We start from the raw sequence: 50,170 nt of genomic DNA, 5'->3' as shown, positions 1-50,170 counted from the left end.
ACCCGGCACCGGCAAGACGGTTCTGGCCCATGAAGTGGCCAAGGCAATGGGCGCACCGCTGATCGAGTGGAATATCAAGTCCACTACCAAGGCGCAGCAGGGCCTGTACGAATATGACGCGGTTGCGCGGCTGCGGGACGGCCAGCTTGGTGAACAGCGGGTCCACGATATTTCGAACTACATCAAGAAAGGCAAATTGTGGGAGGCTTTCACCAGCCCCGAATTGCCGGTGCTGCTGATCGACGAAATTGACAAGGCGGATATCGAGTTTCCCAACGATCTACTGCAGGAACTCGACCGGATGAGCTTCGACGTTTACGAAACGAAGGAGCGGATCGAGGCGAAGGAACGCCCGATCATGATCATCACTTCGAACAATGAAAAGGAACTGCCGGACGCATTCCTGCGCCGCTGTTTCTTCCATTACATCAAGTTTCCCGACCGCGACACAATGCGGGAAATCATCGACGTCCATTTTCCCGATATCCAGAAGATCCTCGTCACCAAGGCGATGGATATCTTCTATGAAATTCGCGAAGTTCCAGGACTCAAGAAAAAACCCAGCACGTCCGAATTGCTCGATTGGCTCAAGCTGCTGCTGAACGAGGATATGCCGCTGGAAGTTCTGCAGGACCGTGACCCGGCCAAGGCGATCCCGCCGATGCACGGCGCGCTGCTGAAAAACGAGCAGGACGTGATGCTGTTCGAACGGCTTGCCTTCATGGCCCGCCGCCAGGGCGGCTAGGCGCGGAAGCCGATCTCGGGATCAGTCCTCGAATGAATAGGCCAGCTCGAAGTCGCCCCAGCGCCGGCCGTTGATGAACAGCGGCACATAGACATTGCGCACGACCATATACTGCTGGCCGTCGCCTTCCTGCCGGTACACCGCCATCATATAGGGCGCGGTGCTGCGCTTTGCCTTCGCATCCAGCGCGTCGAACAGGATCCGGCCGTTGCGGCAGAATTCTGTATCATGCGCCAGTTCGCCGGTTGGCTGGCGCGAATGGGCGGTAACGTGGGTGGGCAGAAAGCCCTTCATGTCGGCCTGCGAACACATCCGGATCGGTGCACCTTGCGCCGAAATCCGGTCAAGCACTGGCCGCCAGTTCTGGTCGGCCCAATCGCTCAGACCGGTGCGGAAACGCGGCGGGTTGCTGCCCGCGACACTCTGGTAGTTCTGGTCGAACAGATCGCTTTCTGAAAGTTTTCCGTCTGCCAGCGCTGCTTCCGCCCGCTCCGCAATTTCATTCGCGACGGCTTGCGCGCGCTCGACCACTTCACTGTCCTTGGGGGACAGTCCGGCTTTCACGATCCCGTCGAACATTTCGCTGGCGGTAAGTTCCAGCTCGTTCATCCGCCGGTGGGCGGTCTGCAATTGGTCTTCGTTGTGGCGCGCGGCAGTGTCGAAGCTATCGAGTACGTCCTGCACCCGGTGGACATGACCGCTGATGGTGCTGGTCGATCGTGCGATCTGATCGTTCTGCCGGTCCACTTCCTCGACCAGTTCGGCGACCCCGTTGATGGTCTGTTCGATCTGGACGACGGAGCTTTTCGCATCGCGGCTCGCCTCGGCGCCGTTTTCGATCTGCGCGATCACGCGTTCCGCCTCGCCGCCGAGCGTGTCGATGGTGCGGCCGATTTCTTCGGTGGCCTTGCGGGTATCGTTGGCGAGGCCTTTGACTTCGCTGGCGACCACGGCGAAGGTTCGCCCGGCATCGCCCGCCCGCATGGCCTCGATGGTGGCATTGAGCGCGAGAATGTTGGTTGTCTCGGCGATCTGGTCGATATCCTGCGCACAGCGCCGCACCTGTTCCATGGCCGCGGCAAAGCCGGTGACGTGCTGGGACAGTGTGTCGACCAGGTCGAGAAGGTCGGAAATGCGCCCTAGCGAGGTCTGGATCATCTCCGTCCCCTGCCCTAGCCGCTCGATCGCACGTTCGGACAGCAGCCGCGCTTCGTCGCTGGCTTCGGAGACCTTGCGCTGGTCCGCTTCCAATTCGGCTACGGTTCCCTGCAAGGCACCGTGTTCGGCGCGCAGCTTTTCCGAGGAGTGGATCACCGACTGAACGATCCCGGCCACGTCGGAACACCCGACGGTAACCTCGCCGCAACTTTCCGGTATCAGGTCGATCGAACCCGGAAGAACATTGCCGAAAGTCTCATGCTTCATTGATTGCGGCCCCTAATCTGTGCGCCGCGGCTGTAACCGGATCAGGGTTACCATCATCTTAAGATTGTCTCGAAGGGGTTAAATTGTAGTGCCAATTGCCGCCCGATTCGTGCTTAGGAGGCATTCGACCTTTCCACCTGCGCGGAACAGCAGATGCCCCGGACCAGCCCCGACCCCGAAATCAGCGCCGCGGCGACGCGGTTCGCCGGTATCCGTGCTCGGCTCGAGACCTATAGCCCGCCTCGCGGTTGGCCGTCATGGATCTACGAATTCCTGCTGTTCGGGTTCAAACAGGCCTGGGCCTGCCTGTTCGGCGGGCTGATGCTGGCGCTGCTGATGGCAACCCATCTGCTCTATCCCGGCGACGCCGTGCTGCCCCGCTACGATTTCCTGACGCTGGCAGCGCTTGCGATTCAGGTCGCGATGCTCGTTTTCCGGCTGGAAACCCTGAACGAGGCCAAGGTAATTCTCGTATTTCACGTGGTCGGGACGATCATGGAAGTGTTCAAGACCTACGCCGGATCATGGGAATATCCCGAGGCGAGTTATCTCCGGATCGGCAATGTTCCGCTGTTTTCCGGCTTCATGTACGCCGCCGTCGGCAGCTATATCGCGCGGGTGTGGCGGATTTTCGATTTTCGGTTCACCGCATATCCGCCGGCCTGGACAACCTGCGTCCTGGCTGCCGCGATTTACGTGAATTTCTTCGCGCACCATTACCTGATCGACGTGCGCCTGGGCCTGTTCGCCATCCTTGGCGCGCTGCATCTGCGGACAAGGATATATTTTCGTGTCTGGCGCAATGACCGGTGGATGCCGTTGCTGCTGGGCTGGTTCCTGGTTGCGGTGTTCATCTGGCTGGCGGAAAACATCGCCACCTTCGCCCGCGCCTGGACTTATCCCGATCAGGCAGACGGTTGGGCGATGGTATCCTACGGCAAGCTCGGCGCATGGTACCTGCTGATGTATATCTCCTTCGTGCTGGTCGCGGCGGTGCACCGGGTTCACCGGCCGTCCGCCAACAGCCCTCTGGCGCCGGAGCCGGAGGCAGGATAGGGACGGCGCATGTTTTTCGATTTCGTAGACGAGCTGCGCGCGGCGGGGATCAAGGCTTCCTTCAAGGAACATCTGACTCTGCTGGAAGCGCTGGACAGGGATGTTATCGAGCAGACGCCTGAGGCGTTCTATTACCTCAGCCGCGCCACTTTCGTGAAGGACGAAGGTCTGCTCGACCGGTTTGATCAGGTGTTGACAAGGTCTTCAAGGGGATCATCAGCGATTACGGCCAGAACCCCGTCGAAGTGCCCGAAGACTGGCTGAAAGCCGTCGCGGAAAAATTCCTCTCGCCCGAGGAAATGGAAGCGATCAAGTCGCTCGGCGATTGGGACGAGATCATGGAGACACTGAAGAAGCGGCTGGAGGAACAGGAAAAGCGCCACCAGGGCGGCAACAAATGGGTCGGCACCGGGGGCACCAGCCCGTTCGGCAATTCGGGCTACAATCCCGAAGGCGTACGGATCGGCGGCGAGAGCAAGCACAAGCGCGCCATCAAGGTGTGGGAAAAGCGGGACTTCAAGAACCTCGACAACACGCGCGAACTCGGCACCCGCAACATCAAGATGGCTCTACGCCGCCTCCGCCGCTTCGCCCGCGAAGGCTCGGCGGACGAGCTCGATCTCGATGCGACGATCGAAGGCACCGCCAAGCAGGGTTGGCTCGACATCCATATGCGCCCCGAACGGCACAATGCGGTCAAGCTGCTGCTGTTCCTCGATGTCGGCGGATCGATGGACCCGTTCATCAAGGTCGTCGAAGAATTGTTCAGTGCGGCTAATAGCGAATTTAAAAATCTGGAATTTTTCTATTTCCACAACTGCCTGTATGAAGGCGTATGGAAAGACAACCGCCGCCGCTGGGCCGAACGGACCAAGACCTGGGATATCCTCCACAAATACGGTCACGACTACAAGATCATCTTCGTCGGCGATGCCGCCATGAGCCCCTATGAAATCACCCACCAGGGCGGCAGCGTCGAACACATGAACGAGGAAGCCGGCGCGGTGTGGATGAAACGGGTGACAAACACCTATCCCGCCACCGTCTGGCTGAATCCGGTCCCGGAAAACCAGTGGAATTACTCGCAATCGACCAAGATGCTCAAGCAATTGGCCGGCGACAGGATGTATCCGCTGACACTGGACGGTCTGGATGATGCGATGCGGGAGTTGAGCCGGAAGGCGGGGTAAACCGGGAAGCTATGGCTTGGACCTTCAATAGAGCTTGTGCTGCTCCACCGCCCCGAGCCATGCCACCTCGTCAGCCGCCGCCAACGCCTGTAGATCGCCAGGTTCCTGCGCCGGATCATCGACCCATTCGCGCAGGCCTGGACCGCCGTTAATCACGTCGATCGCGAGCCGTTCCAGCTCGTATTCGTAGGGGAAATCGCGCCATAGATCATAGTTTGGATAGACACTGCGGATTGCCTTGAAGGCGAGCGCCTGCAACCGCCACGGGCGGAACGCGGCGTGGTCGTAGAAAGGACCTTCCGCGTGGATCATCAAGGCGTTGCACAGCGTTCCTGCGTGTTTGTGGAAGGTCGGTTCGAAATGGCACTCGCGCAGTTTGCAGCCGCGGAGCCATTCGGGGGCGAGGCGTTGCATTTCGCGGTGCACCGCGGCGGCGTCGACATCGGGTGCGCCGAACAACACCTCTAAGGGTCGGGTCGTGCCCCGGCCTTCGCTGAGGGTGGTGCCTTCGAGCATGACCGTACCGGCATAGGCGCGCGCCATATTCACGTTCGCGGCGTTGGGACTCGGATTGATCCAGACGCGGCCTTCGGGCCAGCCGCAACCGGGACCCTCCGGATTCCAACCCTCCATTTCGACCACGCGGTAATCCAGATCGAGGCCAAAATGCTCGATGAACCAATGGCCCATTTCGCCCATGGTCAGCCCGTGCCGCATCGGCATCGGACCCGCGCCGACGAAGCTCTCCTGACCCGGCACCAGCAACGTACCCTCCACCGGGCGGCCCGCGGGATTGGGCCGGTCGAGAACCCACACGGTCTTGCCATGTTTGACAGCCTCTTCAAGCAGATACAGCAAAGTAGTGACAAACGTATAGATCCGGCAGCCGAGATCCTGCAGGTCGAACAGGAACACATCGGCGCTCGACATCATCTGCCCGCTGGGCCGGCGAACCTCGCCGTAGAGGCTGAACACGGGGATGCCGTAGACCGGGTCGGTCTCGTCACGCGTTTCGACCATGTTGTCCTGCTTGTCCCCCTTCAGTCCGTGCTGCGGCCCGAAGGCGCTCGTGACATTGACCCCTGCCGCAATCAGCGCGTCGAGCGAATGGGTGAGGTCCGCCGTCACCGACGCCGGATGCGCCACCAGTGCAACGCGCCTGCCGGACAATTCGGCGAGCAGTTCAGGGGATGCGAGCAGGCGATCGATACCGAATTTCATGGGTTCTCCGGTGCCGCAAGCGTGGCGGTGAAGCAAGCGGGATCGTGGAAATCAGGTGCGCTTCCGGAATGGCAAAGCGACCAATAGCTTTTGACGCCGCCGGTCTCCTCGATCACCGCAGTGAGCGCCATGGCAGCGGGCAATCGGGGCAGCGCCGCAGAGGGGATATATCCGTCGAATATCGACGTCTTGCCGCCCGGTCGGTAGGTGGCCTGCAGATCGCGCGGGACTGGTCGGCCCTCCGGTTTGCCGCGATAGTCTTCGAAATCATAGGCCGCCCATTGCGAAGATGGCGAGAGGTTGAATTCGGTATAACGCCCGGTGTCCGGCTCTTTCAGGAACAGCTCGAAACACGTTGTCTGCCACAGACCATCAGCGCGCCCGCGCCTGCGGAACGGCGGAACGATTACCTTCTGCGCGCCCGTGACCGTCCAGCGCAGGCCCAGCCAGTTGCGGTCATGCGATAGGATCCCCACCGCTACCCCGCTTACCGACCGTGGCTTGTGTGCCGGATGGGGGACAAGTTGGTGCTTTTCGATTCCGCATCCCCTGTGCTAGCCGCGCGGCCATGACCGAATTCCGCTCCGATCTCATGCGCCTGCTTTCCGAGCGTGGCTATATCCATCAGGCGACCGATGCCAAGGGCCTGGATGCTCTGGCCGCGAAGCAAGTCGTGCCGGGGTATATCGGCTTCGACGCCACCGCGCCCTCGCTGCACATCGGCAGCCTGGTGCAGATCATGATGCTGCGCCGCCTGCAGCAGGCCGGGCACAAGCCGATCGTCCTGATGGGCGGCGGGACCACGCGGATTGGTGATCCCACCGGGCGGGACGAAAGCCGCAAGATGCTGGACGATGATACCATCGACGCGAACATTGCTTCGATCCGTACTGTATTCGAAAAGCTGCTAACCTTCGGCGACGGACCGACCGATGCAATCATGGTCAACAATCATGACTGGCTGAAGCAGCTCGGCTATATCGAGATGCTGCAGAAGGTCGGAACGCATTTTACCATCAACCGGATGCTGACATTCGATTCGGTGAAATTGCGGCTCGAGCGCGAACAGCCGATGACCTTTCTGGAATTCAATTACATGATCCTGCAGGGATATGACTATCGTCATCTCGCCCAGACCATGGGCGCGCGGTTGCAAATGGGCGGCAGCGACCAATGGGGCAATATCGTCAACGGAATCGAACTCACCCGCCGGATGGACGGGATGGAGGTTTTCGGCCTGACCACGCCGCTGCTCACCACGGCAGACGGCGCAAAGATGGGCAAGACTGCTGCCGGTGCCGTGTGGCTCAACGAAGCGCAGCTGCCGAATTACGACTTCTGGCAATATTGGCGCAACGTGGACGACCGGGACGTCGGCCGGTTCCTGCGGCTGTTCACGGACCTGCCACTGGAGGAAATCGCCCGGCTGGAGCGTCTCGAAGGAAGTGCAATCAACGATGCCAAGGTAATCCTCGCCAACGAAGTGACGGGGCTGGTGCGCGGAATTGCGGCGGCAAAGACTGCGGCGGAGACAGCTGCGGCGACATTTGCGGGTGGCGGGTTGGGCGATGATCTGCCCACCCTGTCGCTGGGCACGGAAGGCATGGGCATCGCCGCGATTTGCTCCGCGGTGGGATTCACGCAGTCCAACGGCGAGGCGAAACGCAAGATCGCCGAAGGAGCCGTTAAAATCGACGATGCGGTGATAGACGACCCCTCCTTCGTGCTGACGATCCCACCCGGCGAGAGCCGAAAGCTGAGCCTCGGAAAGAAGAAGCACGCCATTCTGACAGTCTGAAACTGTCGGAAACGCGCCGTAACGTGTCATTTCAGGACAATCGGCTTTTACAAAATATCAGCCTTTTGGCTCCATAACGCTCCTTCCAGAGAAGAACGGAAGGCAAGGTCCATTGACTGTCGGAGCACAATTATCAGTAACTGACCTGCGCAGGGCAACGCGTCATCCGGTCGATTTTCCGGTGATCGCGGAGCACCGCGACCACGGGGACATGAAGCTGCATATCAGCAATGTCTCCGCGCATGGCTTCATGGTGGACGACGGGGAGAAACTTGCCCGCGGCGACCGGGTCATCGTGCGCCTGCCGGTCGTGGGCCGGATCGAAGCCTATGTTATCTGGCTGCTCGACAACCGCGCCGGGTTCCAGTTCGAACGCATCATCCGGTACGATGATTTCATGCAGATCATCGACACTCTTCAGCCCAATCCGCGTCTGCGCAAAACCCGGTAAGATCGGAAAATCCGGGGGCGGGGTCGCGCTCCGGCAACTGACCGCTTGGATTTACCTGGCGGGCCTGCCATGGCCCTCGCGTGAGCGGTCAGAGTTCCCCCTTCCGGATTGCAAACTTTCGCGCCTATTGGGTCGCGCGTCTGGCGATGACGCTGGCGCAATATGCGATGCTGCTGATCATCGGCTGGCAGACCTACAACATCGCACGCGATAGCGGCATGAGTGTCGGCGAATCGTCCGGCCAACTCGCACTCATCGGGCTGCTCCAATTCCTGCCGCTGTTCGTCCTGACCCCCTTCTCGGGCCTTGCGGCGGACCGCCTCAACCGGAAAACCGTCGCCCGGATGACGGTCGGCCTGCAGATGGCCTGCGCCGGATTGCTCGCTGCGCTGACGTGGTGCGGCATGATCACGCTGTTGAGCCTGTTCGGCGTTGCAATATTGCTCGGGATTGCACGCGCCTTTGCCGGACCGGCGTTGTCGGCCCTCGCCCCCAATCTGGTGCCCAAGGCGATCTTGCCCAACGCGATCGCGCTATCTTCGATTGCATGGCAAGTGGGCATGATCGTCGGCCCGGCCATCGGCGGCTATTTCTATGTCATCGCACCCGCCCTGCCCTATGCAGTGGCAGGCGGGTTGTTTGCCGTTTCGATCATCGCTCTCAGCCTGATTGGTGAGGTCCCCAAAAGCCCGATCCTCGGCGCGCAGCGGCCCGTGGGACAGATTGTGGACGGCCTGCAATACGTCGTTCGCAACAAGATGGTGCTGGGCGCGATCACGCTTGACCTGTTCGCCGTGTTTCTTGCAGGCGCGACGGCCTTGTTTCCGGTTTACGCCCGCGACGTTCTGGATGTCGGCGCGCCCGGCCTCAGCCAGCTTGCGGCGGCGCCAGCGGTGGGGGCCGCGCTGACCGCGCTCTATTTCTCTTTTCGGCCGCTCAGAACCCACGTCGGGCCCAAAATGCTGTGGGCGGTCGCGATATTCGGCGTTGCCACGATCATCTTCGGAGTATCGACTTCGATGCCGCTGTCGCTGGCGATGCTGTTCATCGTCGGCGCGGCGGACATGTTCTCGGTCTATATCCGGCAGTCGCTGATCCAGCTGCACACCCCGGACGACAAGCGCGGCCGGGTTTCGTCGGTGTCGCTGATGACGATTTCGGCCTCGAACGAATTCGGCGATTTCTTTTCCGGAACCCTCGCCTTCTTCATCGGTCCAGTGCTGGCAGTGGTGACCGGCGGGGCCGGGGCGATCCTCACGGTGGCTATTTGGAGCCGGATCTTTCCCGTGCTCCGAACCACGCGGACCTTTGATCCGCCTGACGAATTGTTGCATACAGGGCCGGAAGCCGAACCGGAAACAGCGCCGCAAGGAGAGAAATCATGAAAGCCGCCTCCGTTCTTGCCACCATCGGCAATACTCCGCACATCCGCCTGTCGCGGATGTTTCCGGATCACGAGGTCTGGATGAAGTCAGAGCGGGCTAATCCGGGCGGCTCGATCAAGGACCGCATTGCGCTGTCGATGATCGAGGCTGCCGAGCAGTCGGGTGAGCTGAAACCTGGCGGCACAATCATCGAACCGACCTCCGGCAACACCGGGGTAGGTCTTGCGATGGTGGCGGCGGTCAAGGGCTATACCCTGCTGCTGGTTATGCCGGAATCGATGTCGATCGAGCGCCGCCGACTGATGCTGGCTTACGGTGCCAAATTCGACCTGACCGACAAGGCGAAAGGCATGAAAGGCGCGATCGAACGCGCGCAGGAGCTGGTCGATCAAACCGAAGGCGCTTGGATGCCCCAGCAATTCGACAACCCGGCCAACGTGGCCATTCATGTGTCCACGACAGCGCAGGAAATCCTCCGCGATTTCGCCGAGGACCCGATCGATGTGATGATTACCGGCGTCGGCACCGGCGGCCACCTGACCGGCTGCGCGGAGGAGCTCAAGCGCCGCTGGCCGAAGATGAAGGCCTACGCGGTCGAGCCGGAGCTTTCCCCGGTGATTTCCGGCGGCAAGCCCGGCCCCCACCCGATCCAGGGCATCGGCGCGGGCTTCATTCCCGGCAATCTGCACACCCAGGCAATCGATGGTTCGATCCAGGTGGATGCGGACAAGGCGAAGGAAATGGCGCGGCGTTCGGCTACCGAGGAAGGGTTGCTGGTCGGCATATCCAGCGGCGCCACGCTGGCAGCAATTGAGGCGAAACTTCCGGACCTCGATCCGGGAACGCGGATTCTCGGCTTCAATTACGATACCGGTGAACGCTATCTCTCCGTCCCGGATTTCCTGCCAACCGAATAGCAGTCGGCACTCTCACCAAAAGAAAAAGGGCATCCACACCAGCGGACGCCCTTTCCTTTTGGACTATCGAGCCGATTACGCCGCCGTGGCGAAATCGTCCGCTTCCAGCGCCATCATCGATGCAGCGCCGCTTTCGATCTTGCGGCGCAGCGCACCGGCATCGGGAATGAAGCGGTCGGCATAGTACCGCGCGGTAGTCAGCTTGGCTTCGTAGAATGCCTTGTCGTCAGTACCCTGCGACAGCCTGGCGGCAGCAACCTTGGCCATCCGGAGCCACATCAGGCCGAGCGAAACGATGCCCATGATGTGCATATAATGATGCGCGCCGGCACCAAGATCATTGGGGTTCTGCATCGCATGCTGCATGAACCACATTGTCGCAGCTTTCTGGTCGGTCAGCGCCTTGTCGAGTGCTTCGGCAATCGGCTTCAGGGTTTCGTCGGCCTTGGCGGAGGCGATTTCCTCGTCGACCGTCTTGAAGAATGCCTGGATCGCCGCGCCACCCTTGTGGGCCAGTTTTCGTCCGCACAGATCCATCGCCTGCACCCCGTTGGTGCCTTCATAGATCATTGCAATGCGCGAATCGCGGACGAATTGCTCCATGCCCCATTCGGCGATGTATCCATGACCGCCGTAAACCTGCTGCATATTGTTGGCGATGTCATAACCCTTGTCGGTGCCGTACCCCTTGATTACCGGAGTCAGCAGGCTGATGATCATGTCGGCCTCCTCCCGCTCTTCCTCGGTCTGCGCCTTGTGAGTCAGATCGACTTGCAGCGCGCCCCACAGCGCGAGTGCCCGCATCCCTTCGGTGAACGCCTTGGCATCCATCAGCATCCGGCGGACATCCGGGTGGACGAAGATCGGATCGGCCTGCGCCTGAGGATCGGCGGGACCGGTCAGGGCGCGGCCCTGGCGGCGGTCCAAAGCGTAGGTCACCGCATTCTGGTAGGAAATCTCCGCCTGCGCGAGGCCCTGGATACCCACCCCGAGCCGGGCGGCATTCATCATGATGAACATGGCGGCGAGGCCCTTGTTCTCTTCGCCGACCATCCAGCCCGTGGCACTGTCATAGTTCATCAGGCAGGTCGAATTGCCGTGAATTCCCATCTTTTCTTCGATCGATCCGCACATCACGCCATTGCGCGCGCCGGGATTGCCATCGGCATCGGGCAGGAACTTGGGGACGATGAACAGCGAAATGCCCTTGGAACTGTCGGGCGCACCGGGAGTCTTGGCCAGAACCAGGTGAATGATGTTTTCCGACATATCGTGTTCACCGGCGGAGATGAAAATCTTGGTGCCGGTGATCGCATAGGACCCGTCCGCTTGCGGCTCCGCCTTGGTGCGGATCATGCCCAGATCGGTGCCGCAATGCGGCTCGGTCAGGTTCATGGTGCCGGTCCATTCGCCGGAGATCATCTTGGGAAGGTACATTTCCTTCTGCTCGTCCGATCCCTTTGCAGTAATCGCGGAAATCGCACCCGCGGTCAGGCCGGGATACATGGCAAAGGCCTGATTGGACGCAGCCATGAATTCCTCGACCACAAAGCCCAGGACATGCGGCATACCCTGCCCGCCGAATTCCTCGGGCTGGGCAATCGTGCCCCAACCCGATTCGCGGTACTGCTCGAAGGCTTTTTTGAAACCGGTGGGCGTGGTCACGCTGCCATCGGCGTTGCGAGTGCACCCTTCACGGTCGCCCACCTGGTTCAGCGGGTGCAGGACTTCCGCACAGAATTTCCCCGCTTCGTTGATTACCGTGTCGATCATGTCCGCCGATGCATTCTCGAACCCCGGAAGATTGCCGTAGCTGGCCAGATCGAGCATTTCATTGACGATGAACCGCGTGTCGCGCGTCGGAGCGGTGTAGGTGGGCATGAATGTGTCCTTTGCGAGGGTTTGTTCGGGGGGTGAACGCAGGCGGCTCAGGAAGCCGATGAGTCCAGATCGAGGCGCTCGATCTGCTTGATGAAATCGGTCAGTTCGCTGATCGAGGAATCGATATCGTCACGCTGCGCCTTCAGCTTGGCGACGTGGCGGCGGCAACGGTCGATCGTGACGCGGCGTTGCTCGACCCGGCCATCATCGAGGTCGTAAAGGTCGATCATTTCGCGGATTTCCGTCAGACTGAAACCCACGTTTTTCGCCCGCATGATCCATGCGAGCCGCGCGCGGTCGCGTTTCGAATAGACTCTTGTCAGTCCAATTCTGGCAGGCGCGACCAGCCCCTCGTCCTCATAGAACCGCAAGGCGCGGGCGGTGCAATCGAACTCCGACGTGAGATCGGAAATGCTGAATTGCTCGCGCGACAATTTGTCGGGCCGGTCCAGATGGGCGCCGGCGTGACGGGCAGGACTCGATTGATCTGAACCAATCGAGGTGGGCTTGGCATGGGCTGCGTTCGACATTCCGCTTGGTTACATCACCTTTACGTAAAGGTCAACTGGATTTCGGCTTCAGGCCGTCCTTCCCCAGTTCCCGGTAAAAGCAGTCTTGCGCACCCGTATGGCATACGGGGCCAGCGGGAGTGCACTCGAGAATCAGCGCGTCCTGATCGCAATCGACCAGAATCCGGATCACCGCGAGCGTGTTTCCGGAAGTCTCCCCCTTCATCCACAGCCGGCCGCGGGACCGGGAGTGGAAATGGGCGGTGCCGGTTTCCAATGTCCGGTCGATCGCTACTTGATCCATCATGGCCACCATAAGCACATCTTTGTTCCGAGCATCGACAACAACTGCAGTCAGTAACCCGTTGGAATCGAACTTCGGCAGGAACTCGCTCCCGTTTTCCCGGGCAGTCATGGAGGATTGATCAGCAGTCACGAATGTTCCTTCCAGCGGTCGAAACCGAGCATCAAGACGTCTTTATTGGATGTTGCAGTATAACCACAGACGTAACGTAAAATCCGGTCGATACACACAACGCACTTTGATGTTTAGGGTCCTGATGGAATGTATCGGCCGTGGCTCGTCTGAGCCACCCACCGAACGGCGGTGCCGACAGAGCGCCAGGTTCAGGGGACTAAGGAGAGCTGCCCGCTTCGGCGAAGGCACCTCCAGAACGATGAGGGATTGGATTCGGGTAATCTTCTGGGGGGATGATTACCACACCGAAAGGCGGATCCAGCATTTTCGTCACGTGGCGCCCGGGTCCGGATCGGTCCCGGGCGTTATGTTTTGAGGCCGCAAATCGAGCGCTTCGTCCATCACCCGCGCAAAACACGCAATTACCACCTTGGCCGCCCCTGCCCTTTTCAGAACCTTCACACAGGCGTCGCTGGTGGCTCCGCTGGTGAGAACATCATCGACCAGAACAATGTTCGCGCCCTTGACGAGCGCCGCCTCCCGCTCCTGCACCGCGATGGCACCGGACAACATCCGACCGCGGGCCTTCTTGCCCAGACCGCCCAGCGATGCTGTCGCTTTCGTACGCGCCAATCCGTCGACGATCAGGGTACCGTCCGTCAACCGCGCCAGCTCGGCCGCGAGCAACGCCGCCTGGTTATAACCGCGATGCCACAAGCGCCAGCGATGAAGGGGAACCGGCATGATCAGCCAATCACCCTCCATCGGCGGCAGGCGCGCAGCGATCAGGCGGGCCAGCATCGGAGCCATCCCAATTCTCCGGCCATGCTTGAAGGCCAGCACCAGCTTGCGCGAGGCAGCATTGTACAGCGTCCCGGCGGCAATCCCGTCGTGCCGCGGCCGATCGGACAGGCACGGCGCGCACAAGGCCCCTTCCGACACGCTGCTGCCGCCAAACGGGCGCTGGCAGGCGGCGCAAGCGGGCTCTCCGGGAATCTGCAATTCCGTCCAGCACGGGCCGCATAACCCCTGATGACCTGCGATACCCTCGCCGCACAGCGGGCAGCGCGGCGGATAGATCAGATCGACGATCGGCGCAGTGGCCTGCGCGAAATTGGCAGCGATGATCGATCCCAGCGACATCATGCCGCTCTGCCGCGCTTGCACCCGGCTGACAAGCGCGGCAAAGCGGACCGATGCCGCCCGGTAGCCCGCCCCGCATCTTCGACCCGGTTCGCCGCGCAGCGCTAGCCCGCCGTGCCGAGCGTTTGTTACAGGAGCCAGATGCCCCCCGGTTTATCCTCGATGAAATGGTCGATGACGTGCTGGAACGCCTGGCTTTCACGCGCCAAGAGCCCGCGCGCTGCCTGCTCGTCGGGGATCGCGGGCGCAGCCTTGCACGCGCCCTTGCTACACCGGATCGGGAAATCATTTCTGCCGATCCGCCTATGCTCGATGAAGAATGCCCGCTGCCGTTCGAGCCCTTCGATCTGATCGTCAACCTGTCTTCACTCGCTACCGTCAACGACCTGCCCGGCGCGTTGATCCATATCCGGAACGCGTTGAAGCCCGGCGGGCTGATGATTGCGAGCCTGGTCGGTGCGGGTAGTCTGCCCATGCTGCGGCAGGCAATGTATGCGGCCGATGGGGACCGGCCAGCGGCGCGGATGCATCCGATGGTGGACAATCGTTCCGGCGCGGAGCTTCTGCAGCGTAGCGGCTTTGCCCGCCAGGTCGTTGATACGCATACACTTCACGTCAGCTACCGGAGTTTCGACCGGTTGATCGCCGATCTTCGGGCGCAGGGTCTGACGTCCGTGCTAGCTTCCCGCACTCCGCCGCTTACGAAAGCGGCGCTAGAGACGGCCCGACGGACCTTCATGGACCATGCCGACGACCAAGGGCGGGTACTCGAAACCTTCGAGATACTGACCCTAACCGGCTGGAAATCCTAGCGAAGCGAAGCCTGCGCCGCTGCGAGCCGCGCAATCGGCACACGGTAGGGCGAGGCGCTGACGTAATCCAGACCGACTTCCTCGCAAAAGGCGATACTCGCCGGATCGCCGCCATGTTCGCCGCAAATGCCCAGCTTGATCCCGGGCTTCGTCTCGCGGCCGCGCTCCGCCGCCATGCGTACCAGTTGGCCGACAGCCTCGATATCGAGGCTGACGAAAGGATCGCGGGCGAAAATGCCCTTTTCGACATAGGGCGCGAGGAACCGGGCGGAATCGTCGCGGGAAACGCCCAGCGTTGTCTGGGTCAGATCATTGGTCCCGAAGGAGAAGAACAGTGCTTCATGAGCGATTTCGCCCGCCATCAGTGCGGCGCGCGGCAATTCGATCATGGTGCCGACGAGATATTCGATAGAACGACCCTTGTCGGTGAACACTTCCTGAGCCACCCGGTCGATCAGCACCTTCAAAATCGCCAGTTCGCGGCGGGTCGCGACCAGCGGCACCATGATTTCGGGCACCGGAGCTTCGCCCGAGGCATCGGCCACTTCGCACGCCGCCTCGAAAATCGCCCGCGCCTGCATCTCGTAGATTTCGGGATAGGTAATGCCCAGCCGGCAGCCGCGATGGCCCAGCATCGGGTTGAATTCATGCAGCTCCGCCGCCCGCCGCTTCAAATGATCGACACCTAGCCCGGTCACATCGGCCAGTTCGGCAAAATCAGCGTCAGCGGTGGGCAGGAATTCATGCAAGGGAGGATCGAGCAGCCGGATTGTGCACGGCAGCCCGACCATGACCTCGAAGATCTGGCGGAAGTCACCCCGCTGTTCGGGTAGCAACTTGGCGAGCGCCTTGCGCCGGCCCTTCTCATCCTCTGCCAGGATCATCTGGCGCACGGCACTGATCCGGCCGGCGTCGAAGAACATATGTTCGGTCCGGCAAAGGCCGATGCCCTCCGCGCCGAATTGCCGCGCCATCCGGCAATCGTCTGGCGTTTCGGCGTTGGTGCGCACGCGCATCCGGCGGTGCTTGTCCGCCCATTCCATCAGAGTCCCGAAATCGCCGACCAGTTCCGGTTCGATCGTCGCGACGAGGCCCTCCATCACCTGCCCCTTGGCCCCGTCGAGGGTGATCAGATCACCCTCGCGCAGTTCCGCGGTCCCGATCCGAAGAGTCCGGGCCACCATGTCGATCGACACCTGCGACGCGCCGGAAACACAGGGGCGGCCCATCCCGCGCGCCACCACGGCGGCATGGCTGGTCATCCCGCCCCGCGCGGTCAGGATGCCCTGCGCGGCGTGCATCCCGTGAATATCCTCCGGGCTGGTTTCCACCCGCACCAGGATGACCTTTTCGCCGCGCGCCGCATATTGTTCCGCAGTGTCCGCATCGAGCACGATCTTGCCGCTGGCTGCGCCGGGCGACGCCGGAAGGCCGGTGGTCAGCACCGTGCGCGGTGCGTCGGGGTCGAGCCGCGGGTGCAGCAATTGGTCGAGCGCCATCGGATCGATCCGCAGCACCGCTTCGCGCTCGTCGATGAGGCCCTCGCCGACCATGTCGACCGCCATTTTCAGCGCCGCCCGCGCGGTCCGCTTGCCGCTGCGGGTCTGCAGCATCCACAACTTGCCCTGCTGGACGGTGAATTCGATGTCCTGCATATCACGGTAGTGCCGTTCCAGCAGGTCGAACACCTGCGCCAGTTCGGCATAGGCTTCGGGCAGGGCTTCTTCCATGCTCAGCGGTTTGGCACCGGCGGCTTCGCGGGCTTCACGGGTCAGATATTGCGGCGTGCGGATGCCCGCGACCACGTCCTCGCCCTGCGCGTTGATCAGATACTCGCCGTAATAGGCTTTCTCGCCGTTCGCGGGGTTGCGGGTGAAGGCGACGCCGGTTGCGCTCGTATCGCCCATGTTGCCGAACACCATCGCCTGCACATTGACGGCGGTGCCCCAGTCGGAGGGGATGTCGTTCAATCGACGATATACCTTCGCCCGGTCCGCATCCCAGCTGTCAAACACGGCGGCGATTGCGCCCCATAATTGTTCGTGCACGTCGAGCGGGAATGGTGCGCCCCGTTCCTGCTCCACGATGGCTTTGTACTGCGCGACAAGAACCTTCCAGTCCTCAGCTTCCATCTCCGTATCGGCGTAGAAGCCTTTGTCTTCCTTGGCGATTTCCAAGGCTTCCTCGAACAAGCCGTGATCCAGGCCGAGCACGACGTCCGAATACATCTGGATGAAACGGCGGTAGGAATCCCAGGCGAACCGCTCGTCACCGGACGTAGCTGCGAGGCCCGCGACGGTTTCGTCGTTGAGGCCGAGGTTGAGGACGGTGTCCATCATCCCGGGCATGGAAACCCGCGCGCCCGAGCGCACAGACACCAGCAGCGGATCGTCCTTGCTCCCGAAATTCTTGCCAACGGCGGTTTCCACCTCCCGCAGCGCTGCGGCCACATCGGCGCGCAATTCGTCCGAGAAGTCCGACCCACCGGCCAGATATTTCACGCATTCTTCGGTGGTGATGGTGAAGCCGGGCGGCACCGGCAGGCCGATTTCGGCCATTTCCGCCAGGTTCGCGCCCTTCCCCCCGGTGACGGTCTTGTCCTTCGCGCGCGGATCGATTGAAGCGTCCGTGCCGCCGAAACTGTAGACCGTCTGCATGTGGGAATTTATCCTTCGATCTTCGAGAAGTCCGCGACGTTGTGCACTGCAGCACGGAACCGCGCAAGCAGATCGAGCCGCGCCGTCCGTTTGTTTTCTTGGGGGTCGTTAACCGTGACTTCCTCGAAAAAGGCGTCGATCGGCGCGCGGAGCGATGCCAGCGCGGCCATCGCGGCGGAGAAATCCTCCGCCGCGATGGCCGCGGCGGCACGGGGCTCGGCCTCGGCCAAGGCGTCGATCAGTGCCTGTTCTGCGGGTTCGGGGGTGTAGGAAAGCTGGCCTGCGTGCCGCTCGGCCATCCTGGCTTCGATCACTGGCTTCATGTCCGGATCGTCCACCAAGGCGAACGGATCCTCTTCGCCTGTATGCGGAACATCGTCACCTTCGCTCCCCCGCGCAGGCGGGGGGCTAGTGGGGCTGAGCGCTCCTTCACCCTGGGCCCCCGCCTGCGCGGGGGAGCGGGTGGGCTCGGTTATCCAGCCTTCCTTCTTGAGGATATTCGCCGCGCGCTTATAGGCGGCGAGCAGGTTGGCACCCTCGGCGGTCTCGACATAATTCTGCAATGCACTCACCCTTGCCAGCAGCCGGACAAGATCGTCCTCGCCACCTAGAGTAAACACCGCATCGATCAAATCGTGCCTGACTCCCGCTTCGCGCTGCTGGACTTTGAGGCGGTCGGCGAAGAAGTCGGTCATCTGTTCGAGGAGGTCGGCGGGACCGTTTCGCGCAGGGTCGAACAACTGATTCCAGGCATCGACCAATCGGGCAAGGCCTGAACGAAGCCCATTTTCGAGTATGAGGGCAATGCAGCCAAGGCCGGCGCGGCGAAGAGCGAAAGGATCTTTCGATCCAGAGGGCCTTGCCCCAATCGCAAAGAAACAAATCAAGGTATCCAGCTTATCCGCCAAACTCACCGCCACCGTTACCGGCGCAGTCGGCACATCGTCGCCCTGCCCGACCGGTTTGTAGTGATCGCGGATGGCGTCGGCTACGGCGTCGGGCAGGCCCTCGGCGCGGGCGTAATAGCCGCCCATGAGGCCTTGCAATTCGGGAAATTCACCGACCATTTCGGTGACGAGGTCGGCCTTGCACAAGCGGGCGGCGAGTTCGGCCTGGTCTGCGAGGCGCGCTCGATCCTCCCCCATCGGGGGAGGGGGACCACCCGCAGGGTGGTGGAGGGGCACGGGCGGACTGGAAGAACCTTGAGAGGTCGCGCTAACAGCACCTGCCCCTCCACCAAGCGTCGCATTGTCCCCCGCCCCAATCTGGGGAGGTATGATCCCTTCCACCACCAGCCACCGCGCCAGCTTGGCCACCCGTTCGGCCTTGTCGGCCACGGTGCCGAGCTTCTCGTGAAAGGTAATCCGCCCAAGCCCCTCGGCGTGCTGCGCCAGGGTTTTCTTCCGGTCCACATCCCAGAAAAACCGCGCATCGGACAAGCGCGCGGCGAGGACTTTGCGGTTGCCATCAACAATCGCTTCACCGCCATCGGCCGCTTCGATATTGGCGGTGCAGATGAAGGCATTCGCCAGTTTGCCGTCCTTCTCGCACACGAAATATTTCTGGTTCACCCGCGCGGTCAGCTGGATGACTTCGGGCGGGACCTGCAGGAAATCTTCCTCGAACCGGCCGACCAGCGGCACGGGCCATTCGGTCAGCCCAGCGTTTTCGACGACCAGACCTTCATCCTCGACCAGATCGAGCCCGGCGATGGCGGCGGCGTTTGCCGCGCCGCTGCGGATCATCGCTTCGCGCTCGCCGTGGTCGACGATTACGTGGCAGGCGCGCAGTTTCTCTGCATAATCACTCGCGCCGCCGAGGGTGATCGGGCCGGGGTGATGGAACCGGTGGCCGAGCGTCGCGCAGCCTGACGTCACGCCGTCCACTTCGCACGGCACAACTTCATCGCCGAAGATCGCCACGATGCCGGACAGCGGTCGGACCCAGCGGAGGCTCTCGGTGCTGATCGACGAAGCCCCCCAGCGCATCGATTTGGGCCATGGGAAGGCGCGGATGATCGCCGGAATCGCATCCGCCAGTACATCGGCAACAGCGCGGCCGGGCTGCTCGATCACCGCGAAATAGGTGCTTCGCCCTTTGACGTCACGCAGTTCGAGACTTTCGCGCGTCACGCCGTTCTTGCGGCAAAAACCGTCGATCGCCTGATCGGGAGCACCCTCGGGCGGACCCTTCGCTATTTCGTTGACGGCTTCGGTCTGCGTGGGCAGGTCGCGGGCGATCAACGCCAGGCGGCGCGGGGTGGACCAGACGGTGACATCCAGTTCCCGCTCATCCTGAGCCTGTCGAAGGACACCTGCGGCGGCCATTTCGGCGCGGAACAGTTTTTCGAGGTCAGCGCGCGCGCCCTTCTGCATCCGGGCGGGAATTTCTTCACAGCGCAGTTCGAGGAGGAAGTCGGGCATCAATCGGCAACTATCATTGGAGTAGCTTCAATCCACCAGTCAGGAAGGACGAACCGCCAGAGCAACCAAATCACAATTCCTCCGGCAACGGTCAGACTAAAGGCTATGGGCTGGACGCGCTTCTCACTAAGTTTGCCTCGCCAAACAAGCCGCTCGATCCGCGAATGAAAATAAAAGTACGAAAAAATCCAGAAATAAATAGTCAGAAAAGTAACGAAACCGAGAACGGCTTGAACGAGCACAATCATGCCGACCACTCCGGGAATTTCTCGGCCCATTCGTCTTTCTTGAGTTCCATGTGCTTTTCGCAGGAACCACGGGCCAGATCGCGCACACGGCCCATGTAGCTGGCGCGTTCCTGGACAGAGATCACCCCGCGCGCCTGCAGCAGGTTGAAGATGTGGCTGGCCTCGACCGCCTGTTCATAGGCGGCAATCGGAACATCATTGGCGAGCGCGTTGCGGCACTCGGCCTCAGCCTTGCCAAACAGGTCGAAAAGCGCATCGGTTTCGGCGACCTCGAAGTTCCACTTGGACATCTGGCGTTCGTTTTCGAGGAACACGTCCCCATACGAAACTCCGGCGGAATTGAACGCGAGGTCGTAAACATTGTCCACGCCCTGGATATACATTGCCAGCCGTTCCAGCCCATAGGTCAGCTCGCCCGCCACCGGCTTGCAATCGAACCCGCCCATCTGCTGGAAATAGGTGAACTGGGTCACTTCCATCCCGTCACACCATACTTCCCAGCCCAGCCCCCACGCGCCGAGCGTGGGCGATTCCCAGTCATCCTCGACGAAGCGGATATCGTGTTTCAGCGGGTCGATCCCGATCACTTCAAGGCTCTTGAGGTAGAGTTCCTGCAAGTCGGGCGGGCTCGGCTTCAGGATCACCTGATATTGATAGTAGTGCTGCAGACGGTTGGGATTTTCGCCGTAACGGCCATCGGTAGGGCGGCGGCAGGGCTGGACGAAGGCTGCTTTCCAGGGTTCGGGTCCAAGCGCACGCAGCGTGGTCGCAGGGTGAAACGTCCCTGCCCCCATCCGCATGTCGTAGGGTTGCAGGATCAGGCAGCCGTTCGCGCTCCAGAAATCATGGAGGCTGAGGATCATGTCCTGAAAGCTGTGCGCGGGGTCTCGTTTCATTATGCCGCGCTTTGGCGGACGTGCGTTTTCCGGTCAATGCCGCGGCGACCTTTCCCGCTAAAATGACACGAGAGGATGACTTTCTATCAGGCAGTCCTGACATAGCCAGAGTGCTCCGTCTGCGGTAACGCTTTAATCAACCGTTCAACTCTTCGGAATGAAAGACATCTCCATGACGAAATTCCTGCGCAAACTTGCCTGCACCGCCGCTGCCCTGTCCCTGATTGCGAGTACCCCCGTACTGGCACAGCAGCAGAAGCCAACGCCCGTCCCCACGGCCCAGGTTCCCGCCGAACAGGTGGAAATGGGCGGTCCGGCGCTGTGGAAAGTGGCCGACGAGGATACCACCATCTATCTGTTCGGCACGGTCCATGCCCTGCCCAAGGATGTCGACTGGTACAAAGGCAATGTCGCCGATGCGCTGGCATCGTCCGACATCCTGGTTACCGAAATCATGATGACGCCGGATGCAGCCACCAACATGCAGTCGATCATCATGAACACCGGGATGCTGCCCGCCGACCAGAAACTGCGCGACTTGCTGGATGAGGCACAGCGGGCATCCTACGATGCGGCGATGACCAAACTCGGAATGCCGGTGGAAACCTTCGACCGGTTCGAACCGTGGTACGCCAGCATGATGCTGTCGATGCTGCCGATCATGAAGGAAGGCTATTCACCCGAAAGCGGAGTCGAGGCGGTGCTGACTGCCAAGGGCGGCGAGGCCAAGCCGCGCGGCGAGTTGGAAACGATCGAATTTCAGATGAGCCTGTTCGACCAGCTGCCGCTCGAAAGCCAGATCACGTTTCTGGTGCAGGCAGCCGAGGGCGTCGACACGATCAAGGGAATGCTCGACAGGATGGTCGCGGAATGGCTGGAAGGCGATGCCGACGGCCTGGCTGAACTGATGAACGAAGGGCTGACCGACCAGGTGCTGGCCGAACGCCTGTTGTATCAGCGCAATTCCAGCTGGGCCGAATGGATCGACACTCGTCTGGACACGCCCGGCACCGTGTTCATCGCCGTCGGAGCGGGCCATCTGGCAGGAGACAAGAGCGTGCAGGACGCGCTTGAACTGCGCGGCATCGAAATTTCGCGGGTCCAGTGATGAAGCAGCTTCTCCTCTCCGCAGCGCTGGCGCTGTCCTGCACCCTGGGCTTGTCAGCCTGCGGAGAGAAAACTGCGGGCGAAATTGAGCAGCCAACCCAGCAATCAGCCCCCCGGCCGGCCATGTGGGAACTGGCTTCGTCCGACGGGACGGTGGAAGGCTGGTTGTTCGGCACCATCCATTCGCTACCCGACGGCACCACTTGGGAAACGGAACTGATATCCGATACCATCGACGAGGCCGACCTGCTGATTGTCGAGATCGCCGCGCTGGAGGACAGCGCAGCGATTGCGCATATCTTTACCCGGCTCGCCCGCACCGAAGGCTTGCCGGCGCTGTCTGAACGGCTGCCCGCCGGCGACCAGGCGGCGCTGCGCGATATGCTGGCCGAAACCTCCTATTCCGACAGCGATTTCACGGCGACCGAAAGCTGGGCGGCCGCGTTGATGCTGGCGCAGGGTGTTCGCAGCGGGAACCCCGAAAACGGAGTCGACCGCGCGCTGCTGCGCCGCTTTGCAGGGCGGCCAGTCCGCGAATTCGAGGGGCCTGCGCGCCAGCTTGGCATTTTCGATAGCCTGCCCGAACGGGACCAGCGCAACTTGCTGGCAGCGGTGGTGCAGGAAGGCGGAGACGCTGCCGAGGAAAGTGCAAAGCTCGCGCGCATCTGGATCAGCGGCGACATGGGCAGCCTTGCGCGCGAGAATTCCCGGGGATTGATGTCCTACCCCGAACTGCGCACCGCCTTGCTGGTCAAGCGGAACGAGGATTGGGCGGAACAGCTGGACATTTTGTTGCCCGCGTCTCCGCCGGCCCTGATCGCCGTCGGCGCAGCCCACATGGCCGGGCCCGAAGGATTGCCCAGCTTGATGCAGCAGAAAGGCTATAATGTTACGCGGGTGCAGTAACCGGCGAAGCGGACACTGCACCGCGCCATTCCCGCTTGTCATTTGCCCGCTTTCCCCGTAAAGGCGCGCGCTTCCGGCCAAGGTCATCCCTGGAGGCTTGGCAGACGGAAGATCAAATAATGCAATTCGAAAGGCAATTACCATGAGCGACGCTCTGACCCTGCCGGCCGAGACGCGCGAACGGGCTGGCAAGGGAGCCTCCCGTGCACTGCGTCGCGAAGGCCGAGTACCTGCTGTCATCTATGGCGGCGGCGAAGACCCTGCCCCGATTCACGTCGAAGCCAAGGAGCTGAACCGTCAGCTCGGCACCGGCCACTTCATGAACTCGATCGTGATGATCGAGATCGGCGGCAAGAAAGTGCGCACCCTGCCGAAAGACGTTGCCTTTCATCCGGTGAAAGATCAGCCGCTGCATGTCGATTTCTTCCGCCTGTCCAAGGATTCGAAGATCGAAGTCAGCATCCCTGTCGTGTTCATCAACGAAGAAGCCAGCCCCGGCCTGAAGAAGGGCGGCGTTCTCAACGTGGTTCGCCACGATCTGGAACTGGTTTGCGAAAGCGACAAGATCCCCGACGAAATCCACATCGACGTTACCGGTCTGGAAGTCGGCGATTCGATCCATATCAGCAGTGTCCAACTGCCGGCAGGTTCCGTCAGCGCGATCACCGATCGTGACTTCACCATCGCCACCATCGTTGCTCCTTCTGCCATGAAGAGCCAGGACGGTTCCACCGATGAAGAAGCTGACGTTGCCGCTGAAGCAGCAGCCGAGGAAGAAGAAGCTGGCGAGGAAGAAACCAGCGAGTAATCGCTTCCTTCCCGTTTCGGAATTTGCAGGACGCCGGTCTTTCCCAGAAAGGCCGGCGTTTTGTTTTGCAGGCATTGTCGCTAGGGGAAGCCGATGCAGCTTTGGGTAGGTCTCGGAAATCCCGGTCCGCAATACGCGATGCACCGGCACAATGTCGGGTTCATGGCGGTGGACGTCATCGCCGGAATGCACGAATTCGGGCCGGTGCAGAAGAAATTCTCCGGCTGGATGCAGGACGGGCGGATTGGCGGACAGCGGATCATCCTGCTTAAGCCCGCGACGTTCATGAATGAAAGCGGCCGCGCGGTCGGCGAGGCCTTGCGGTTCTACAAATTGGGCCTTGATGCGCTGACCGTCTTCCACGACGAACTCGACCTCGCGCCGATGAAGGTCAAGGTCAAGCAGGGTGGCGGTACCGCAGGACACAACGGTCTGCGTTCGATCGACCAGCATTGTGGTGCCGATTTCCGCCGGGTGCGAATCGGGATCGGCCATCCCGGGCACAAGGACCGGGTGCACGGCTATGTCCTGGGCAATTACGCGAAAGCGGAACAGGACGATCTGATCAGCACCCTAGCCGCGATCGGTTCGGAGGCCGACTGGCTGGCCAAAGGTGATGACGCGCGCTTCATGAACGACGTTGCGCTGCGATTGCAGGAGTGATCTGATAGGCTGGTACGAAGCTTCAAGGAGATTCTGCCCGTGTCCTCGTTCAACTCGATTTCGATCAACCGCCGGACCCTGCTGGCAGGCGCTGCGGCCACGAGCGCCCTCGCCGCAGCCAGCTCTGCCGCGCAGGAGGGTGTCCTGTCCGCCAGGCCCGACATGCGCGGCAAGTCGGTCCTCATCACCGGCTGTTCGTCCGGCTTCGGGCGGCTCGGCGCGGAGCACTATGCGCGGCTCGGTGCGAAGGTGTTTGCGACGATGCGGAACCTTCCTCGCCCGGAAGCGGAGGAACTGACCGCGCTGGCGGCGCGCGAGGGACTCGACATCCATGTCATCGAAATCGACGTCACCGACGATGCGCAGGTCACCGCCGGGGTGGCGGAGGCGGAACGGATCAACGGCGGCGGGTTGGATGTTCTGGTCAACAACGCCGGGGTCGGGATTACCGGACCTGTCGAGGTCCAGGACATGGAAGCAACCCGGCTGGCGTTCGACACCAACGTCCTCGGCTATCACCGGCTCGTGCGCGCGGTTCTCCCGGGTATGCGGGCAAAGAAGGCCGGGCAGATATTCATGATTTCCAGCCAGCTCGGACGGGTCATCGTCCCCGGCGGCGGACATTATTCCGCGACCAAATTCGCGATCGAGGCGCTGGGTGAACAGCTCGCCTACGAACTGGTGCCGCACAATATCGAAGTCACCATCATCCAGCCCGGCGGCTATCCGACCGAAATCTGGCGCAACCGCAACCAGTACAACACCGCATTGAAGGAACGGGCTGAGGGTATCCACACCGCCGGCTATCCGCAGATGGTTGCCCGGATGGGTACCGAGGACGGCTCCGGCCGCAGCGCCGATCCGATGGACGTGCCGGGTGCCATTGCCGAAATCGTCGCAATGCCGCCGGGCACCCGGCCCCTGCGGCGCGCGGTCCATCCCGGCGGCAAGCCGCAGCTCCCGATCAACGAAACGAGCGCGCGGGTCCAGGTCGGTTGGCTAGGCGAAACACCCCTCGGTCCCTGGATCAAGGCGGTTCACAACGTGTAGTGCGCCGATCACCGGGCTGGTAAAGCGGCCCGCGCGGGTCTAAGCGCCGCCTCCAGTTCTTACTTCCGGAGTTTTCGATGGGTTTCCGTTGCGGGATCGTCGGGCTGCCCAATGTCGGCAAGTCCACCCTTTTCAATGCGCTCACAGAGACGCAGGCGGCGCAGGCGGCCAATTACCCGTTCTGCACGATCGAGCCGAACGTCGGCCAGGTCGCCGTGCCCGACGCCCGTCTGGACCAGATTGCCGCGATTGCCGGCAGCGCGAAAATCATCGAAACGCAGCTCGGCTTTGTCGATATCGCAGGCCTCGTCAAAGGCGCCAGCAAGGGTGAAGGTCTGGGCAACCAGTTCCTCGCCAACATCCGCGAAGTCGATGCCATCGTCCATGTGCTGCGCTGTTTCGAAGATGACGATATCCAGCACGTCGCCAACAAGGTCGATCCCCTGTCCGACGCGGAAGTGGTCGAAACCGAGCTGATGCTGGCCGATCTCGAAAGCCTCGAGAAGCGCGTTCCGGCGGCGGAAAAGAAGGCCAAGGCCGGTGACAAGGAAGCAAAAGTCATCGCCAGTGTGCTGGGTCAGGCGCTCGAATTGCTGCGCGAAGGCAAGCCGGCGCGGCTAACCGAACCTGCCGATATCGAGGAAGAGCGGGTGTTCAGGCAGGCGCAATTGCTCACCGCCAAACCTGTGCTGTATGTCTGCAACGTGGCCGAAGAGGACGCGGCGACGGGCAACGCCATGTCCGAACAGGTCGCAGCCAAGGCGGCAGCGGAAGGGGCGCAGTCGGTTGTAGTATCGGCCGCCATCGAAGCGGATCTGGTGACCATGCCGGCCGAAGACCGCGGCGAATTTCTGGCCGAGCTCGGCCTGTCCGAAAGCGGCCTCGCCCGCGTGATCCGCGCCGGATATGAGTTGCTCGGGCTGCAAACCTATTTCACTTGCGGGCCCAAGGAAGCGCGCGCATGGACCTTTCCCAAAGGTGCCAAGGCTCCGCAGGCGGCGGGCGAGATCCACAGCGATTTCGAACGCGGTTTCATCAAGGCGGAAACCATCGCGTTCGAGGATTTCGTCTCCCTCGGCGGTGAAAGCGGCGCGCGCGATGCGGGCAAGCTGCGACAGGAAGGCAAGGAGTACCTGGTCCAGGACGGCGACGTGCTGAACTTCAAATTCAACGTCTGAATCTCGGCACTTTTTTCCGCTCCGCCCGTTTCAGGGTGAGATGAAGCGGGGAAACAACACATGATAGACAAGTCCGAAAAATTCCGCTCGCTCGTGAGAGTGGGCTATTTCAGTCGCGCGATACTCTATATTGTCCTCGGGCTTATCGCCCTCACGAGCGCGGGAAGAATCGCACAGGGTACCGACGGCATTTTCATTGCAATCGAGGAATTTCCTGCGGGCATGGCGATATTGTGGCTGATGGTCGTCGGTCTCACGGCCTATGCGCTGTTCCGTCTCGCCTCGACACTTTTCGACATAGAAAACCACGGTTCCGACACGGTCGGCTGGGGAACGCGCATCGGCCATGCGGGAAGCGCAATCGGCCATTTTGCATTGGCGTTTTCCGCTTACAAATTCGCAACCTCCTCCGGCGACGGGGGCGATGGTGCGCAGGACGCCGCGGCCGGTGTCCTGTCCGTGACCCTTGGCGGAGCAGTGCTCGGGATCCTTGGCCTGCTGTTCTTCATCGCCGCCTTGGCGCAGGCGAAAAAGGGCATAACCGGCTCCTTCATGCACCGGATCAGCCCCCAAGCCCCTGACTCGACCCGCTGGCTGGGCGGCGCTGGGTTCCTGGCGCGGGCGGTAGTGTTCATCGTCATCGGCTGGTCGCTGGTGAAGGCCGGATTCCTGTCCAGCGGCACCGATCAGATCAAGACGCTCGGCGATGCGGTCGCCTCGCTGTCGGGCGAAGGGGTGATCTTCACGCTGGTGGCTGCTGGGCTGCTGATCTTTGGAATATTCAGCCTGATCCTGGCGCGCTACCGGATCATTCCGGACATGGACCCGGGCCGGAAGATCCCTTCCTTCCGGGCATGACTACTGACTTGAAATATACCCCCCTAGGGTATATCTTGAGAGCATGAAACAGGAACCCATATCGCCGGGCAAGACAGCCCAACTCTATCGTATGGTGGTGGACAAGCATGTGTGTCCCTACGGAATCAAGTCGAAATGGCTGCTGGAACGGGAGGGCTATGAGGTCGAGGACCACCACCTCACCACTCGCGAACAGACTGATGCCTTCAAGCGCGAGCATGGCGCCGACACCACTCCGCAGACTTTCATCGGCGGGCGGCGGATCGGCGGATACACGGAATTGAGGGCGCATTTCGGCAATCCGCTGCCAAACCCCGACGCCACGAGTTACCGCCCCGTGCTGGCGGTATTCGCGGTGGCGGCGGCGCTGGCGCTGTCGATCAGCCAGTTTGTCTACGGAATGCCGCTGACCATCCGCACCGGGGAATGGTTCATCGCCTTTTCGATGGCCATGCTGGCCATGCTCAAGCTGCAGGATGTCGAAAAATTCTCCAGCATGTTTGTCGGTTACGACCTGCTGGCAAAGCGTTTCGTCCCATATTCCTACGCCTATCCCTATCTGGAAGCACTCACTGCAATCCTGATGGCGGGGCGGATACTACCGTGGATTTCGATCCCCGTGGCGCTGACCATCGGGACGATAGGTGCCGTATCGGTGTTCTACGCAGTCCAGATCCAGAAGCGCGAGATCAAATGCGCCTGTGTCGGCGGCAGCGGAAACGTGCCGCTCGGCTTCGTTTCCCTGTCGGAGAATCTCGCGATGGTGGCTATGGGTCTGTGGATGCTGGCCTATTGAACGCTGGCGCCATAGCGGAGCCTGCATGATATATTTCGAAGATATCGAGGTCGGATCGTCCAAGACCTTCGGCCGATACGAAGTAACCCGCGAAGAAGTGCTCAAATTCGCGGAAGCGTATGATCCGCAGCCGTTCCACCTCGACGACGAGGCCGCTGCGCAGACCCATTTCGGCCGCTTGTCGGCCAGCGGTTGGCACACCTGCGCCATGACCATGCGAATGATGGTAGAGGATATGAAAATCCACCAGCAGGCGGGGCTGGGATCGCCCGGCGTCGACCAATTGCGCTGGGTGAAGCCGGTCTATCCGGGAGATACGCTGTCCTGCCGCAGCGAAATACTCGAGAAGCGGCGGAGCAAGTCACGCCCCGAAATGGGCATCTTCAAATCGAAGAGCCAGACCTTCAACCAGCATGGCGATCTGGTGCTGGAAATGGTCTCCAACGGCCTGATCCGCGTTCGCGATCAGTCTTGCTCGGAGGAATAACCCGCGCCTAGAACCCGCAGTTCGCGGAACCACTGGCCCGATAGACGATCTGGTCACGCCCGTTGAAGACAGAAAGCGTTGCGGGATAGGTGACCGTTTCGGAGCCTGACGCCTTCCCCTCCCCAGGCGCGAACAGCAGCCGGATCGAATGGACCTTCCCGTCATATTTTTGCCAGGTTCCCATGGGTCCCTGTTTGCCGCCCTTGTCCGAAGCATACCGAACGATTGTGTCATCCACCTTCATATAGGCGCGTTCGGCCTGTGTCAGGGCGATCGGGTCAAGCGCGCCGCCTTCCGGTATGAACGCGCAGCCCGATCCGTAGAGATTGCTCTCCTCATAATCGCGAAAATCAATTCGCTGCGGCGAAATCGGGTCCGGCGGCACGATGCTGGCCCGTTCGACCGCGGCGATTTTCTCCGCATCTATCCGCGCCTGTTCGGCCGGACTGACCTCTTCCGCGCAGGCAACCAGAACGCTTGTCGCAACGATGAGCATAAACGCGGTGCGCTGGTCCATCAGTGTCTCCCGAACAGTTTTTCGACATCGTCCATCGACAGCTTGACCCATGTGGGGCGGCCATGGTTGCACTGGCCCGAGCGGGGCGTCCGCTCCATTTCCCGCAGCAGCGCGTTCATTTCCGCAACCGACAATGTCCGCCCTGCCCGCACCGATCCGTGACACGCCATCGTGGCCAGCACCAGATCGAGCTTCTCGCCCAGCAGCAGAGCCTCGCCATGTTTTGCGAGATCGTCGTCGATATCGCGCAGCAGCGCCGCCGGATTGCTCTTGCCGAGCGCATGAGGAACGGCGCGAACCAGCATTGCGCCGGGCCCGAACCGTTCGATCACCAGCCCCAGAGCCGAAAGCTTGTCCGCCGCATCCTCCAGCCGGTCGCAGGCGGTTTCCTCCATCTCGACAACGTCCGGCAGCAGCAGCGCCTGGCTCCGCTTGACCGCGTCCTCCGCTCCTGCCGCGCGAAGGCGCTCCAGCACCAGGCGTTCATGGGCCGCGTGCTGATCGACCAGCACCAGCCCGTCCGCGGCTTCGGCCACAATGTAGGTGTTGGCGACTTGCCCCCGGGCAATGCCGAGCGGGTATTCGTCGGCTTGCGGCGGGAGTTCCTCGGCCTGCTGCGCCCGGCCCATCGGTGCGGCCAGCGTCTCACCTTCCATCCCGCGCCATTCGGGTCGCGGCGATGCCAAATGGTCGGCAGAGGGCGCGGACCAGTCGCGCCCTTCGAACATCGAGCGCAAAGCGGGTGCAGGTTCCGCAAGCGGTTCCGACTGCCACCGCCCCATCGCCGCGACATCCGGCGATTGCGCGCTGCGCCGGTCCCCCGTTGCGAGGGCCTGGCGCAGTCCGGAAACGATGAACCCGCGCACCGCCTGTCCATCGCGAAAGCGGACTTCGGTCTTGGCCGGGTGGACGTTCACATCGACTTCTTCCGGCGGCAGGGTGAGAAACAGCGCCAGCACCGCATGGCGGTCGCGCGCCAGCATATCGGAATAGGCTCCGCGTACCGCGCCCGTCAGCAGCCGGTCCTTCACCGGTCGGCCGTTGACGAACAGATATTGATGATCGGCCACCCCCCGGTTGTAGGTCGGCAGGCCGGCGATACCGGTCAGCCGCATCGGACCCGCCGCCGTGGGACGCTCCAACTCGATCGCAACGCCGTTGTCCGCCAGTTCGCGCGCAATGATCCCGGCGACTCTAGTGGCGACAACTTCTCCCGGCTGCAGGCTCAGCACCCGCCGTTCGCCGTGATCGAGGGTGAAGCCGATGTCCGGCCGCGCCATCGCGAGGCGGTGCACCACATCCTTGCAGGCGGCATATTCGCTGCGCGCGGTGCGCAGGAACTTGCGCCGCGCCGGAACCTTGTGGAACAATTGCTCGACCCGCACCCGGGTGCCGGGGGGCAGTGCCGCCGGGCCATCTTCCAGCAGCACGCCGTGATCGACCACCCGCCGCCAGCCCTGTTCACCGCCTTGAGGGCGGCTCTCCAGCGTGAACCGCGCCACGCTGGCGATGGAAGGCAAGGCTTCGCCCCGAAAGCCGAGCGTCGCGACCTGTTCGATAGCCTCGTCCGGCAATTTGGACGTCGCATGACGTTCGAGAGACAGAGCCATTTCCGCCGGGTTCATCCCGCAGCCGTCATCGGTCACTTCGATCCGGGCGAGGCCGCCGTCGACCAACTGGACCGCGATGCGCCGCGCACCGGCGTCGATCGCATTTTCAACCAGTTCCTTGAGCGCGGCAGCGGGCCGCTCCACCACCTCCCCCGCAGCAATACGGTTGACAAGGGATTCGGGGAGGCGGCGGATTTCCGGCATCAGAAAAACAGCCTAGCGGTGAAGCGCAGGATATTCGAGGCCGATGGTGAAAATTCGGTGGGCTGTTAACATAAATTTTTGGTGTTTTCCCTAGGGTTTGGCTAAGGGGAGCGCACTCCCTGTCATAAGCGGGTCCCGGCGGCGGCCAAGTGCTGCGCTGAAGCACCGCAAATTTTATGGATTCGACCGCGCAATGAGCTTCATCTCCCGCCTCTTCAAATTCGGATCGCAGAACATGGCGATCGATCTCGGTACGGCGAACACGCTGGTTTACGTCGAGGGGCGCGGTATCGTTCTGAACGAGCCGTCCGTGGTGGCGATAGAAACGCTGAACGGCATCACCAAGGTCAAGGCCGTTGGCGATGATGCGAAGATGATGATGGGCAAGACCCCCGACAGTATCGAAGCCATCCGCCCGCTGCGTGACGGGGTGATCGCGGATATCGAAATTGCCGAAAAGATGATCGAGCATTTCATCCGCAAGGTTCACGGCAAGAAAAGCATGTTCAGCTATCCGGAAATCGTAATCTGCGTTCCGTCCGGCTCTACCTCGGTCGAACGCCGCGCGATTCGCGATGCGGCAAGCAATGCTGGCGCGAGCCAGGTATATCTGATCCTGGAACCGATGGCAGCTGCGATCGGTGCCGACATGCCGGTAACCGAACCGGTGGGTTCGATGGTCGTCGATATCGGCGGCGGCACAACCGAAGTGGCCGTTCTATCCCTGCGGGGCCTGGCCTACACCACGTCGGTCCGCACCGGCGGCGACAAGATGGACGAAGCGATCGTGTCCTACGTCCGTCGTCACCACAATCTGCTGATCGGTGAATCCACCGCCGAACGGATCAAGAAGGAATATGGTATCGCCGTTCCGCCGGAAGACGGCATCGGCCTAACCATCACCCTCAAGGGCCGCGACCTGGTCAACGGCGTGCCCAAGGAAATCACCATCAATCAGGGCCACCTTGCGGAAGCCTTGGCCGAACCCATCGGCGCGATCGTCGAAGGGGTCCGGATTGCGCTTGAGAATACCGCTCCGGAACTGGCGGCCGACATTGTCGATCAGGGCATCGTCCTGACTGGCGGCGGCGCGTTGATCAGCGGGCTGGACGCACATCTTCGCGAGGAAACCGGCCTGCCGGTCAGCATCGCGGAAGATCCGCTTTCTTGCGTGGCAATCGGCACCGGCCGTGCCATGGAAGATCCCATCTATCGCGGCGTGTTGATGACCGCCTGAGGAAGGGACAATCATGGCGCCGCCTTCCAAACGGCGCCCCGGCTTTTCGCGCAGGGCGCAATACGGAATTTTCACCGGCTATGTAGTGGCTGGTATCGGCGCGCTCGTTGGTGCGGTCCTGCTCGGGCTGTCGCTGTGGCGTCCGGCCAACTTCAATGGTCCGCGGATGATCGCCGCTGACGCGGTCGCGCCCGTCGGGGAAGTGTCCGCGCAGACCCGTACCACCGGAAACGGCCTGATCGAAAGCATCACCGGCTATTACCGGGCCGGCAGCCAGAACGCGGAGTTGAAGCGCGAGATGGAACTGGCCCGCATCCGCTTGGCCGAAGCCAAGGCGGTGGAGCAGGAAAACAAGCGGTTGAAGGCGCTACTGGCCTTGCAGGAGGCCGAAGTGGAGCCGGTAGTCGTGTCCCGGATCGTGGGATCGACGGCTGCGAGTACCCGCCGGTTTGCCTATCTCGGCGCCGGGTCTTCCCGGGGGGTGACCGCCGGTATGCCGGTGCGCGGCCCGCGCGGCGTCGTTGGCCGCGTGCTCGAGGTCGGGCGCAATTCCTCGCGTATCCTTCTCCTCACTGACAGCCAGAGCGTATTGCCGGTCCGCCGGGCGCAGGACAATGTCGTCGCACTGGCCGAGGGGCGCGGTGACGGGCTGCTGCGGATCCGGCTGATCAATCTGGGGATCAATCCCCTGAAAATCGGCGATGTCTTCGTCACCAGCGGTTCGGGCGGCTATTATCGTCCCGGTGTGGCGGTTGCGGTCGTATCCCAACTAACCGATGACGGCGCGCTGGCGCGGATCATCAGCGATCCCGCCGCCACGGATTTCGTATCGGTCGATCCGATCTGGCAACCCGAGGCGATCATCGGCGCGGCCACACCCATCGAAGAAGAGCTGAGCGAATGAGAACCGCCTATCGCGGGACCGTCCGGCGGGACGAATTCGGCAGTCGGATCAACCGCCGCCACTCCGCAGTTCTCGCCTATGGTATCCCGGTCGCCAGCATCCTGGTGGGATCAATCCTGCCGCTCCTGTTCATTGCGAGCGCGGTGCCGCTGGTGCCGCCGATGGGATTCATGTTCCTGCTTGGCTGGCGGCTTGTTAGGCCCGGAATTGTGCCCGTGTGGGCAGGATTTCCGCTGGGCATCTGGGACGATCTGTTCAGCGGCTTTCCGTTCGGCAGCGCAATTCTGCTATGGTCGATGACATTGATCGCCATCGATGCACTCGAAGTCCGCTTCCCCTGGCATGGCTTCATCCAGGATTGGATGACCGCTGGGCTGATCCTTACGGTCTACCTGCTTGTCGCAACCCTGCTGTCGGGCGCACATGGTTCGTTTCCGATGCTGCTGGCACTTGTCCCGCAGCTCTTGCTGTCCGTGCTGTTGTTCCCCATTATCTCCCGCATGATCGCCAGCCTCGACAGATTGCGCCTGACCCGGTTCAGGAAGTCCTGACCATGGCCCGCAAGCGCGCCGGGCCGGTCGTCAATTCTGCCACTCTCAAGAATGCTTACGACCGGCGCAGTTTCGTCATCAGCGCCATGGGCGGCGGCGTGGGAACGCTGCTGGCCGTCCGCATGGGCTACATCGCAATTGCCGAGAACGAGAAATACGCGACCGAGTCCGAAAGCAACCGGGTCAATCTTTCCCTGATCCCTCCGCGCCGCGGGTGGGTACTGGACCGGAACGGAGCGCCCCTCGCCTCCAACCGGGCCGATTTCCGGGTCGATCTGATCCCTGACCGGATTGTCGACCGCGATCGGACTATCGGCGTTCTGGGCCAATTGCTGGCACTCGACCAAACTGCCGTACAGGACTTGAAGGACAAGATCTCGCAGGCGCGCGGGTTTCAGCCCATCGAAGTGTCGAGCGGGCTCGATTTCTCGCAATTCGCTGCGGTCAGTGTCCGCCTTCCCGAATTACCGGGCGTGGTGCCCCAGCGCGGCTTCTCACGGTTCTATCCTACCGGCCCGGCAGTTGGCCATCTCATCGGCTATGTCGGCCCGGCGTCAGCGGAAGAATACGAGAGCGACCGCAATCCGCTGCTGATCACTCCGGGTTACAAGATCGGCAAGGACGGCCTGGAAAAGCAGTTCGAGCAGGAATTGCGCGGTGTTCCCGGTGCCCGCCGGGTGGAAGTTACCGCCTCCGGCCGGATTATCCGCGACCTCGATACGAGGGAGGACGTCCAGGGCAAGCCGATCAAACTGACCATCGACGGTCCGCTGCAGGATTACGCCGCGCGGCGGCTTGGGCTGGAGTCCGGATCGGTGGTGGTGATGGACTGCGTGACCGGCGATCTCCTGTGCATGGCCTCCATGCCCAGTTTCGATCCCAACAGCTTTTCCGACGGAATTGGCCGGGTCGAATACGGTATGCTGAGCAGCGACGAGCGCGTTCCGCTGCGCAACAAGGTGCTGAAGGGCCTTTATCCTCCGGGATCGACGGTGAAGCCGATGGTCAGCACTGCATTTCTCAAGGAAGGCCTCGATCCGTCGGCTTCGGTCAATTGCAGTGGCGGCCTGCGAGTAGGAAACCGGGTGTTCCGCTGCTGGAAACGCGGCGGTCATGGCCGCGTCGATTTGCCCAAGGCGATTTACCAGAGCTGCGACGTCTATTTCTATCATTTCGCCCAGCAAGTCGGGATGAACCCGATAGCGGAAATGGCCCGCCGCTACGGCATGGGGCAGGAATTTCCGCTGCCGGTGGCCAGCCAGTTCTACGGCACTGTCCCCGACCCGCAGTGGAAGCTGAAGAAATACGACCAGCCCTGGGCTGCCTTCGATACGGTGAACGCCACCATCGGCCAGGGCTACATGCTTGCCAATCCGCTGCAACTGGCGGTTATGGCGGCGCGCCTGGCCTCTGCCCGGCAAGTCATGCCTCGCCTGATATTCAACACCAAAACCCCGTCGTTCGCCCCCATGGGGATCTCGGAAGAGCACGAAGCCATGATCCGCAAGGCGATGAGCGACGTGGTCAACGGCCCGGGTACTGCGGGCCGCGCGCGGTTGCCGTTGGACGACATCCTGATGGCCGGCAAGACGGGCACTGCGCAGGTGGTTTCGCTGTCCAAGTCGGATGGCCGGTCCGGACCGTGGAAATACCGCGACCACGGGCTGTTCATCTTCTTCGCACCATTCGACAACCCGCGCTATGCCGGCGCCGTTGTGATCGAGCACGGCGGCGGCTCGGGCTCTGCCTATCCGATCGCGCGCGACGTCATGACATTCATGTTCGATCCTCAAAAGGGGCTGGAGCAGCTCCATTCGATGGAATCCCAGTGGGGCGGCACCGCGCAGGAGCGGCTGGCAAAGAAATACGCCGCCTATGCCCGTGAAGCCGGTGAAGCGGTCGAACCTGTGCCGCGTCGGGAAGAGGAGATTTTCGATCAAGTCGATGCCGAGGCCCGGGCAGCCGCGCTGCAACCCGTGGTCGAGGCAACCGACGCGGCGATCAACCGCTCCGAAAATCTTGATTCCTCGAGGCTGGACGGAGCGGAATGAACACTATCGTTCCGGCCCCCATCGCCCGGCAGCCGTGGGAGATGCTGTTCCCCCTTTTCGTGCTGGTCGCCTTCGGCGCTGCGGTGCTCTATTCCGCCGGCGGAGGCGGCATGCAGCCCTTCGCAATTTCGCACCTTGTCCGCTTTGCCGTGTTCATGACCATGGCCTCGGTGATGGTAATGTTCGGCCGGGATTTCGTCCGGTTCATGACTTACCCCGCCTACGCTGTCGTACTGCTGCTGTTGGTCGCGGTGGAGGCAATCGGAGCCCTGGGCGGGGGGAGCCAGCGATGGCTCAACCTGGGGCCGATTGTCCTGCAGCCGTCCGAACTGATGAAGCCCGTGATTGTGCTGGTGTTGGCGCGGTTCTATTCGACGCTTCCGGCAGGTATGATTGTCGATTGGCGGGCACTGATCCCGCCCGCTGGACTGATCCTGGTGCCCATGGCGCTGGTACTGATGCAGCCCGATCTGGGGACTGCGCTTGCGATCGGATTTGGCGGGGCGGTGGTCATGTTCCTTGCCGGGTTGCCGATGCGCTGGTTTGTCGGCGCAGGTGCCGCCGCGGCAGTGCTTGCTCCGGTAGCATTCTTCTTCGGATTGCAGGAATACCAGCAGCGCCGCGTGACCACGTTTCTTGATCCCGAAAGTGATCCTCTGGGCGCAGGCTACCACATCATGCAGTCGAAGATTGCGATCGGTTCGGGCGGGTTTTCCGGCAAGGGCTTCAACGAAGGTTCGCAGAGCCACCTCAATTACCTGCCCGAACCGCATACCGATTTCGTTTTCGCCACCATGGCGGAAGAATGGGGTCTGCTGGGCGGGCTGGTGGTGATCGTGATCTTCGGCCTGATCCTGCGATGGGGCCTGAAGGTGGCACGCCGCTCGAACGACCGTTTCGCAAAGCTTCTCGCGTCCGGCATGGTCGCGACGATCTTCTTCTACGTCGCGGTCAATCTGATGATGGTGATGGGCCTTGCCCCCGTTGTCGGCATCCCCCTGCCGTTCATGAGCCATGGGGGTTCCTCGATGATGACCAACATGATCTGCATCGGCACCCTGATGATGGTAAACCGGTGGAACCGCGAGAGCCCGCGTGCGGGATTGATCAGCTAAGTTCAGCGGGCGAACCACCCGCATTTCACGGGGCGCGCAAGCTTTGTCCTTCCCAAGGGGAAAAGACGCGCTATATGCAGCGCCTCTCCGCCTCGCACCGCGATTCGGAGATGCCGCAATTCCCGGCGACGGACGCATAGCTCAGTTGGTAGAGCAGCTGACTCTTAATCAGCGGGTCCTTGGTTCGAACCCAAGTGCGTCCACCATATTTCCCTTATCCAGTATAAGTTTGCAGCGCATCGCGGCCCAGTCTTGTCTTTGGTTTCCCTCGTGCGGGTGCCAAAGGTGTGGCCAGATTCACGCAACAAGGCTCAACCTCCGCCGGTCTTCCCTTTAACCGTCAAAAAACCGTCAAAAAGTACTTCCCTCTCTCTCTTCCGCATTTATTTGAATCAACCGGGTCGGTAACCGAGGTAACGGTGTTGCCAGATCAGCGTTCAACATGATCTAGCGTGCAATGTTGATCAAGGATGTCGGGGGGCAACCATGGAAAAATCCGCTTTCTCGATGCTTGTGTCTGTCGCCATGGCAGCGGCATTGCAATTGCATGGTGCCGCAAGTGCACGATCGGGATCGGGATCGGGATCGTCGGCTTACGAACTTTCGGTAGAACGGGTGCAATCGCAAATCTATAATCCCTGGACGCAGGAGATGGACGTGGTTGAACTGCGCGCGTTCCGAAACGAGGGAGCGGACAGGCTGGTCGCGCCAGTGATGAGAATATCACCGGGCGAAGTTCTCAAGCTGGACGTGGAGAATAATCTGCCGCCGTGCGAGCCCGGTGACATTGAGAAGATCGCGTGTTTCAACTCGACGAATATCCACACCCATGGCCTCTGGGTTTCGCCGAGTGGAAACAGCGATAATGTCATGATTGAAATCCATCCCGGCCAGCGGTTCGATTATGAATTCGCGATCCCGGAAGATCATCCTGCCGGTACGTTCTGGTATCATCCCCACATGCACGGTTCGACCAGCGTTCAACTAGGGTCAGGAATGGCTGGCGCGCTGATCGTTGATGGGGACCGCATCCCTACCTTGAGCGCACCAGGTGACGTGGACATCCTCTTTCCCAGCCAAGGTGGCGCGGCCTTTGGAGAGCAGATATGGGTATTCTCCCAAATCCAGTACGCCTGCTTTGACGAAGGTGGGCAGATCATCGCGTCAGCTTCAAATGCTGCCTGGTCGTGCGCAAAAGGTGTTGTAGGCTCGGTGGAGCGATGGAGCCAGTTTGGACGAGACGAGGAGTTGGGCTCGGGCCGCTTTATCGGAATCAACGGGGAGGTGCAGCCGACATTGACCGGGGTGGAAACCGGGCTTTTTCAGCGTTTGCGGCTCATTCATGCCGGACTGCGCCGTCCGGTGAAGATGAACATTCGTCGCCTAGCCATCGGAGCGCCGGAATTACGCGGCGTTCCCGCAGAGAAACAAATGGAATGGATCGCGGAATATTGCACAGGTGAGCAGGTCGAGCTGTTCCATTTCGCGGACGATGGGCTCACGCGCAAGGCTATCCGGCGGGTGGATAAGGCCGTCATGTATCCGGGATCTCGCTTCGATGCTCTGGCGTATTTCAAGCAGCCCGGACTCTATTGTTTGGTAAATGATCAAACAGATCCGAGCAATTCCGATGATCGCAGTGTGCTTGGCATATTGAAGGTCAGCGGTGAAGCCGTGGCGGTTGCGGACATCGCTGCTCATCTGACCGAAACGCTGACCAATGCGGCCGAACAGCGCATAAGCGACGCGCGGGTGCGAAGCCGGGTTATCTCCGACCTCTCGAATGAATTGCAGATCAAATCCTTCACCTGGCACAGCCCAGTGATCGAAGACGAGATTACCGGCTACCAAACTGCGAAGATGAGCATTTTGGAACAAGATGATGGGTCATTCGCATTCAGCATAGACGGAAATACGTTTGAACATGGGCGCATAGACCGAACGCTTACTCTCGGTGATGTCGAAGAATGGGAGATCACGTCGGGAGAAGGAAGCCACCCTTTTCATATTCATGTAAATCCTTTCGAGATCATCTCGATCCGCGACGGACAAGGTCGTGACGTCACGCGCAAAGAAAGCGAGGCATACGATGCCGACTATGCCGGAATGATCGGCGGTTGGCGCGACACTGTGATGGTAAAGCCTGCCTACAAGGTAATTATGCGCACTCGGTACCGGCGTTTCGTCGGGGACTTCGTCATGCACTGCCATTTTGCGAGTCATGGTGACAGGGGCATGATGCAGGCAATCCGGATGGTGATGCCGGGACCTCACGCCGAGCACCAAGCGGTCCACTAGACCTCCGAACCGGAAGGCGAGAGCACACCCGACCATGCATCTTTGCCCGCCCGCGCTTTTTCCATTGCTTAACCCTGTCGGTGGTACACTCCCTATCCAGAATACCGATAATTCCCGAGGGTACCGATGAACAGCCAGCAGAAGATCACCCAGCATCAGCTGGACGTACTGGACGAGACACGGTGCACGCCGCGGTTCGATATTTCTGTTCAAGGGCGTTACCGGACCGGCAACGGGCTGGCGCGCCATGTGCCGATCTTCGAGATTTCGGAAACCGGTTGCCGGTTCTACGACCGTTTCGGCCGCCTGACTGCGGGCACAGACATAACCATCAAGATCGAGACTATCGGCCCCATCGTGGCAACCGTACGCTGGTCCAAGGATCACATCGTCGGTGTCCAGTTCGAGCGCCCAATCTACGGGCCGGTTTTCGAATTCATCCGCAACAAGCTGGCGCATGAGGACGAAGACTAGCCCTCTCCTGCCAGATGCTGGCGGGCGAAGACGCCAACTCTCTTTCCTATTGCATCCCGCCGAGCTATCGCGCCGCGACCAACAGGAGCAGTGAATGGCGCGTTTTCTTATCGTCGAAGCCCGGTTTTACGATCATCTCAATGATATGCTGGTGGACGGTGCCCGCTCGGCGCTGGCGGACGCCGGACATGAATGCGAGGTTCTCACCGTTCCCGGGGCGCTGGAAATCCCGGGCGCCATCGCGATCGTAGCGGAAAGCGGGCAATATGACGGCTTCGTCGCCATTGGCGTCGTCATCCGGGGCGAAACCTATCATTTCGAGATCGTCGCCGGGGAAAGCGCGCGCGGCATCATGGCACTGTCGATGGACGGTATCGCCATCGGTAACGGCATCATCACGGTCGAAAACGAGGAACAGGCCCTCGCCCGTGCGGACAAGACCCGCAAGGACAAGGGCGGCGAAGCAGCCAAGGCCGCCATCGCCATGTTCAACCTTCAGGCCAAATACGGCTAGTTAGCCGCAGCCTGGCGCCCGTTAACGGGCGAGGCGGCCAAAGCAACCCTGCCCGGCGTATATCGCGCTGGCACCCAGTTCCTCTTCGATGCGGATGAGCTGATTGTATTTCGCCAACCGGTCGGACCGGGCAAGCGAGCCAGTCTTGATCTGTCCGCAATTGGTCGCCACGGCGAGATCGGCAATGGTCGCATCCTCGGTTTCGCCCGATCGGTGCGACATTACCGAGGTGTAGCCGGCACGGTGCGCCATATCGACCGCCGCCAATGTTTCGCTCAAGGTGCCGATCTGGTTGACCTTGACCAGCAGTGAATTGGCAAGCCCCTGTTCGATCCCCATCGCCAGGCGCCGCGGGTTGGTGACGAACAGATCGTCGCCGACCAGCTGGACCTTGTCACCGATACTGTCGGTCAGCGCCTTCCAACCGGCAAAATCGTCTTCGTCCATGCCGTCTTCGATGGAACGGATCGGATAATCTTCGCAGAGCTTGGCAAGATAGGCCGCCATTTCGTCCGGCGAGAGCGACTTGCCCTCACCCGAAATTTCGTATTTTCCGCCCTTGAAGAATTCGGACGCGGCGCAGTCGAGCGCCAGAACGACATCGGTTCCAGCCTTGAAACCGGCCTGTTCGACCGATGCCATGATGAAATCGAGCGCATCGCGGGTGCTCGCCAGATCGGGCGCGAAGCCGCCCTCGTCGCCGACTGCGGTAGCGAGTCCCTTTGCGGACAGGCCTTTCTTGAGAGTGTGGAAGATTTCCGAACCCCAGCGGACGGCCTCTGCGATGCTGTCTGCGCCCACCGGCATGACCATGAATTCCTGGATATCGATCGGGTTGTCCGCGTGTTCACCGCCGTTGATGATGTTCATCATCGGAACCGGCAGTACATGGGCCGAAACCCCTCCGACATAGGCCCACAGCGGCATTCCCCGCGCGTTTGCCGCCGCCTTCGCCAGCGCCATGCTGGTGCCGAGAATCGCGTTCGCCCCGAGGCGCGACTTGTTGTCCGTGCCGTCCAGATCGATCATCACCATGTCGAGATCGCGCTGGTCTTCCGCATCCAGGCCGAGCAGCGCATCGGCGATTTCGCCATTCACTGCCGCCACCGCCTTGCTCACGCCCTTGCCGAGATAACGGCCCGCATCGCCGTCGCGCAATTCCACCGCCTCATGCGCACCGGTCGAAGCGCCGGAGGGCACCGCCGCTCTCCCGAAACTTCCATCTTCCAGCAGGATATCGACTTCTACAGTCGGATTGCCCCGGCTATCGAGAATTTCGCGGCCATGGATGTCGATGATTGCGGTCATGTTGGTGTATTGCTCCGGCTTGGGCTGTTGTAATTGACTAACACACCGCTTAAATATTGAAAGTTACGGCGCAATGGCGCTTTATGCGCCGGAACAAAGGCACGCAAGTTGCGTTGCACCACCAACCATCCGAACCACTCGTCTGGTTCTGGATTCGGCAGATAATTCACGCCGCACAGGGCAAAGGAAGACACCATGGTAGAGACCACACCAAAGCCGCAACCACCCAAACAAACCAATCCCAAACCCGCGACCAAGGCCAAGCCGGCAGCCAGGAAAGCGGCTCCTGCCAAGCCTGCGGCAACGGCGGCTTCGGCGACCACTTCGACCAACGGTACGGCCGAGGCAAAGACCCGTTTCAACGCTGCGCTGGAAGAAGCCAAGGCCGGTGCGGCCGCCCTGAAGGCGGAAGCTGCCAACCGGGCCACTACCTACCGCGCGCAGGCGAAAGGTAAATCTTCCGAACTGGTCGGCGAAGCAAAGGAATACGGAGCCGAAGCCAGGGTCAAGGCATCCGAACTGGCCGCTGAAGCCAAGGTGAAAGCCACCGATCTTGCCTATGAAGGCAAGGCCAAGGCGAGCGAAGCGATTTCCTCTCTGAGCAAGATCGTATCGGAGAATGCCGGGACGATCGACGAAAAGCTCGGGGCGAAATACGGCGATTACGCCCGAAGCGCATCGCGCACCCTGCAGGAAACGGCTGCCAAGCTGGACGCCAAAACCGTGGACGAACTTGGCGAAGACGCGCGCGAAGCCGTTCGCAAGAGCCCTGCGGCCGCTGTCGGTATTGCCGCATTGGTCGGATTCCTGTTCGCGCGCCTCTTTCGCGGGAAGCGCGGCTGATCTTGAATGTGATGCGGCCCGGTCCCGGCACCAACCCTGACCCGGGCCGCACTTACGCTTTAGGGGCGGCGAATGGTTGATGACGGAATACCCGGCGGGCACCTTCATACGGCGGATTTGCCCGAGGAGGTGGCGGAGGACAATTCCGCAACCCAGGGATCTTTGTCGGAAGACATCGTCGCCCTGATCGATGACGGCAAGACCTATGTCGAGGCCGAGATTGCATTCCAGAAGACACGACTTGCCTTTGCGGCGGATCGCGGAAAATCCGGATTGCTGCTCGGCATCAGCGCCTTCGCAGTGCTTCATCTGGCGTTGATCGCGCTCGTCGTAGGGCTGATATTCGCTCTCTCACCGATAATTACCGCCTGGGGCGCGACGGCGATCATCGCGGGTATCCTGCTCATCGCCGGACTGATCCTGGGCCTCAAGGCCAAGGCCCGGTTCGAACGGCTTGTCGACGCTTACAAAGAAGCAAGCGAATGAACGACGAACTCGGCCTCAGACTCAAGGAAGACCGCCTGCTGCGCAATGCGGCCTTAGCGCTGCTGAAAGCCGATGTCGCCAATCTGCGTGCCGATCTGGCGGGAAAGGGTTTCGGCGAGCGCATCGTCGACCGGATCAGCGAAGGCGCGGTCGACATTTTCGAAGAAGCGGTTGAACTGGCTGACAGCAATCGCGGCGTCCTGGCGGCGCTGATCGGCGCAGTGCTGCTGTGGTTCGCCCGCAATCCGATCCTCGCCCTGTTCACCGATGACGACCTCGGTGACGAGGACGAGGAGGACAGCGATCGCGCGGAGACGGAACCAGCCTGACCGCCGAGCGCTTTATGCCTTGAAGAACTTATTTTTGATGGAGAAGACGCATGAACACCGCTGAGAACGGCCACGCGAATGGAACCGACAACAAGGAAGAGCAGCGGCGCGAAGAATTGCGCGAGAAGATTGCCGCCGGCGAAGCACGCCTGGCAGAACGTTCGCTCGGGGATTACGCGCGCGACGCGCGGGACAGCGCAACCGGCTTCGTGCGCGAACATCCCATTGCCACGGTTGGCGCCGCGCTCGCAATCGGCGTGGTGCTGGCTGCGATCATCCCCGGCCCCGGCCGCCGCTTGAGCAAACGGGTCGGCAACGAGGTAAGCAGCCGCGCATCTGCCTTGGCCGCCATCGCGGCGGAACTCGGCCTCGCATACGGAACCAGCCTCATGGATGCCGCAAGTAGCGCTGCCCGCACCGGACAGGACAAGTTGGAAGACATTGGCGACAGTGTGGGTGACAGTGCCCGCAACCTCCGCCGGGAAGCATCGCACCGTGCCGCCAAGGCGGGTGACAGCGCGGCAATCCTCAAGCGGAACGTCAGCCGCAAGGCCGGCCGTGCAGCCCGGGACTTGCGGTCACGCATCTCGTAATTACCGGACCGAACAGGCTTGCGCCGCGGCGGAAAATCCGTAACTGGCGTGCCCTCCCTCCCCGGTAAAACGAGAAATGCCCATGCCATCCCCGGATTCCGCGCTCCCATCCAAGCAGCTCCTGCACCTGGTGATGGGGGGCCGTGTCAAGGACCCGCGCTCGCTGGAATTCCAGGATCCGCACAGCGTCCATGTGGTCGGGGTCTATCCCAGCTACGCGGAAGCGGAAGACGCCTGGCGTGCCCAGGCGCAGCGGACCGTCGACGATGCGGAGATGAAATACGTCATCGTCCACTTGCACAAGCTGCTCGATCCCGGAGCTGCCGGGAAATAGTGCAGCGCTTTTAAGTGCAGCCGTCATCCCGGCGAAAGCTGGGAACTCTTTCGGAAATGTCAGACTTCGTCGAACCCGATCCCAGCTTTCGCCGGGATGACGGGGATCAGATGAATTCGATTTTCTTGACGAGGTAGAACTTGTCACCCGACGGTACCGAAACTTCGATCTCGTCACCGACATTCTTGCCGATAAGCGCCTTCGCGAGCGGCGAATTGTAGGAAATGCGGCCCTTCTTGGCGTCCGCTTCGGTCTCGCCGACGATCTGGTATTTCACCGGCTTGTCGTTCTCGTCGAGCAACGTCACGGTCGCGCCGAACACAATGCGGTCCCCCGACAGCGTCGTCGGGTCGATGATCTGCGCGCGACTGACCTTGTTCTCGATATCGGCGATGTAGGCTTCGACCTGCCCCTGACGTTCCTTAGCGGCGTGATATTCTGCGTTTTCAGACAGATCGCCATGCGCGCGCGCGGTCTCGATCGCATCGACGATCTTGGGCCGTTCGGCGCGGTATGCCTTGAGATCGGCGGTCAGTCGTTCGTAACCTTCTGCAAGCATCGGAACACTTTGCATGAAAACCTCATTCCATAATTGAGGCGTATTTTCAGACAGTTATCTGGATTGCCGGCCCATGGAGGCGGCAGCAAGCCGTCTTGATTGTCGAGAAAACACGCGGTTGTTTCAGCTATAATAGTCTTGTAGCGACCGGACTTCAAGTTGACTTGCATTAATCGCCACGATTGCCTGCGCCGCAGCCAGCGATGCAGCGGCGGTGGTGTAGTAGGGAATCCGGCTGCTCAACGCCGATGCGCGGATCGATTTGCTGTCGATATGGCTCTGCCAGCCTTCGGTGGTGTTGAACACCAGATCGACATCGCCATCGATCATCCGGTCGACGATATGCGGCTGGCCCTCGGCGACCTTTTTCACGCGCTCGACCGTCAGCCCCTGTTCGGACAGATACGCCTGCGTGCCCCCCGTGGCGATCACGGAAAAACCATGGTCGATCAGCATGGCCACGGCGGGCAGGATCGCTGGCTTGTCGCTGTCCTTGACCGAAACGAACAGCACACCTTTTTCCGGCAGAGCATCCCCTGCCCCCAATTGCGCCTTGTAGAATGCGGTCGCAAAGGTGCGGTCGATGCCCATCACTTCGCCGGTGGATTTCATTTCCGGGGACAGCACCGGGTCTGAACCCGGAAATTTGGTGAAGGGGAACACCGCTTCCTTGACCGCCATGTAATCCAGGTCGCGCCTGAACGCCGGGAAAGAGGCCAGCTTCTCGCCCGCCATCACCCGCGCGGCGATCTTCGCCACCGGCTGTCCGATCGCCTTGGCGACGAAGGGCACGGTGCGGCTGGCGCGCGGATTGACCTCGATCAGATAGACTTCCCCGTCCTTGACCGCGAACTGGATGTTCATCAGCCCGACGACATTCAGCGCCATTGCAAGTTCCTTCGCCTGGCGCTCCATTTCCTCCACAATCTCGGCAGGCAGGCTGTAGGGCGGCAGGGTGCAGGCGCTGTCGCCCGAATGGACCCCGGCTTCCTCGATATGCTGCATCACCCCGGCGACTGCGACCTGTTCTCCGTCGCACAGCGCGTCGACATCGCACTCAATGGCGTCGCGCAGATATTGGTCGATCAGCACCGGGGAATCGCCCGACACCAGAACGGCTGTGGCGATGTAATTGTCGAGCTGCGCCTCGCTATCGACGATTTCCATCGCCCTGCCGCCGAGCACATAGGACGGGCGCAGCAGCACCGGATAGCCGATCCGCGCCGCCACTGCGCGGGCTTCTTCCCGGCTGCGCGCAATGCCGTTGTGCGGCTGCTTCAGCTTCAGCTTGTTGACCAGCCGCGCGAACCGCTCGCGGTCCTCCGCCAGATCGATGGCATCGGGCGATGTGCCAAGGATCGGAATACCCTCGTCCTCCAGCGCCTGCGCCAGGCTGAGCGGGGTCTGCCCCCCGAACTGGACAATCACGCCGACCAGCTCGCCACTCGACATTTCGACGCGGAGGATTTCCAGCACATCTTCCGCCGTCAGCGGTTCGAAATACAGCCGGTCGGATGTGTCGTAATCGGTCGAGACGGTTTCCGGGTTGCAGTTGATCATGATCGTTTCGAAGCCCGCTTCCGCCAGCGCGAAACAGGCATGGCAACAGCAATAATCGAACTCGATGCCCTGCCCGATCCGGTTCGGCCCGCCGCCGAGGATGACGATCTTTCGCCGGTCGGTCGGATTGGCCTCGTTTTCCGGTTCCCCGAAGCTGGGGGCTTCGTAGGTCGAATACATATAGGGCGTGATCGCCTCGAATTCCGCGGCGCAGCTGTCGATGCGCTTGAACACCGGATGCACGCCGAGCTTGCGGCGGAGTTCGCGCACCTCGGCTTCGGACGTGGCCCCTGCCATCGCGCGCAGGGCATCGTGGAGCAGGCCGGACCGCCGCGCCTGGGTTTCGGCCAGCCCGCCCGCCACACCGACGGAACGGACCGCCAGTGTTGCCAGCCGCTTGTCCGAAAAGCCCATCGCCTTGAGCCTCCGCAAGCCCGCCGCATCGATCGGCAGGCCGTCGTCCGAAATCTTCTGCTCCGCCGCGATGATTGCTTCGATCTGGCGGAGGAACCATGGGTCATAGAACGTGATGGCGTGAATTTCCTCCACGCTCATGCCTTCGCGGAACGCCTGCGCAACCTGCAGGATGCGGTCCGGGGTGCGTTTGGACAGAGCGGCGGTCAGGACATCGCGGTTGACGCCTTCCAGCTCTACCATACGGTTGAACCCGTCCAGGCCGGTTTCCAGCCCGCGCAGGGCCTTCTGCATCGATTCCGCGAAGCTGCGGCCGATCGCCATGACCTCGCCGACCGATTTCATCGCGGTGGACAGATTGTTTTCCGCGCCCTTGAACTTCTCGAACGCGAAGCGAGGAATCTTGGTGACCACATAATCAATGGTCGGTTCGAAGCTGGCGGGGGTCGCGCCGGTTATTTCGTTGGTCAGCTCGTCCAGCGTATAGCCGACCGCCAGCTTCGCCGCGATCCGCGCGATGGGAAAACCGGTCGCCTTGGACGCCAGCGCGGAGGAGCGCGATACGCGCGGGTTCATCTCGATCACGATCAACCGGCCGTCCGCAGGATTGACCGCGAACTGCACGTTCGACCCGCCGGTTTCGACACCGATTTCGCGCAGCACAGCGATGCTGGCCGAGCGCATGATCTGGTATTCCTTGTCGGTCAGCGTCAGCGCTGGCGCCACGGTGATGCTGTCGCCCGTGTGGACCCCCATCGGATCGACATTCTCGATGCTGCACACGATGATGCAATTGTCCGCCCGGTCGCGCACGACCTCCATCTCGAATTCTTTCCACCCGAGCAGCGATTCCTCGATCAGCACTTCGCTGGTGGGGGATGCATCGAGCCCTTCGCGCACGATCCGCTCGAATTCCGCCTTGTTATAGGCGATCCCGCCGCCGGTGCCGCCAAGGGTGAAGCTGGGGCGGATGATCGCGGGTAGACCCGTGGTTTCGAGGACCGCAATCGCGTCGTCCAGATTATGCGCGATACCGCTGCGCGCGCTTTCGAGGCCGATCCGGTCCATCGCCTCGCGGAATTTCTGCCGGTCCTCCGCCTTGTCGATCGCTTCGGCATCGGCGCCGATCATGGTGACGCCGTATTTCTCGAACACGCCCATCTTCTCGAGGCTGAGCGCGCAGTTCAGCGCCGTCTGCCCGCCCATCGTGGGCAGCACTGCGTCGGGCCGCTCCTTCTCGATGATCTTCGCAACGACTTCGGGCGTGATCGGCTCGATATAGGTCGCGTCCGCCATATCGGGGTCGGTCATGATCGTGGCGGGGTTGGAATTGACGAGGACCACCCGGTAGCCCTCCTCCTTCAGCGCCTTGATTGCCTGCGTGCCGGAATAATCGAACTCGCACGCCTGGCCGATAACAATAGGACCAGCGCCGATTACGAGGATCGAGGAGATGTCAGTACGTTTGGGCATAAGAAAATTTCCGTTGGTATTAATTTAATTAAATAGCGTCTTGATCGCTTCGACGAGCAAAGTGCCACGCGCCATTTTGAAAGATACCCGCAGTTGCTCTTCAGCTAATTCTAGGGCCATTATGACTCCAACCTTGAGCTGAAGGTATGTAAGATCATAGGCGTTCCACATTACTCGGGCGGCTTTCAAACCCGTAATCAGTGAATGATGTTCGTCGCCTGAGATGTCATTTGGCTTAGTTGCAGTAGCGATATCGATAGCCTCATCGATTGCGTCAGCTACATCCTTATAACTCTGGCTATTATGATCTAGAGATACCATCCTGTCGGAGCCTGGGATGGCTAGTAGTGGAGAGTACTCTGGTGCTTCTGAACGGGAGTACTCTGGCGTTTCGGAAATGTTTGCGAGCAACACATTAATCGGCGGGAGAATCTCCGCGCGCTCTATTCCCTCGTTCGTCAAAGTGTAGTTCGTGTCTGATGTCTCATCGTATTGGTCTATTTTGATGAGGCCATCTTCCGCGAGGATTGCCAGAAGGCGACGCGTATATCCCCGAGAAAAGTTGTCATCTAACTGCTTGTGTATTTCCTCGGTACTAAGGGCCTCAAAGTCAGCATAGCGGTAAAGGGCTTCAAATGTAGCTGCCAAGACAATCGATTTCGCCTGACCGAAAGACGCCCTCACCCCAACATCCCCACAAACCGCTCGAACAGGTAGAAGCTGTCCTGCGGTCCCGGGCTGGCTTCGGGGTGATACTGCACCCCGAAGGCCCGCTTACCCTTCACCGCGATCCCGCAGTTGGAGCCGTCAAACAACGACACGTGGGTTTCCTCCACGCTATCGGGCAATGTCGCGCCGTCCACTGCGAAACCGTGGTTCATTGAGGTGATTTCCACCACACCGCTGTCGAGCCGCTTGACTGGATGGTTCGCGCCGCGGTGGCCCTGGTGCATCTTGGTGGTCTTCGCGCCGGTCGCCAGCGCGAGCATCTGATGGCCGAGGCAGATGCCGAACAGCGGCACGTCCGCCTCCAGCAGCGCCTTGATCACCGGCACTGCATAGACGCCCGTTGCCGCCGGATCGCCCGGCCCGTTGCTGAGGAATACGCCGTCCGGTGACAGCGCCATGATTTCGTCCTGTGTGGCCTTGGCCGGAACGACCGTCACTCGCGCTCCGGCTTTCACCAGATTGCGGAAGATATTGTCCTTCGACCCGTAATCGATGGCGACCACGTGGGGCAACTTGCCCCCCTCCGCGCTGCTGTAGCCGCTTCCCAGCGTCCACGAACCGCCTTCCCAGTCCTGTTGCTTTTCCCGGCTCACCCGCTGCGCAAGATCCATTCCCTCCAGCCCCGGCCATGCCTTCGCCCGTTCCAGCAGGGCAGGCAGGTCGAACAGCCCATCGGGCGAATGCGCGATCACCGCGTTGGGCGCGCCGGACAGGCGGATGCGGCGGGTCAGGGCGCGGGTGTCCACGCCGGAAAGGCCGATCTTGCCGTTTGCCGCCATCCATTCGGTGAATTGCTGGGTGCTGCGGAAATTGCTGCTGGGGGTGATTTCCTCGCGCACCACGCAGCCGACTGCGCCCTCTACGGCGCTTTCGACATCTTCGGTGTTCGCGCCGACATTGCCGATATGGGGGAAGGTAAAGGTGACGATCTGGGCAGCGTAGCTGGGATCGGTCAGGACCTCCTGATAACCGGTCATCGCGGTGTTGAAGCACACTTCGCCCACTGCATCGCCCGCCGCGCCAAAGCCCATGCCCCATA

Annotated in this window: 48 protein-coding genes, 1 tRNA gene and 1 pseudogene; 31 read left to right on the top strand and 19 right to left on the bottom strand. The window is 61.3% G+C overall.

Annotated features, from left to right (window positions below):
* On the top strand, positions 1-745 hold a 745-nt coding region (locus tag U0988_RS05805; RefSeq protein ID WP_322291682.1), incomplete at its 5' end, for a MoxR family ATPase.
* A gap of 21 nt (positions 746-766) precedes the next feature.
* Here U0988_RS05805 and U0988_RS05800 read toward each other — a convergent pair.
* Entirely contained in the window at positions 767-2,170 is a 1,404-nt protein-coding gene (locus U0988_RS05800) for a methyl-accepting chemotaxis protein (RefSeq protein WP_322291681.1), read from the bottom strand.
* Positions 2,171-2,323: 153 nt separating this feature from the next.
* On the opposite strand from U0988_RS05800, the gene U0988_RS05795 reads away from it, so the two are divergent.
* Entirely contained in the window at positions 2,324-3,226 is a 903-nt protein-coding gene (locus tag U0988_RS05795) for a DUF817 domain-containing protein (RefSeq protein WP_322291680.1), read from the top strand.
* 9 nt (positions 3,227-3,235) lie between these two features.
* Positions 3,236-4,416: pseudogene (locus U0988_RS05790) on the top strand (vWA domain-containing protein).
* Positions 4,417-4,440: 24 nt separating this feature from the next.
* On the opposite strand, the gene U0988_RS05785 reads toward U0988_RS05790, so the two are convergent.
* Positions 4,441-5,637, bottom strand: a complete 1,197-nt coding sequence (locus U0988_RS05785; protein ID WP_322291679.1) for a DUF1343 domain-containing protein — start codon at positions 5,635-5,637, stop codon at positions 4,441-4,443.
* Positions 5,634-6,113 carry a DOMON-like domain-containing protein gene (locus U0988_RS05780; RefSeq protein WP_322291678.1) on the bottom strand — a complete coding sequence of 160 codons (480 nt, stop codon included), beginning with the start codon at positions 6,111-6,113 and terminating at the stop codon, positions 5,634-5,636. The genes U0988_RS05785 and U0988_RS05780 overlap by 4 nt, the downstream gene beginning before the upstream one ends.
* A gap of 92 nt (positions 6,114-6,205) precedes the next feature.
* Here U0988_RS05780 and tyrS point away from each other — a divergent pair, with 92 nt between their 5' ends.
* From tyrS to cysK, 4 genes are all read left to right on the top strand, one after another.
* On the top strand, positions 6,206-7,435 hold the full coding sequence (gene tyrS, locus U0988_RS05775) for a tyrosine--tRNA ligase (protein ID WP_322291677.1): 1,230 nt from the start codon (positions 6,206-6,208) through the stop codon (positions 7,433-7,435).
* Positions 7,436-7,547: 112 nt separating this feature from the next.
* Positions 7,548-7,886, top strand: coding sequence for a PilZ domain-containing protein (locus U0988_RS05770; protein ID WP_322291676.1), 339 nt, complete (start codon positions 7,548-7,550; stop codon positions 7,884-7,886).
* Positions 7,887-7,966: 80 nt separating this feature from the next.
* Complete coding sequence (locus tag U0988_RS05765) at positions 7,967-9,271, top strand: MFS transporter (protein WP_322291675.1); 1,305 nt, start codon at positions 7,967-7,969, stop codon at positions 9,269-9,271.
* Entirely contained in the window at positions 9,268-10,188 is a 921-nt protein-coding gene (gene cysK / locus U0988_RS05760; protein WP_322291674.1) for a cysteine synthase A, read from the top strand. The genes U0988_RS05765 and cysK overlap by 4 nt, the downstream gene beginning before the upstream one ends.
* 75 nt (positions 10,189-10,263) lie before the next feature.
* Here the strand turns inward: cysK and U0988_RS05755 are convergent, their stop codons facing one another.
* The 4 genes from U0988_RS05755 to U0988_RS05740 form a co-directional block, all read right to left on the bottom strand.
* Positions 10,264-12,069: an acyl-CoA dehydrogenase C-terminal domain-containing protein gene (locus U0988_RS05755; protein ID WP_322291673.1), complete on the bottom strand. Its 1,806-nt coding sequence runs from the start codon at positions 12,067-12,069 to the stop codon at positions 10,264-10,266.
* A gap of 47 nt (positions 12,070-12,116) precedes the next feature.
* Entirely contained in the window at positions 12,117-12,599 is a 483-nt protein-coding gene (locus U0988_RS05750; protein ID WP_322291672.1) for a MerR family DNA-binding transcriptional regulator, read from the bottom strand.
* Between the two features lie 31 nt (positions 12,600-12,630).
* Positions 12,631-12,993, bottom strand: a complete 363-nt coding sequence (gene hisI / locus U0988_RS05745) for a phosphoribosyl-AMP cyclohydrolase (protein ID WP_322291671.1) — start codon at positions 12,991-12,993, stop codon at positions 12,631-12,633.
* Positions 12,994-13,326: 333 nt separating this feature from the next.
* Positions 13,327-14,163 carry a ComF family protein gene (locus U0988_RS05740; protein WP_322291670.1) on the bottom strand — a complete coding sequence of 279 codons (837 nt, stop codon included), beginning with the start codon at positions 14,161-14,163 and terminating at the stop codon, positions 13,327-13,329.
* 29 nt (positions 14,164-14,192) lie between these two features.
* Between U0988_RS05740 and U0988_RS05735 the strand changes: the two genes are divergently transcribed.
* Positions 14,193-14,951, top strand: a complete 759-nt coding sequence (locus tag U0988_RS05735) for a methyltransferase domain-containing protein (protein WP_322291669.1) — start codon at positions 14,193-14,195, stop codon at positions 14,949-14,951.
* On the opposite strand, the gene ppdK is transcribed toward U0988_RS05735, so the two are convergent.
* Genes ppdK through U0988_RS05715 form a run of 4 tightly spaced genes read right to left on the bottom strand, consistent with a single transcriptional unit; the run spans position 14,948 to position 21,175 of the window.
* Entirely contained in the window at positions 14,948-17,608 is a 2,661-nt protein-coding gene (gene ppdK, locus U0988_RS05730) for a pyruvate, phosphate dikinase (protein WP_322291668.1), read from the bottom strand. The two genes, U0988_RS05735 and ppdK, sit on opposite strands and share 4 nt — an antisense overlap.
* Positions 17,609-17,616: 8 nt before the next feature.
* Entirely contained in the window at positions 17,617-20,031 is a 2,415-nt protein-coding gene (glyS, locus tag U0988_RS05725; protein ID WP_322291667.1) for a glycine--tRNA ligase subunit beta, read from the bottom strand.
* Positions 20,031-20,279 (bottom strand): hypothetical protein, encoded by a 249-nt coding sequence (locus U0988_RS05720; protein ID WP_322291666.1) that lies wholly within the window; start codon positions 20,277-20,279, stop codon positions 20,031-20,033. The genes glyS and U0988_RS05720 overlap by 1 nt, the downstream gene beginning before the upstream one ends.
* Positions 20,276-21,175 carry a glycine--tRNA ligase subunit alpha gene (locus tag U0988_RS05715; RefSeq protein WP_322291665.1) on the bottom strand — a complete coding sequence of 300 codons (900 nt, stop codon included), beginning with the start codon at positions 21,173-21,175 and terminating at the stop codon, positions 20,276-20,278. Before U0988_RS05715 ends, U0988_RS05720 begins: the two co-directional genes overlap by 4 nt.
* Before the next feature lie 157 nt (positions 21,176-21,332).
* Between U0988_RS05715 and U0988_RS05710 the strand changes: the two genes are divergently transcribed.
* The 9 genes from U0988_RS05710 (at position 21,333) to U0988_RS05670 (ending at position 29,028) form a co-directional block, all read left to right on the top strand.
* The gene (locus tag U0988_RS05710; RefSeq protein ID WP_322291664.1) at positions 21,333-22,283 is read left to right on the top strand and encodes a TraB/GumN family protein; all 951 of its coding nucleotides are present in this window, start codon (positions 21,333-21,335) and stop codon (positions 22,281-22,283) included.
* Positions 22,283-23,188, top strand: a complete 906-nt coding sequence (locus U0988_RS05705; RefSeq protein WP_322291663.1) for a TraB/GumN family protein — start codon at positions 22,283-22,285, stop codon at positions 23,186-23,188. The genes U0988_RS05710 and U0988_RS05705 overlap by 1 nt, the downstream gene beginning before the upstream one ends.
* A gap of 142 nt (positions 23,189-23,330) precedes the next feature.
* On the top strand, positions 23,331-23,996 hold the full coding sequence (locus U0988_RS05700) for a 50S ribosomal protein L25/general stress protein Ctc (RefSeq protein WP_322291662.1): 666 nt from the start codon (positions 23,331-23,333) through the stop codon (positions 23,994-23,996).
* 93 nt (positions 23,997-24,089) lie between these two features.
* The gene (gene pth / locus U0988_RS05695; protein WP_322291661.1) at positions 24,090-24,659 is read left to right on the top strand and encodes an aminoacyl-tRNA hydrolase; all 570 of its coding nucleotides are present in this window, start codon (positions 24,090-24,092) and stop codon (positions 24,657-24,659) included.
* Between the two features lie 39 nt (positions 24,660-24,698).
* On the top strand, positions 24,699-25,709 hold the full coding sequence (locus tag U0988_RS05690) for an SDR family oxidoreductase (RefSeq protein ID WP_322291660.1): 1,011 nt from the start codon (positions 24,699-24,701) through the stop codon (positions 25,707-25,709).
* Between the two features lie 77 nt (positions 25,710-25,786).
* Positions 25,787-26,887, top strand: a complete 1,101-nt coding sequence (ychF, locus tag U0988_RS05685; RefSeq protein WP_322291659.1) for a redox-regulated ATPase YchF — start codon at positions 25,787-25,789, stop codon at positions 26,885-26,887.
* Positions 26,888-26,947: 60 nt separating this feature from the next.
* Positions 26,948-27,745 (top strand): DUF1206 domain-containing protein, encoded by a 798-nt coding sequence (locus U0988_RS05680; protein ID WP_322291658.1) that lies wholly within the window; start codon positions 26,948-26,950, stop codon positions 27,743-27,745.
* A gap of 43 nt (positions 27,746-27,788) precedes the next feature.
* Positions 27,789-28,541, top strand: coding sequence for a MauE/DoxX family redox-associated membrane protein (locus U0988_RS05675; RefSeq protein ID WP_322291657.1), 753 nt, complete (start codon positions 27,789-27,791; stop codon positions 28,539-28,541).
* Positions 28,542-28,566: 25 nt separating this feature from the next.
* On the top strand, positions 28,567-29,028 hold the full coding sequence (locus U0988_RS05670; protein ID WP_322291656.1) for a MaoC family dehydratase: 462 nt from the start codon (positions 28,567-28,569) through the stop codon (positions 29,026-29,028).
* Between the two features lie 7 nt (positions 29,029-29,035).
* Here U0988_RS05670 and U0988_RS05665 read toward each other — a convergent pair whose 3' ends face one another.
* Positions 29,036-29,545 carry a hypothetical protein gene (locus U0988_RS05665; RefSeq protein ID WP_322291655.1) on the bottom strand — a complete coding sequence of 170 codons (510 nt, stop codon included), beginning with the start codon at positions 29,543-29,545 and terminating at the stop codon, positions 29,036-29,038.
* Positions 29,545-31,359 (bottom strand): DNA mismatch repair endonuclease MutL, encoded by a 1,815-nt coding sequence (gene mutL, locus U0988_RS05660; RefSeq protein ID WP_322291654.1) that lies wholly within the window; start codon positions 31,357-31,359, stop codon positions 29,545-29,547. Before mutL ends, U0988_RS05665 begins: the two co-directional genes overlap by 1 nt.
* A gap of 193 nt (positions 31,360-31,552) precedes the next feature.
* On the opposite strand from mutL, the gene U0988_RS05655 reads away from it, so the two are divergent.
* The 9 genes from U0988_RS05655 (at position 31,553) to ribH (ending at position 40,503) form a co-directional block, all read left to right on the top strand.
* Positions 31,553-32,596 (top strand): rod shape-determining protein, encoded by a 1,044-nt coding sequence (locus U0988_RS05655; RefSeq protein WP_160755266.1) that lies wholly within the window; start codon positions 31,553-31,555, stop codon positions 32,594-32,596.
* A 13-nt stretch (positions 32,597-32,609) separates the two neighbouring features.
* A complete protein-coding gene (gene mreC / locus U0988_RS05650) occupies positions 32,610-33,500 on the top strand; it encodes a rod shape-determining protein MreC (protein ID WP_322291653.1) in 891 nt (296 codons plus the stop codon).
* A complete protein-coding gene (locus tag U0988_RS05645; RefSeq protein ID WP_322291652.1) occupies positions 33,497-34,051 on the top strand; it encodes a rod shape-determining protein MreD in 555 nt (184 codons plus the stop codon). The genes mreC and U0988_RS05645 overlap by 4 nt, the downstream gene beginning before the upstream one ends.
* A 2-nt stretch (positions 34,052-34,053) precedes the next feature.
* Entirely contained in the window at positions 34,054-36,102 is a 2,049-nt protein-coding gene (mrdA, locus tag U0988_RS05640) for a penicillin-binding protein 2 (RefSeq protein WP_322291651.1), read from the top strand.
* A complete protein-coding gene (gene rodA / locus U0988_RS05635) occupies positions 36,099-37,217 on the top strand; it encodes a rod shape-determining protein RodA (RefSeq protein ID WP_322291650.1) in 1,119 nt (372 codons plus the stop codon). Before mrdA ends, rodA begins: the two co-directional genes overlap by 4 nt.
* A 130-nt stretch (positions 37,218-37,347) precedes the next feature.
* A tRNA-Lys gene (locus tag U0988_RS05630) sits at positions 37,348-37,423 on the top strand.
* Positions 37,424-37,703: 280 nt separating this feature from the next.
* A complete protein-coding gene (locus U0988_RS05625; protein ID WP_322291649.1) occupies positions 37,704-39,515 on the top strand; it encodes a multicopper oxidase family protein in 1,812 nt (603 codons plus the stop codon).
* A gap of 126 nt (positions 39,516-39,641) precedes the next feature.
* Positions 39,642-39,989: a PilZ domain-containing protein gene (locus U0988_RS05620; RefSeq protein WP_322291648.1), complete on the top strand. Its 348-nt coding sequence runs from the start codon at positions 39,642-39,644 to the stop codon at positions 39,987-39,989.
* A 94-nt stretch (positions 39,990-40,083) separates the two neighbouring features.
* Positions 40,084-40,503 carry a 6,7-dimethyl-8-ribityllumazine synthase gene (gene ribH, locus U0988_RS05615; RefSeq protein WP_322291647.1) on the top strand — a complete coding sequence of 140 codons (420 nt, stop codon included), beginning with the start codon at positions 40,084-40,086 and terminating at the stop codon, positions 40,501-40,503.
* A gap of 21 nt (positions 40,504-40,524) precedes the next feature.
* Here the strand turns inward: ribH and eno are convergent, their stop codons facing one another.
* Both eno and U0988_RS05605 read right to left on the bottom strand, forming a co-directional pair.
* On the bottom strand, positions 40,525-41,811 hold the full coding sequence (gene eno / locus U0988_RS05610; protein WP_322291646.1) for a phosphopyruvate hydratase: 1,287 nt from the start codon (positions 41,809-41,811) through the stop codon (positions 40,525-40,527).
* Positions 41,808-41,981: a hypothetical protein gene (locus tag U0988_RS05605; protein ID WP_322291645.1), complete on the bottom strand. Its 174-nt coding sequence runs from the start codon at positions 41,979-41,981 to the stop codon at positions 41,808-41,810. Before U0988_RS05605 ends, eno begins: the two co-directional genes overlap by 4 nt.
* A gap of 25 nt (positions 41,982-42,006) precedes the next feature.
* Between U0988_RS05605 and U0988_RS05600 the strand changes: the two genes are divergently transcribed.
* The 5 genes from U0988_RS05600 to U0988_RS05580 all read left to right on the top strand — a co-directional run bounded on the left by U0988_RS05600 (position 42,007) and on the right by U0988_RS05580 (position 44,396).
* Complete coding sequence (locus tag U0988_RS05600) at positions 42,007-42,654, top strand: hypothetical protein (protein ID WP_322291644.1); 648 nt, start codon at positions 42,007-42,009, stop codon at positions 42,652-42,654.
* Between the two features lie 72 nt (positions 42,655-42,726).
* Entirely contained in the window at positions 42,727-43,140 is a 414-nt protein-coding gene (locus U0988_RS05595; protein WP_322291643.1) for a phage holin family protein, read from the top strand.
* On the top strand, positions 43,137-43,469 hold the full coding sequence (locus U0988_RS05590) for a hypothetical protein (RefSeq protein WP_322291642.1): 333 nt from the start codon (positions 43,137-43,139) through the stop codon (positions 43,467-43,469). Before U0988_RS05595 ends, U0988_RS05590 begins: the two co-directional genes overlap by 4 nt.
* A 50-nt stretch (positions 43,470-43,519) precedes the next feature.
* Positions 43,520-44,062 carry a hypothetical protein gene (locus U0988_RS05585; protein WP_322291641.1) on the top strand — a complete coding sequence of 181 codons (543 nt, stop codon included), beginning with the start codon at positions 43,520-43,522 and terminating at the stop codon, positions 44,060-44,062.
* Positions 44,063-44,144: 82 nt separating this feature from the next.
* Positions 44,145-44,396, top strand: a complete 252-nt coding sequence (locus U0988_RS05580) for a DUF4170 domain-containing protein (RefSeq protein WP_322291640.1) — start codon at positions 44,145-44,147, stop codon at positions 44,394-44,396.
* 106 nt (positions 44,397-44,502) lie between these two features.
* Here the strand turns inward: U0988_RS05580 and greA are convergent, their stop codons facing one another.
* From greA to carA, 4 genes are all read right to left on the bottom strand, one after another.
* Positions 44,503-44,970, bottom strand: a complete 468-nt coding sequence (gene greA, locus U0988_RS05575) for a transcription elongation factor GreA (RefSeq protein ID WP_322291639.1) — start codon at positions 44,968-44,970, stop codon at positions 44,503-44,505.
* 108 nt (positions 44,971-45,078) lie between these two features.
* A complete protein-coding gene (gene carB / locus U0988_RS05570; protein WP_322291638.1) occupies positions 45,079-48,402 on the bottom strand; it encodes a carbamoyl-phosphate synthase large subunit in 3,324 nt (1,107 codons plus the stop codon).
* 24 nt (positions 48,403-48,426) lie between these two features.
* Positions 48,427-49,050, bottom strand: a complete 624-nt coding sequence (locus U0988_RS05565; protein ID WP_322291637.1) for a hypothetical protein — start codon at positions 49,048-49,050, stop codon at positions 48,427-48,429.
* A gap of 32 nt (positions 49,051-49,082) precedes the next feature.
* Positions 49,083-50,170 (bottom strand): glutamine-hydrolyzing carbamoyl-phosphate synthase small subunit (gene carA, locus U0988_RS05560; protein WP_322291636.1); only part of this gene is annotated, 1,088 nt, incomplete at its 5' end.

The sequence above is a fragment of the Allopontixanthobacter sp. genome (assembly GCF_034376665.1).
Taxonomy (GTDB): domain Bacteria; phylum Pseudomonadota; class Alphaproteobacteria; order Sphingomonadales; family Sphingomonadaceae; genus Allopontixanthobacter.
The sequence above is the reverse complement of the archived record's forward strand: the minus strand, read 5'-3'. Positions and strand labels throughout refer to the sequence as shown.

Coding starts and splice junctions, on each gene's coding strand:
- rodA (WP_322291650.1), top strand. CDS start 36,099: ATGAACACTATCGTTCCGGCCCCCATCGCCCGGCAGCCGTGGGAGATG.
- U0988_RS05795 (WP_322291680.1), top strand. CDS start 2,324: ATGCCCCGGACCAGCCCCGACCCCGAAATCAGCGCCGCGGCGACGCGG.
- greA (WP_322291639.1), bottom strand. CDS start 44,970: ATGCAAAGTGTTCCGATGCTTGCAGAAGGTTACGAACGACTGACCGCC.
- carB (WP_322291638.1), bottom strand. CDS start 48,402: ATGCCCAAACGTACTGACATCTCCTCGATCCTCGTAATCGGCGCTGGT.
- ychF (WP_322291659.1), top strand. CDS start 25,787: ATGGGTTTCCGTTGCGGGATCGTCGGGCTGCCCAATGTCGGCAAGTCC.
- U0988_RS05590 (WP_322291642.1), top strand. CDS start 43,137: ATGAACGACGAACTCGGCCTCAGACTCAAGGAAGACCGCCTGCTGCGC.
- U0988_RS05710 (WP_322291664.1), top strand. CDS start 21,333: ATGAAAGACATCTCCATGACGAAATTCCTGCGCAAACTTGCCTGCACC.
- U0988_RS05720 (WP_322291666.1), bottom strand. CDS start 20,279: ATGATTGTGCTCGTTCAAGCCGTTCTCGGTTTCGTTACTTTTCTGACT.
- U0988_RS05670 (WP_322291656.1), top strand. CDS start 28,567: ATGATATATTTCGAAGATATCGAGGTCGGATCGTCCAAGACCTTCGGC.
- U0988_RS05675 (WP_322291657.1), top strand. CDS start 27,789: ATGAAACAGGAACCCATATCGCCGGGCAAGACAGCCCAACTCTATCGT.
- U0988_RS05735 (WP_322291669.1), top strand. CDS start 14,193: ATGCCGCCCGGTAGCCCGCCCCGCATCTTCGACCCGGTTCGCCGCGCA.
- U0988_RS05645 (WP_322291652.1), top strand. CDS start 33,497: ATGAGAACCGCCTATCGCGGGACCGTCCGGCGGGACGAATTCGGCAGT.
- tyrS (WP_322291677.1), top strand. CDS start 6,206: ATGACCGAATTCCGCTCCGATCTCATGCGCCTGCTTTCCGAGCGTGGC.
- ppdK (WP_322291668.1), bottom strand. CDS start 17,608: ATGCAGACGGTCTACAGTTTCGGCGGCACGGACGCTTCAATCGATCCG.
- pth (WP_322291661.1), top strand. CDS start 24,090: ATGCAGCTTTGGGTAGGTCTCGGAAATCCCGGTCCGCAATACGCGATG.
- glyS (WP_322291667.1), bottom strand. CDS start 20,031: ATGCCCGACTTCCTCCTCGAACTGCGCTGTGAAGAAATTCCCGCCCGG.
- U0988_RS05750 (WP_322291672.1), bottom strand. CDS start 12,599: ATGTCGAACGCAGCCCATGCCAAGCCCACCTCGATTGGTTCAGATCAA.
- mreC (WP_322291653.1), top strand. CDS start 32,610: ATGGCGCCGCCTTCCAAACGGCGCCCCGGCTTTTCGCGCAGGGCGCAA.
- U0988_RS05580 (WP_322291640.1), top strand. CDS start 44,145: ATGCCATCCCCGGATTCCGCGCTCCCATCCAAGCAGCTCCTGCACCTG.
- U0988_RS05755 (WP_322291673.1), bottom strand. CDS start 12,069: ATGCCCACCTACACCGCTCCGACGCGCGACACGCGGTTCATCGTCAAT.
- ribH (WP_322291647.1), top strand. CDS start 40,084: ATGGCGCGTTTTCTTATCGTCGAAGCCCGGTTTTACGATCATCTCAAT.
- U0988_RS05680 (WP_322291658.1), top strand. CDS start 26,948: ATGATAGACAAGTCCGAAAAATTCCGCTCGCTCGTGAGAGTGGGCTAT.
- U0988_RS05700 (WP_322291662.1), top strand. CDS start 23,331: ATGAGCGACGCTCTGACCCTGCCGGCCGAGACGCGCGAACGGGCTGGC.
- hisI (WP_322291671.1), bottom strand. CDS start 12,993: ATGACTGCCCGGGAAAACGGGAGCGAGTTCCTGCCGAAGTTCGATTCC.
- mrdA (WP_322291651.1), top strand. CDS start 34,054: ATGGCCCGCAAGCGCGCCGGGCCGGTCGTCAATTCTGCCACTCTCAAG.
- mutL (WP_322291654.1), bottom strand. CDS start 31,359: ATGCCGGAAATCCGCCGCCTCCCCGAATCCCTTGTCAACCGTATTGCT.
- U0988_RS05800 (WP_322291681.1), bottom strand. CDS start 2,170: ATGAAGCATGAGACTTTCGGCAATGTTCTTCCGGGTTCGATCGACCTG.
- U0988_RS05585 (WP_322291641.1), top strand. CDS start 43,520: ATGAACACCGCTGAGAACGGCCACGCGAATGGAACCGACAACAAGGAA.
- U0988_RS05665 (WP_322291655.1), bottom strand. CDS start 29,545: ATGGACCAGCGCACCGCGTTTATGCTCATCGTTGCGACAAGCGTTCTG.
- U0988_RS05600 (WP_322291644.1), top strand. CDS start 42,007: ATGGTAGAGACCACACCAAAGCCGCAACCACCCAAACAAACCAATCCC.
- U0988_RS05785 (WP_322291679.1), bottom strand. CDS start 5,637: ATGAAATTCGGTATCGATCGCCTGCTCGCATCCCCTGAACTGCTCGCC.
- U0988_RS05625 (WP_322291649.1), top strand. CDS start 37,704: ATGGAAAAATCCGCTTTCTCGATGCTTGTGTCTGTCGCCATGGCAGCG.
- U0988_RS05620 (WP_322291648.1), top strand. CDS start 39,642: ATGAACAGCCAGCAGAAGATCACCCAGCATCAGCTGGACGTACTGGAC.
- U0988_RS05595 (WP_322291643.1), top strand. CDS start 42,727: ATGGTTGATGACGGAATACCCGGCGGGCACCTTCATACGGCGGATTTG.
- U0988_RS05715 (WP_322291665.1), bottom strand. CDS start 21,175: ATGAAACGAGACCCCGCGCACAGCTTTCAGGACATGATCCTCAGCCTC.
- U0988_RS05655 (WP_160755266.1), top strand. CDS start 31,553: ATGAGCTTCATCTCCCGCCTCTTCAAATTCGGATCGCAGAACATGGCG.
- eno (WP_322291646.1), bottom strand. CDS start 41,811: ATGACCGCAATCATCGACATCCATGGCCGCGAAATTCTCGATAGCCGG.
- U0988_RS05705 (WP_322291663.1), top strand. CDS start 22,283: ATGAAGCAGCTTCTCCTCTCCGCAGCGCTGGCGCTGTCCTGCACCCTG.
- cysK (WP_322291674.1), top strand. CDS start 9,268: ATGAAAGCCGCCTCCGTTCTTGCCACCATCGGCAATACTCCGCACATC.